Annotated in this window: 58 protein-coding genes and 1 pseudogene (1 of these 59 cut by a window edge); 27 read left to right on the top strand and 32 right to left on the bottom strand. The window is 63.4% G+C overall.

The annotated features are described in order from the left end of the window. Positions 1-192: pseudogene (locus tag ABI582_RS26845) on the top strand (serine/threonine protein phosphatase); the annotation flags it as partial. Between the two features lie 45 nt (positions 193-237). Here the strand turns inward: ABI582_RS26845 and ABI582_RS26850 are convergent. The 6 genes from ABI582_RS26850 to ABI582_RS26875 all read right to left on the bottom strand — a co-directional run bounded on the left by ABI582_RS26850 (position 238) and on the right by ABI582_RS26875 (position 6,588). After that, positions 238-2,628 (bottom strand): TonB-dependent siderophore receptor, encoded by a 2,391-nt coding sequence (locus tag ABI582_RS26850; RefSeq protein ID WP_442120780.1) that lies wholly within the window; start codon positions 2,626-2,628, stop codon positions 238-240. A gap of 200 nt (positions 2,629-2,828) precedes the next feature. Next, on the bottom strand, positions 2,829-3,809 hold the full coding sequence (locus tag ABI582_RS26855) for a FecR family protein (RefSeq protein ID WP_442120781.1): 981 nt from the start codon (positions 3,807-3,809) through the stop codon (positions 2,829-2,831). Continuing rightward, positions 3,806-4,381 (bottom strand): RNA polymerase sigma factor, encoded by a 576-nt coding sequence (locus tag ABI582_RS26860; RefSeq protein ID WP_442120782.1) that lies wholly within the window; start codon positions 4,379-4,381, stop codon positions 3,806-3,808. Before ABI582_RS26860 ends, ABI582_RS26855 begins: the two co-directional genes overlap by 4 nt. A gap of 4 nt (positions 4,382-4,385) precedes the next feature. Next, a complete protein-coding gene (locus ABI582_RS26865; RefSeq protein WP_442120783.1) occupies positions 4,386-4,712 on the bottom strand; it encodes a DUF3325 domain-containing protein in 327 nt (108 codons plus the stop codon). Then, complete coding sequence (locus ABI582_RS26870; RefSeq protein ID WP_442120784.1) at positions 4,712-6,286, bottom strand: PepSY-associated TM helix domain-containing protein; 1,575 nt, start codon at positions 6,284-6,286, stop codon at positions 4,712-4,714. The genes ABI582_RS26865 and ABI582_RS26870 overlap by 1 nt, the downstream gene beginning before the upstream one ends. Further along, the gene (locus ABI582_RS26875) at positions 6,283-6,588 is read right to left on the bottom strand and encodes a DUF3649 domain-containing protein (protein ID WP_442120785.1); all 306 of its coding nucleotides are present in this window, start codon (positions 6,586-6,588) and stop codon (positions 6,283-6,285) included. Before ABI582_RS26875 ends, ABI582_RS26870 begins: the two co-directional genes overlap by 4 nt. Positions 6,589-6,720: 132 nt before the next feature. Here ABI582_RS26875 and ABI582_RS26880 point away from each other — a divergent pair, with 132 nt between their 5' ends. The 5 genes from ABI582_RS26880 to ABI582_RS26900 all read left to right on the top strand — a co-directional run bounded on the left by ABI582_RS26880 (position 6,721) and on the right by ABI582_RS26900 (position 11,913). Further along, the gene (locus tag ABI582_RS26880) at positions 6,721-7,266 is read left to right on the top strand and encodes a sigma-70 family RNA polymerase sigma factor (RefSeq protein ID WP_442120786.1); all 546 of its coding nucleotides are present in this window, start codon (positions 6,721-6,723) and stop codon (positions 7,264-7,266) included. Further along, on the top strand, positions 7,263-8,180 hold the full coding sequence (locus tag ABI582_RS26885) for a FecR domain-containing protein (RefSeq protein WP_442120787.1): 918 nt from the start codon (positions 7,263-7,265) through the stop codon (positions 8,178-8,180). Before ABI582_RS26880 ends, ABI582_RS26885 begins: the two co-directional genes overlap by 4 nt. Before the next feature lie 367 nt (positions 8,181-8,547). After that, the gene (fecA, locus tag ABI582_RS26890) at positions 8,548-10,872 is read left to right on the top strand and encodes a TonB-dependent Fe(3+) dicitrate receptor FecA (protein WP_442120788.1); all 2,325 of its coding nucleotides are present in this window, start codon (positions 8,548-8,550) and stop codon (positions 10,870-10,872) included. Between the two features lie 281 nt (positions 10,873-11,153). Next, positions 11,154-11,501, top strand: coding sequence for an HPF/RaiA family ribosome-associated protein (locus ABI582_RS26895; RefSeq protein ID WP_019473941.1), 348 nt, complete (start codon positions 11,154-11,156; stop codon positions 11,499-11,501). A 121-nt stretch (positions 11,502-11,622) separates the two neighbouring features. Continuing rightward, the gene (locus ABI582_RS26900) at positions 11,623-11,913 is read left to right on the top strand and encodes a DUF3509 domain-containing protein (protein WP_019473940.1); all 291 of its coding nucleotides are present in this window, start codon (positions 11,623-11,625) and stop codon (positions 11,911-11,913) included. A gap of 3 nt (positions 11,914-11,916) precedes the next feature. Here the strand turns inward: ABI582_RS26900 and ABI582_RS26905 are convergent, their stop codons facing one another. Beyond that, positions 11,917-12,387 (bottom strand): phosphate-starvation-inducible protein PsiE, encoded by a 471-nt coding sequence (locus ABI582_RS26905; protein WP_019473939.1) that lies wholly within the window; start codon positions 12,385-12,387, stop codon positions 11,917-11,919. A gap of 298 nt (positions 12,388-12,685) precedes the next feature. Between ABI582_RS26905 and ABI582_RS26910 the strand changes: the two genes are divergently transcribed. Further along, positions 12,686-12,949 (top strand): YebG family protein, encoded by a 264-nt coding sequence (locus tag ABI582_RS26910; protein ID WP_442120789.1) that lies wholly within the window; start codon positions 12,686-12,688, stop codon positions 12,947-12,949. Between the two features lie 124 nt (positions 12,950-13,073). On the opposite strand, the gene ABI582_RS26915 is transcribed toward ABI582_RS26910, so the two are convergent. Continuing rightward, a complete protein-coding gene (locus ABI582_RS26915) occupies positions 13,074-14,093 on the bottom strand; it encodes a Leu/Phe/Val dehydrogenase (RefSeq protein ID WP_016497958.1) in 1,020 nt (339 codons plus the stop codon). A gap of 124 nt (positions 14,094-14,217) precedes the next feature. On the opposite strand from ABI582_RS26915, the gene ABI582_RS26920 reads away from it, so the two are divergent. Further along, positions 14,218-15,024: a SirB1 family protein gene (locus ABI582_RS26920; protein WP_442120790.1), complete on the top strand. Its 807-nt coding sequence runs from the start codon at positions 14,218-14,220 to the stop codon at positions 15,022-15,024. Here ABI582_RS26920 and maiA read toward each other — a convergent pair. From maiA to hmgA, 3 genes are read right to left on the bottom strand one after another with little or no spacing between them, the layout of a single operon-like run. Continuing rightward, complete coding sequence (gene maiA, locus ABI582_RS26925) at positions 15,018-15,650, bottom strand: maleylacetoacetate isomerase (protein WP_442120791.1); 633 nt, start codon at positions 15,648-15,650, stop codon at positions 15,018-15,020. The genes ABI582_RS26920 and maiA overlap by 7 nt on opposite strands. A gap of 12 nt (positions 15,651-15,662) precedes the next feature. Beyond that, a complete protein-coding gene (gene fahA, locus ABI582_RS26930; protein ID WP_442120792.1) occupies positions 15,663-16,955 on the bottom strand; it encodes a fumarylacetoacetase in 1,293 nt (430 codons plus the stop codon). Positions 16,956-16,958: 3 nt separating this feature from the next. After that, complete coding sequence (hmgA, locus tag ABI582_RS26935) at positions 16,959-18,260, bottom strand: homogentisate 1,2-dioxygenase (RefSeq protein WP_442120793.1); 1,302 nt, start codon at positions 18,258-18,260, stop codon at positions 16,959-16,961. A 174-nt stretch (positions 18,261-18,434) separates the two neighbouring features. Here hmgA and ABI582_RS26940 point away from each other — a divergent pair, with 174 nt between their 5' ends. Then, on the top strand, positions 18,435-19,217 hold the full coding sequence (locus tag ABI582_RS26940) for an IclR family transcriptional regulator (RefSeq protein ID WP_442120794.1): 783 nt from the start codon (positions 18,435-18,437) through the stop codon (positions 19,215-19,217). A gap of 385 nt (positions 19,218-19,602) precedes the next feature. Here the strand turns inward: ABI582_RS26940 and ABI582_RS26945 are convergent, their stop codons facing one another. The 4 genes from ABI582_RS26945 to ABI582_RS26960 form a co-directional block, all read right to left on the bottom strand. Beyond that, positions 19,603-20,514, bottom strand: a complete 912-nt coding sequence (locus ABI582_RS26945; protein ID WP_442120795.1) for an SDR family oxidoreductase — start codon at positions 20,512-20,514, stop codon at positions 19,603-19,605. A 114-nt stretch (positions 20,515-20,628) separates the two neighbouring features. Beyond that, positions 20,629-21,534, bottom strand: a complete 906-nt coding sequence (locus ABI582_RS26950; RefSeq protein ID WP_442120796.1) for an alpha/beta fold hydrolase — start codon at positions 21,532-21,534, stop codon at positions 20,629-20,631. Between the two features lie 176 nt (positions 21,535-21,710). Further along, entirely contained in the window at positions 21,711-22,397 is a 687-nt protein-coding gene (locus ABI582_RS26955) for an LrgB family protein (protein ID WP_016497950.1), read from the bottom strand. After that, complete coding sequence (locus ABI582_RS26960) at positions 22,387-22,773, bottom strand: CidA/LrgA family protein (RefSeq protein WP_442120797.1); 387 nt, start codon at positions 22,771-22,773, stop codon at positions 22,387-22,389. The genes ABI582_RS26955 and ABI582_RS26960 overlap by 11 nt, the downstream gene beginning before the upstream one ends. A 98-nt stretch (positions 22,774-22,871) precedes the next feature. Here ABI582_RS26960 and ABI582_RS26965 point away from each other — a divergent pair, with 98 nt between their 5' ends. Beyond that, positions 22,872-23,768, top strand: a complete 897-nt coding sequence (locus tag ABI582_RS26965; RefSeq protein ID WP_442120798.1) for a LysR family transcriptional regulator — start codon at positions 22,872-22,874, stop codon at positions 23,766-23,768. A 125-nt stretch (positions 23,769-23,893) separates the two neighbouring features. Here ABI582_RS26965 and ABI582_RS26970 read toward each other — a convergent pair whose 3' ends face one another. Continuing rightward, complete coding sequence (locus ABI582_RS26970) at positions 23,894-24,349, bottom strand: flavodoxin (RefSeq protein ID WP_442120799.1); 456 nt, start codon at positions 24,347-24,349, stop codon at positions 23,894-23,896. A gap of 116 nt (positions 24,350-24,465) precedes the next feature. Here ABI582_RS26970 and ABI582_RS26975 point away from each other — a divergent pair, with 116 nt between their 5' ends. After that, a complete protein-coding gene (locus tag ABI582_RS26975; protein WP_043197867.1) occupies positions 24,466-24,894 on the top strand; it encodes a PAS domain S-box protein in 429 nt (142 codons plus the stop codon). Positions 24,895-24,953: 59 nt separating this feature from the next. Then, the gene (locus tag ABI582_RS26980) at positions 24,954-25,571 is read left to right on the top strand and encodes a hypothetical protein (protein ID WP_442120800.1); all 618 of its coding nucleotides are present in this window, start codon (positions 24,954-24,956) and stop codon (positions 25,569-25,571) included. Here ABI582_RS26980 and ABI582_RS26985 read toward each other — a convergent pair. Further along, the gene (locus tag ABI582_RS26985; RefSeq protein ID WP_338745194.1) at positions 25,556-26,491 is read right to left on the bottom strand and encodes a MerR family transcriptional regulator; all 936 of its coding nucleotides are present in this window, start codon (positions 26,489-26,491) and stop codon (positions 25,556-25,558) included. The two genes, ABI582_RS26980 and ABI582_RS26985, sit on opposite strands and share 16 nt — an antisense overlap. Before the next feature lie 218 nt (positions 26,492-26,709). Between ABI582_RS26985 and ABI582_RS26990 the strand changes: the two genes are divergently transcribed. From ABI582_RS26990 to ABI582_RS27005, 4 genes are read left to right on the top strand one after another with little or no spacing between them, the layout of a single operon-like run. Further along, positions 26,710-27,270, top strand: a complete 561-nt coding sequence (locus ABI582_RS26990) for an antibiotic biosynthesis monooxygenase (protein WP_258653991.1) — start codon at positions 26,710-26,712, stop codon at positions 27,268-27,270. 33 nt (positions 27,271-27,303) lie between these two features. Further along, complete coding sequence (gene folM / locus ABI582_RS26995; protein WP_442120801.1) at positions 27,304-28,041, top strand: dihydromonapterin reductase; 738 nt, start codon at positions 27,304-27,306, stop codon at positions 28,039-28,041. Positions 28,042-28,050: 9 nt separating this feature from the next. Beyond that, on the top strand, positions 28,051-28,347 hold the full coding sequence (locus ABI582_RS27000) for a DUF1244 domain-containing protein (RefSeq protein ID WP_003260708.1): 297 nt from the start codon (positions 28,051-28,053) through the stop codon (positions 28,345-28,347). Beyond that, entirely contained in the window at positions 28,340-28,681 is a 342-nt protein-coding gene (locus ABI582_RS27005) for a HopJ type III effector protein (RefSeq protein ID WP_016497941.1), read from the top strand. Before ABI582_RS27000 ends, ABI582_RS27005 begins: the two co-directional genes overlap by 8 nt. Before the next feature lie 74 nt (positions 28,682-28,755). Here ABI582_RS27005 and ABI582_RS27010 read toward each other — a convergent pair whose 3' ends face one another. The 3 genes from ABI582_RS27010 to ABI582_RS27020 form a co-directional block, all read right to left on the bottom strand. Next, positions 28,756-29,658, bottom strand: a complete 903-nt coding sequence (locus ABI582_RS27010; protein ID WP_442120802.1) for an alpha/beta hydrolase family protein — start codon at positions 29,656-29,658, stop codon at positions 28,756-28,758. Positions 29,659-29,825: 167 nt separating this feature from the next. Beyond that, the gene (gene fabV, locus ABI582_RS27015) at positions 29,826-31,037 is read right to left on the bottom strand and encodes an enoyl-ACP reductase FabV (protein WP_338745200.1); all 1,212 of its coding nucleotides are present in this window, start codon (positions 31,035-31,037) and stop codon (positions 29,826-29,828) included. Positions 31,038-31,287: 250 nt separating this feature from the next. Further along, positions 31,288-32,142, bottom strand: coding sequence for a LysR family transcriptional regulator (locus tag ABI582_RS27020; protein ID WP_442120803.1), 855 nt, complete (start codon positions 32,140-32,142; stop codon positions 31,288-31,290). 135 nt (positions 32,143-32,277) lie between these two features. On the opposite strand from ABI582_RS27020, the gene ABI582_RS27025 reads away from it, so the two are divergent. Genes ABI582_RS27025 through ABI582_RS27040 form a run of 4 tightly spaced genes read left to right on the top strand, consistent with a single transcriptional unit; the run spans position 32,278 to position 36,412 of the window. Then, positions 32,278-33,318, top strand: a complete 1,041-nt coding sequence (locus ABI582_RS27025) for an agmatine deiminase family protein (protein ID WP_442120804.1) — start codon at positions 32,278-32,280, stop codon at positions 33,316-33,318. Continuing rightward, on the top strand, positions 33,315-34,211 hold the full coding sequence (gene aguB, locus ABI582_RS27030; RefSeq protein ID WP_442120805.1) for an N-carbamoylputrescine amidase: 897 nt from the start codon (positions 33,315-33,317) through the stop codon (positions 34,209-34,211). The genes ABI582_RS27025 and aguB overlap by 4 nt, the downstream gene beginning before the upstream one ends. A gap of 2 nt (positions 34,212-34,213) precedes the next feature. After that, on the top strand, positions 34,214-35,299 hold the full coding sequence (locus ABI582_RS27035; RefSeq protein ID WP_442120806.1) for an extracellular solute-binding protein: 1,086 nt from the start codon (positions 34,214-34,216) through the stop codon (positions 35,297-35,299). 3 nt (positions 35,300-35,302) lie between these two features. Then, positions 35,303-36,412 (top strand): agmatine deiminase family protein, encoded by a 1,110-nt coding sequence (locus ABI582_RS27040; protein WP_442120807.1) that lies wholly within the window; start codon positions 35,303-35,305, stop codon positions 36,410-36,412. A gap of 259 nt (positions 36,413-36,671) precedes the next feature. Here ABI582_RS27040 and ABI582_RS27045 read toward each other — a convergent pair whose 3' ends face one another. Then, positions 36,672-37,205, bottom strand: coding sequence for a cytochrome b/b6 domain-containing protein (locus tag ABI582_RS27045; RefSeq protein WP_338745206.1), 534 nt, complete (start codon positions 37,203-37,205; stop codon positions 36,672-36,674). Continuing rightward, the gene (locus tag ABI582_RS27050; protein ID WP_016489091.1) at positions 37,202-37,468 is read right to left on the bottom strand and encodes a PepSY domain-containing protein; all 267 of its coding nucleotides are present in this window, start codon (positions 37,466-37,468) and stop codon (positions 37,202-37,204) included. Before ABI582_RS27050 ends, ABI582_RS27045 begins: the two co-directional genes overlap by 4 nt. Before the next feature lie 174 nt (positions 37,469-37,642). Between ABI582_RS27050 and ABI582_RS27055 the strand changes: the two genes are divergently transcribed. Continuing rightward, positions 37,643-38,821 (top strand): acetyl-CoA C-acetyltransferase, encoded by a 1,179-nt coding sequence (locus ABI582_RS27055; protein ID WP_442120808.1) that lies wholly within the window; start codon positions 37,643-37,645, stop codon positions 38,819-38,821. Between the two features lie 178 nt (positions 38,822-38,999). On the opposite strand, the gene ABI582_RS27060 is transcribed toward ABI582_RS27055, so the two are convergent. Continuing rightward, a complete protein-coding gene (locus ABI582_RS27060) occupies positions 39,000-39,719 on the bottom strand; it encodes an SDR family oxidoreductase (RefSeq protein WP_442120809.1) in 720 nt (239 codons plus the stop codon). Positions 39,720-39,940: 221 nt separating this feature from the next. Beyond that, entirely contained in the window at positions 39,941-40,741 is an 801-nt protein-coding gene (locus tag ABI582_RS27065) for a 5-methyltetrahydropteroyltriglutamate--homocysteine methyltransferase (protein WP_442120810.1), read from the bottom strand. 208 nt (positions 40,742-40,949) lie between these two features. Between ABI582_RS27065 and ABI582_RS27070 the strand changes: the two genes are divergently transcribed. Then, positions 40,950-42,437 (top strand): methylenetetrahydrofolate reductase C-terminal domain-containing protein, encoded by a 1,488-nt coding sequence (locus tag ABI582_RS27070; protein WP_442120811.1) that lies wholly within the window; start codon positions 40,950-40,952, stop codon positions 42,435-42,437. On the opposite strand, the gene yjiA is transcribed toward ABI582_RS27070, so the two are convergent. From yjiA to ABI582_RS27085, 3 genes are all read right to left on the bottom strand, one after another. Beyond that, entirely contained in the window at positions 42,397-43,374 is a 978-nt protein-coding gene (gene yjiA / locus ABI582_RS27075; RefSeq protein ID WP_026034601.1) for a GTPase, read from the bottom strand. The two genes, ABI582_RS27070 and yjiA, sit on opposite strands and share 41 nt — an antisense overlap. 182 nt (positions 43,375-43,556) lie before the next feature. Next, a complete protein-coding gene (locus tag ABI582_RS27080) occupies positions 43,557-43,754 on the bottom strand; it encodes a YbdD/YjiX family protein (protein WP_003251633.1) in 198 nt (65 codons plus the stop codon). Between the two features lie 17 nt (positions 43,755-43,771). Beyond that, entirely contained in the window at positions 43,772-45,838 is a 2,067-nt protein-coding gene (locus ABI582_RS27085; RefSeq protein ID WP_258910864.1) for a carbon starvation CstA family protein, read from the bottom strand. A gap of 177 nt (positions 45,839-46,015) precedes the next feature. Between ABI582_RS27085 and ABI582_RS27090 the strand changes: the two genes are divergently transcribed. Continuing rightward, complete coding sequence (locus ABI582_RS27090) at positions 46,016-46,381, top strand: PilZ domain-containing protein (protein ID WP_338745211.1); 366 nt, start codon at positions 46,016-46,018, stop codon at positions 46,379-46,381. A 263-nt stretch (positions 46,382-46,644) separates the two neighbouring features. Further along, positions 46,645-48,162, top strand: coding sequence for a nucleobase:cation symporter-2 family protein (locus ABI582_RS27095; protein WP_019472670.1), 1,518 nt, complete (start codon positions 46,645-46,647; stop codon positions 48,160-48,162). A gap of 233 nt (positions 48,163-48,395) precedes the next feature. Here ABI582_RS27095 and radA read toward each other — a convergent pair whose 3' ends face one another. Then, the gene (gene radA, locus ABI582_RS27100; RefSeq protein ID WP_016497929.1) at positions 48,396-49,766 is read right to left on the bottom strand and encodes a DNA repair protein RadA; all 1,371 of its coding nucleotides are present in this window, start codon (positions 49,764-49,766) and stop codon (positions 48,396-48,398) included. A gap of 176 nt (positions 49,767-49,942) precedes the next feature. Here radA and mscL point away from each other — a divergent pair, with 176 nt between their 5' ends. Next, on the top strand, positions 49,943-50,362 hold the full coding sequence (gene mscL / locus ABI582_RS27105) for a large-conductance mechanosensitive channel protein MscL (protein WP_016497928.1): 420 nt from the start codon (positions 49,943-49,945) through the stop codon (positions 50,360-50,362). 118 nt (positions 50,363-50,480) lie between these two features. Here the strand turns inward: mscL and ABI582_RS27110 are convergent, their stop codons facing one another. Continuing rightward, entirely contained in the window at positions 50,481-51,257 is a 777-nt protein-coding gene (locus ABI582_RS27110) for a ferredoxin--NADP reductase (RefSeq protein WP_014592355.1), read from the bottom strand. Positions 51,258-51,469: 212 nt separating this feature from the next. Here ABI582_RS27110 and ABI582_RS27115 point away from each other — a divergent pair, with 212 nt between their 5' ends. Beyond that, positions 51,470-52,177: an autoinducer binding domain-containing protein gene (locus tag ABI582_RS27115; protein ID WP_442120812.1), complete on the top strand. Its 708-nt coding sequence runs from the start codon at positions 51,470-51,472 to the stop codon at positions 52,175-52,177. A gap of 95 nt (positions 52,178-52,272) precedes the next feature. Beyond that, a complete protein-coding gene (locus tag ABI582_RS27120; protein WP_442120813.1) occupies positions 52,273-53,397 on the top strand; it encodes a methyltransferase in 1,125 nt (374 codons plus the stop codon). Between the two features lie 114 nt (positions 53,398-53,511). On the opposite strand, the gene ABI582_RS27125 is transcribed toward ABI582_RS27120, so the two are convergent. The 3 genes in view from ABI582_RS27125 to ABI582_RS27135 are tightly spaced (at most 9 nt apart) and all read right to left on the bottom strand, a layout consistent with a single transcriptional unit that may run on beyond the window. After that, a complete protein-coding gene (locus ABI582_RS27125) occupies positions 53,512-53,667 on the bottom strand; it encodes a DUF2474 domain-containing protein (protein WP_016489104.1) in 156 nt (51 codons plus the stop codon). 9 nt (positions 53,668-53,676) lie between these two features. Continuing rightward, the gene (gene cydB, locus ABI582_RS27130; RefSeq protein ID WP_258654009.1) at positions 53,677-54,684 is read right to left on the bottom strand and encodes a cytochrome d ubiquinol oxidase subunit II; all 1,008 of its coding nucleotides are present in this window, start codon (positions 54,682-54,684) and stop codon (positions 53,677-53,679) included. A 3-nt stretch (positions 54,685-54,687) separates the two neighbouring features. Further along, a protein-coding gene (locus ABI582_RS27135) for a cytochrome ubiquinol oxidase subunit I (RefSeq protein WP_338745215.1) crosses the window boundary here: on the bottom strand, positions 54,688-54,967 show its end. The gene runs 1,157 nt beyond the window's last position; the window shows 280 of its 1,437 coding nt (coding positions 1,158-1,437); the start codon falls outside the window, past its right edge; the stop codon is at positions 54,688-54,690.

Raw genomic sequence — 54,967 nt, forward strand, 5'->3', positions numbered from 1 at the left:
CTTGTCGATCTGTGCGCCGAGCTGCCGTGCAAAGCTCAAGGCAGCGCCAACCTTTGTAGGAGCGGCCTTGTGTCGCGAAAGGGCGGCGCAGCAGCCCCGGCAATGTCTGCTGCGAAGCTGAAAAACCGGGGCCGCTTCGCGCCCCGTTCGCGGCACAAGGCCGCTCCTACAGGGATCATGGTTTCCTTGTAGGAGCGGCCTTGTGCCGCGAAAGGGCTGCAAAGCAGCCCCAAATACCTAGAATTCGAGGGTGCTGGACAGGCTCACCTGTCGCGCATCCCCAATCGCCACAAAGTACTGGTTCACCGCCGAGCTGTAGTAAACCTTGTCGAACAGGTTCTTTACGTTCAGCTGCAAACGCACATTGTGCTCATTAAGCTTGGTCTCGTAAGTGGCGAACGCATCGGCCACGGTGTACGACGGCAGGTCGAAGGTGTTGGTCGAATTGCCCGCCCGCTCACCCACGTAACGCGCGCCTGCACCTACACGCAGCTTGTCGCCACCGAACAGGCTGCCGAAGTCGTAAACAGCCGACAGCGAACCACTGTGTTTGGCAACGTTCTGCAAGCGGTTGCCCTCAAGGTCCGGGTCTTTTGTAACCTTGGCATCGGTATAGGCATAGCTGCCGATCAAGCTCCAGTGGTCGCTGAGCTGGCCGGTCAGATCAAGCTCCACACCTCTTGAATTGACCTCACCGGCAGTGCTGTAGACCGTCTCGCCAGTCCCGCTGTCGAAATTGGCAACCAGCACATTACGCTTGGTGATATCGAACAGCGCCAGCGTACCGGTCAGGCGACCGGGCATGTCCAGCTTGGCGCCCAACTCCCACGACTTGCCCTCCTCAGGTGCAACGGACGCGTCCAGCACCACACCGCCAGTCAGCGGCGCAATGCTGGAATTGGGCTTGAACGACTCGCTGTAACTGCCGTAGAACGACAGCTGTTCATCAACCTTGTAGACGATGCCGGCATGCGGCACCCAGGCCTGGCCGCTGTTGTCGGTATTGGCCGTGAACGGGCGGCCGCGGCCGGCGTACTGGTCGAACTGCTGGAAGCGTGCGCCGGCCACCAGGATCCAGTGGTCATCCAGGTGTAACGCGTCCTGCACGAACAGTGCATCGGTGCGCAGCTTGTCGGTCTGGTCGCTGTCGCTGGCACGCACCGTGCTGCCTTCCACTTCCTGGCCGTAGACCGGGTCCACATAGCTGAAAGTGGATTTGGCAGTCTGGCGAATCAGGTCGCCGCGATACACCTTGCGGTCTTCATGGTCGACGCCGAACAACAGGTCATTCTGCAGGCCGGCCAATTCCACATTACCGGCCAGGCTCAGGGTAGCGAACTGGTCACGGCTCATGGCGTTGTGGGTGCCGTCGATGCTGCGTATCAGCGTGCCTTTGGCTTCATTGACGCCGGTCACCCGTACCTGGCTTGCGTCGTAGGTCTCGCGGTTGAAGCTGTAGCCAAAGTGCAGCTTCCAGTCATCGGCCAGCTGATGGTCGACCTCCAGGCGATACAGGTCGGAGCGCCCTTCCATGTCGTTGAACGGCTCGTCCAGGCGGCGCGTGGCGGGGATGTTCAGCGGGTGGCCGTTGCTGCCGAACGCTGTGCCACGGTCGAAGGGGTAGAGAAACTCGCGGTGCTCGTAGGCCAGCACCACCTGGGTGTCTTCGCCCAGCCAGGCCAGCGACGGCGCCACCAGCGATTCGCGGTGCACGCCGTAATTACGCCAGTAGTCTTCGTCTTCATGGTCGACGATCAAGCGGTAGGCGAACTTGCTGTCGCCCAGCGCACCGGTACTGTCGAGCCCGCCGCCACTGCCATTCTTGCCGCTGCCGTAGGTCGAGCCGCGCACGGTCAGGGCGTTGTACTGCTGCAGTTGCGGCCGCTTGCTGACCACGTTGATCACCCCGCCCGGGTCCTGGATGCCGTACAGCAGCGAGGCCGGGCCCTTGAGCACTTCGACCCGCTCGGTGCTGGCGTTGAGGCTACGCCCCTGCACGATGGGCATGCCATCGCGCATGATCGAGCCGTCGCGGTTGTCGCCAAAGCCGCGCTTCATCACCGTGTCGGACGTGCCGCCAAAGTTGTTGCCCTGGGTAATGCCGCTGACGTTGGCCAGGGCATCGTCGAGGTTGCGCGGGGCCTGGTCGCGGATGACCTGGGCCGGTACCACGTTGATGGCCTGGGGGATGTCCTGGTTCGGGCCCTGCCCGCGCATGATCGAAGCGCTGGCCGGGGGCTGGTAGCTGTAGTCGTCCAGCTGCGAGATTACGTTGGTGGCCTGCAGGTTGAGGGCGCCTGAGGTGTCGGCGGGTTCGAGGGTCAGGGTGCGTGCGTCGACTCGCCGCCAAGCCAGCCCGGCGTTACCCAGCAGCTGTTGCAGCGCCTGCTCGGCGCTGAACCGGCCATTCAACGCCGGGGCCTGTACACCTGGCAGTTCGAGGGTGTAGACCACGCTCTGGCCGGTGGTGCGGCTGAAGGCGTTGAGGGCCTGGGCCAAGGGTTGGGCCGGCTGGGCGAAGGCATAGGCCTGCAACTGCTCGGCGGCACTTGCCAGAGGGGCGACAGCCAAGGCCGGCAGCGCAGCAAGGCCGAGCCAGAGAGGGACGCAACGCGGGGAGAACTTCATGGACGCTGACCTGTGAGAGGGTGACGGTTGCGAATGAATCGCACTTTCACTCATTACACGGATGCCACGTCCTGTTACCTCACCCGTTGATGAAATTATTTTTCCTGTGCCGGCCTCTTCGCAGCACAAGGCTGCTCCTACAGGTATTGCATGGCCCCTGTAGGAGCAGCCTTGTGCTGCGAAGAGGCCGGCACAGGCAGTTACCGAACCAGGGTCAAACGCCCCAGCACGGTCTGCCGCGAAAAACCCATCACCTTGCCCAGCGAATCCAGCGCCAGCAGCGGCTCGGCCACCGGGAAGCTGCCGCTGACCTTGCGCTGCCCCAGCTCGCCATCCAGCAACAGGATGCGCCCCGGGTAATAGCGCCCAAGGTCTTCGACCACCTGCGCCAGCGGCACCTGGTAATAGTTCAGCCACCCCTGGCGCCAGGCAAGGCGGTTTTCACTGTCCACCGCCAGGGTGTCGCCTACCCTGCCTGCGCTGTAGGCCACCTGCTGGTTGGCCGTCAGCTCACGCGCCAGAGTGCCTTGCGCAGGGCTCACGCCCACACGCCCGCTGCGCACCGTCACCTGGGCGCCGTCGCCTTGCTCACGCACCTCGAACTGGGTGCCGAGCACCCGCACTTCGCCACCGCCCGCTTCGACCAGGAACGGCTCGCCGGTATGCGTGACCTCGAAGAACGCTGCGCCATGCAGCAACCGCACACGGCGCTCTCCCTGGGCAAAATCGACCGCAATGGCGCTGCCGGCATCAAGCGTCACCTGCGACTGGTCGGCCAAAGTCACCTGGCGAATCTGCCCGGCACTGCTGTAGTCAGCCTGCAGGTCCTGCAACCAGTACCCCGGGTGCCAGCCCCCGGCAACGCCCACGGCCAGCACCAGGCAGGCCGCCATCGCCAGTGCTGCCACTTGCCGCCACGGGCCGCGGGTCGGCGGCTTGGCCATGGCATCGAGGTAGCGTTGCAGGGCATCCTGTTCTTCGTCCGCCAGGCGCGCCGCCGGGGCGGCGCTTTTCTGCCACAGCGCCTGGGCCTGTTGATAGGCGTCACGGTGCACGGGGTCGGCCAGCAACCAGCGCTTGAACGCAGCCCCTTCGGCTTGCGCGGGCTGCTCATTGATGCGGCTGAGCCATTGCAAGGCGGCCTGGGACTGCGCCTCAGTGATCGGGGGCAAACGGCTCATCGACGGGCACTCCCTGGCCGGCGTGGGGTGGACGCGGGCTCGGCAACACTCGCCTTGCACGCTTCAAGGGCGCGCATCATATGCTTTTCCACGGCGCTCTGGGACAGCTGCATGGCCTTGGCAATTTCGCCGTACTTGCAGCCGTGGATGCGGTTGAGCAGAAAGATCTGCCGGGTGCGCTCGGGCAAGGCGCGCAAGGCGGCTTCGATGCGTTGCAAATCGTGGTCGACCTCCAGCGCCTGCTCCGGCGCCTGAGCCGTGGCTGCTTCGTCCATGGGCAAAGCGGCTTCTGCCACGCGTTCGCGGCTGCCTTCACTGCGCAGGTGGTCGATGGCCAGGTTGCCGGCACAGCGCAACAGGTAGGTGTCCAGCGCCTCGACCTTGACCTCGGGGCGGCGCCAGAAGCGCAGGAACAGTTCCTGCACCAGGTCTGAAGCCGTGGCGCGGCAGCCAACGCGCCGGCTGACCAGCGCCTCCATGCGCGCCCGTTGGGCCAGGAACACCTGGACGAAACGTGCACGCCCGCCACTGCTGTCGGCGTCGGGCTGGCTGATATCCCCCTGCTCGCTCACCGGTTCACACGGCAAACAGGGCCAGCAACGGCCCCAGCACCACGCTGGCGGCGGCCAGGCCCAGCAGCAGGCGCGGTTGGTAGGGCAGGCCAAACACCCACACGGTTACCCCGGCCATCATCACGGCCGTCCACTCCACCAGGCCATGGGCCCAGCCACGCAGGTGCACGCTAAGCACCAGCGATAGCATCAGCATCAGCCAACCAGCGACACGCAACAGCCGCAACTGCCCGGGGCGCGGCTTGCGCCCAAGCAAATCGCTGAAGTGCTTTTCCATGGCCAGGCACAGGGCGACAAAACCTGCGAATGCAATCAGTGCGTTACCCAGCATCAGCTCACCTGCGCCGTTTCAGTGCCCGTGTTTTTTGCCGCGCGTGGTCGCTTGGCTACCGGTTTGGGGCTGCGCAACATCTTGCCGGCCAGCCAGGCCAGGAACAGGCCAGTACCCAGGGCCGTCAGGTCGAAGCCGGCCATGGCCCAGTCACCCGCCTGCAACGAATGGTTCAAACCCCGGTCGGTGCTCAAGCCATTGAGCAGCGGCAGCAGGGCAAAGGCCAGCGCCCCCAGCGCCAGTTGCTCGCCCCACGCACGGCGCCCGCTGCGCAGCACGGCATGCACCAGTGACAAGCCCCAGGCGATGAAGAAGGTATTGACCTCCCAGTCGGCGCGGCCCTCAATGCCCACCGGGATCAGGCGGTTGGCCCAGAAGAAGCCCGCCACCGCCAGCAGCAGGCCGCTCATGCTGGCGATATTGAGCACCTCGACCAGGCGCAACTCACCCGGCATGTGCGCGCTCTTGGCATGCTTGAGCTGGCGCTTGCCCAACCACATCACCAGCCCGGTGCCGATCACCGCAGTGCCGGCGACGCCAAAGAAGAAATACAGCCAGCGCAGCCAGGGCCCGGCGAAATTGCCCATGTGCAGCCCGGCAAAACTGAAGGCAGTCATCATCGCCCCGCTCTCTGGCTTGCCCTGGCTCAACAGCGCACCACTGGCGCCGTCGAACGTCCAGTTGGCACTGCGCCGATAAGCCACGTGGTCGGCAGCCGACTGAGTGAAGGTGACGCGGGCATTGCTGTCGCCCGGGTTCTGCACCTGGACGAAGCCGATACGCGCGCCCGGTTGCAGTTCCTGGACCTTGGCGTACAGGGTTGGCAGCGCAACCAGCGGCGTGGCCACCTGGGCCGCTTTGGGCGCATCGTCGCGGCCGAACAGGTCGTTGAAGTACTTGCCGGTGTCATTGCCATAGCTGGCCATGATGCCCGCCGGCATCACCATGTACATGAACAGCACCAGGCTGCTGTAACTGATCATCAGGTGGAAGGGCAGCACCAGCACGCCGATGGCGTTGTGCCCGTCCAGCCAGGAGCGCTGGCCCTTGCCGGGGCGGAAGGTGAAGAACTCCTTGAAGATCTTCTTGTGGGTGATGATGCCGGTAACCAGCCCCAACAGCATGATGAAGGCGCAGAACGTCGACAGCCAGCGGCCAAACGGGTACGGCATCTGCAGCTGGAAGTGGAAACGGTAGAAGAACTCGCCACCCCGGCTGTCGCGAGCTTCCACCGGCTGGCCGGTCTGCGTGTCGAGGGTTTTGTTGACGAAGCCACGCGGCCCGCCGTTGGGGTCGCGATAGCCCACGCTCAGGGCCGCCTCACGCTCGTTGGGCATGTCGATGAACCAGGAGGCGGAATGCCCGGCATTGTCCTGCAGGTATTGCTGGGCCTTGTCCAGGCTGAGGGCTGGGTCCAGCGCATGACTGCGCACCTCGGGCTGCGCCCAGTGGGTGATTTCATCCTTGAAGTACGACAGCGTGCCGGTGAGGAAGATGGCAAACAACAGCCAGCCAAAGATCAGGCCGGTCCAGGTGTGCAGCCAGGCCATCGCCTGACGGAAGCCTTCTTTCATGGGTTTTTCATCCAGTAGGCAACGCCGCTGATCATGCCCAGCAACAGGCTCGGCGCCAACACGCCCAGCCAGGCACGCCAGGCGCTGCGACAGGCGAAGCACCAGATGAATGCCAGCAGGTAGAAGACGAACGACAACAGCAGGCCGGTCAGCGTGGCATCGACCTTAGGCAGGGGCGCCACCAGGGCAATGCAGACGCTGGCCATGGACGCCAGCAGGTAGCCGCCCAACAGCGCGGCCAGGCTGCGTGAGGCAACGGCCAGCCGATAGCTGAGCGAGAGGCCGGCGGTTTTGCGCATCATGGCGAAGGTCCGGGCGTTTTTCGGGGCTGCAATAATAATGATTTCAATTCTCATAGGCAAAGAGTTAGCGATGTGTTGCCTGTCCTGCCCAGTCGCCGGTGGAGATTGCCGAGCATTCTGCCCTGCAATACAATGCGAACAATTCTTACTACCAGTTGCGCTGCACGGCGCCGGAGTATCACGGTGCACAGCGCGCTCACATCCACGGTCGAAGGCCTCTACCACGCTCATCACAACTGGCTCACTGGCTGGTTGCGCCGCCGCCTGGGCTGCCCGCAAAGTGCCGCCGACCTGGCCCAGGACACCTACCTGCGCCTGTTGCAGGCCCGCGAGACGCCACAGTTGGTCGAGCCGCGTGCGTTCCTTGCAACGGTAGCCAAGCGCGTGCTGTGCAACCACTTTCGCCGCCAGGAACTGGAGCGTGCCTACCTGCAAGCACTGGCGCAGGTGCCTGAAGAAGTAGCACCGTGCGAGGAGCAGAAGGCGATCATCCTGGAGACCCTGCTGGAGCTGGACCGCCTGCTGGACGGTTTGCCGTCACTGGTCAAACGCGCCTTCCTGCTGGCCCAGGTCGATGGCCTTGGCCAGGGTGAAATTGCGCGTGAACTGGGCATCTCGCTGGCCACGGTCAAGCGCTATCTGACCAAGGCGGCCATGCGCTGCTACTTCGCCCTGTGAAAGCCTCGTTTTCTCCACAAGTGGCGGAGCAAGCCGTGCACTGGTTGATCGAGTCCCAAGGCGATGATTTTGGCCAGGCGCAGCGGTTGGCGCTGGAACACTGGCTGCGGGCCGACCAAGAGCACCAGCGCGCCTGGGCCCATATCCAGCAGGTAAACCAGCGCCTGCATGGGGTGCCCTCGCCGGTGGTGCACGCGACATTGCAAGCCCCCCACTCGCCCGCCCGGCGGCGCGCGCTCAAGGCATTGCTGCTGGTGGGGGTGGCCAGTGCCACCGGCCTGGGACTGCAACAGCACAACCCGATGCCCGGCCTGATGGCCGACTACCGCAGCCCGGTGGGGCAGCGCCGGCGGATGGGCCTGGAAGATGGCAGCGTGCTGCAACTTAACACCCGCAGTGCCGCCGACGTGCGCTTCGACGGGCAACAGCGCCGGGTACAGCTGTTTGAAGGTGAACTGGCGCTGCAGGTGGCCAACGATGCCCGGCCTTTGCTTCTGAGGACCGGCGAAGGGGCGCTGCGCCTGCACAGCGGCCGCCTCAACGTGCGCCAGTTCGCTGGCTACAGCCTGGTGTCTGTATTCGAGGGTGTGGCCAGCGCTGCGGGGCAACCGTTACTGGCTGGGCAGCAGGCACGCTTTACGGGCGGCTGGCAGTTAGTCTCGGCGCTCGATCGCAATGTGGGCGCCTGGGTCGACGGCATGCTGGTGGCCTCGCAGATGCGCCTGGCGGATTTCCTGGCAGAGCTCGGGCGCTATCGCCACGGGCAACTGGGGTGCAGCGAACGGGTCGCCGACTTGCGCATTTCCGGGTCGTATCCGCTGGATGACAGTGAGCGCATCCTGCACATGCTGGAGGTAGCACTGCCGGTTCGGGTGCGGCGGTTCACACGGTACTGGGTGACGGTTACCGGGTGATCGCCTTGGTTTTTGTGGTGAGGCGTAAAACGAGCGCCGCCCGCGCGGCGCATCGCGAGCTGCGCTCGCTCCTACGTTTGTTTCGGGCCAATCATGCCGTGGGAATTGTGCGCGAACGCCCTGGTGCATGCCGCGATATCGCGTCGTTTCACCAAGGCGGTCGCGCGCTCCTGTCACAGGCGTGACTGGCCCGAAACAAACGTAGGAGCGAGCGCAGCTCGCGATGCGCCGCGCGGGCGGCGCTCGATCTCACAGGCGACAAAAATGCAATGGCGAAAACACCCGCAAAAAAAATCCAAATCAAGTGAGCCATTTTCCCAACCTCGCGTGACAGACATGGCAAACCCCCTCTTTCAGGACCCGACCCATGCCGTTGCGCCCCAGCCCCCTCCTCCACGCCCTGCTGCTCACCACCACGCTCGGCCTGGCCATGCCCGTCGCCCATGCCGAAACCCGCAGCTACCATATCGCCGCCGGCTCGCTTGAAGACGCTCTCAACCAGTTTGGCCGCGAAAGCGGTGCGTTGATTTCGTTCGGCTCGCAACTGACCCAGGGTATCAGCACCCAGGGGCTGGACGGCCAGTACGATGTGCGCCAGGGCCTCGACGCGCTGCTGCGCGGCAGCGGCCTGCAGGTGCGGCAGGAAACCGACAACGCCTTCAGCCTGCAGCCAATCGCCAGCCCCGCCGCCGGCGCCCCGCTCGAGCTCGGCGCGTCCACCGTTGTCGGCGACTGGCTGGCAGAAGCGCAGCAGGACAATGTGTTCGAGCACCCAGGCGCCCGCGACGTGATACGCCGTGAAGAGTTCGAGCGCAGCGGCGCTACCACCGCCCGCGAAGTGCTCAACCGCATCCCCGGGGTCAACGCCCCCGACAACAACGGAACCGGCAGCCACGACCTGGCGCTCAACTTCGGCATTCGCGGCCTCAACCCGCGCCTGGCATCGCGCTCGACCGTGCTGATGGATGGCATCCCGGTGCCGTTCGCCCCGTATGGCCAGCCGCAGCTGTCGCTGGCCCCGCTGAGCATGGGCAACATGGACGCCGTGGATGTGGTGCGTGGTGGCGGCGCAGTGCGCTACGGCCCGCAGAACGTCGGCGGCATCGTCAACTTCGTCACCCGGGCGATCCCCGAGCAGGCCACCTTCAAGGCCGCCATGCAAAACCAGATCAGCCCCTCCTCCAGCCACGACGGCTTCAAGAACAGCGCCAACCTGCTGGTCGGCGGCACCAATGCCAACGGCCTGGGCGGCGCCCTGCTGTATTCCGGCACCCGTGGTGGCGACTGGCGCGAACACAGCGACACGCAGATCGACGACCTGATCCTCAAGGGCAAGCTGCAGCTGGACGAAGCCAACAGCCTGCACGCCATGGCCCAGTACTACGAGGGCGAGGCCGACATGCCTGGCGGCCTGAGCACCGCCGATTTCGCTGCAGACCCGTACCAGTCCACGCGCCTGAAGGACAAGTTCTGGGGCCGCCGCACCCTGTTCAACTTCGGTTACGACTACAAGCAGGACGACCGCCAGTTCAGCGTCAACAGCTTCTTCACCAAGACCCTGCGCAGCGGCTACCTGGACCAGGGCAGCTTCGTTTCGCTGTCGCCCCGCGAGTACTGGGTGCGCGGTATCGAAACCCGCTTCTCGCAGGGCCTGGCGCTGGGCGATAGCTGGCACGAACTGGGCATTGGCTACCGCTACGTCAACGAAGCCGGCCACGAACTGCGCTTTCGCGAGCCGGTGAACGGCAACCTGCCGACCACTGCCAGCCGCAACGACCGCGACACCCGTGGCAGCACCGAAGCCCACGCCATCTACCTGGATGACCGCATCGACATCGGCCGCTGGACCATCACCCCGGGCGTGCGTTACGAGATGATCGACTCCGAGCAGAGCAACAAGCTCAACGGTCAGCGCTACCAGGGCAGCTACAACACCGCGCTGCCAGCGCTCAACGTGATGTACCACCTGACCGACAGCTGGAACCTGTACGCCAACACCGAAGGCTCGTTCGGCAGCGTGCAGTACAGCCAGATGCCCAACCGCGTCAGCAGCGGCGAGGTCAAACCGGAGAAGGCACGCACCTGGGAAGTCGGCACCCGCTACGACAACGGCGACCTGCAGGCCGAGATTGGCGCGTTCCTGATCAACTTCGACAACCAGTACGAAAGCAACCAGACCAACGACTCGGTAATCGCCCGCGGCGAAACCCGTCACCAGGGTATCGAAACCAGCGTCCGCTATGCACTGGACGGCCTGAGCCCGGCCCTGGCCGGCTTCGATGTGCACGCCAGCTATGCGTTCGTTGACGCCACCATCCGCGAGGACGGGCCGAACAAAGGTAACCAGGTACCGTTCTCGTCGCGGCACAAGGGCAACCTGGGCGTGGGCTACACCGATGGCCCTTGGCAGCTGAACCTGGACGGCAGCTTCCAGAGCAGCCAGTACGCCGACAACGCCAACACCGGCACCGAAAGCGCCGATGGCAGCACTGGGCGCATTCCGGGTTACATGCTGGTCAGCACCCGTGCCGGCTACGATTTTGGCCCGCAGCTATCGAACCTGAAAGTGGCGGTTGGGGTGAAGAACCTGTTCAACCGCGAGTACTACACGCGCTCCTACGATGACAACAACAAGGGCAAGTACGCGGGTGAGCCGCGAACGCTGTATGTGCAGACGTCAGTGGAGTTCTGACGGCCATGCAGCCCTGCCCTCTGTAGGAGCAGCCTTGCGCTGCGAAGAGGCCGGCACAGACAAAACATCTGTTGAAGGCATGCCGGCCCTTTCGCAGCACAAGGCTGCTCCTACAGAACCCCGCCAGGCATCGATGGATTTGCAACAAGAAATTTATTTTCAAAAAGGGCTTGAATTCGGTCCGCGGTTGCCTGACCTTAGAGTCAAGAGGCGCAGAAATTCCAAGGGTCTCAAGGGCCTAGGCGCGTCTCCATGCGAGCAAGCTGAATAAGGATTGAATCATGCAAATCCAGGTCAACAGCAGCAACCATTTCGAAAGCAACGCCCGTCTCGATCAGTGGGTCCGCAGTACCCTGCAGAGCTCTCTGGAACGTTACGAAGAAGACCTCACCCGCATCGAGGTTCACCTGCGCGACGAGAACGGCGCCAAGCCCGGACCGCATGACAAACGCTGCCAGATGGAGGCTCGCCCCAAAGGCCACCAACCGATTTCCGTGACCCACACTGCCACTTCGGTAGATCAGGCAGTCGACGGCGCCGCCACCAAGCTCAACCACGCGCTGGAACACTTCTACGGCAAGCTGCGCAGCAAGCGCGGCGCCCTGGAACTGAGCGATCCAGAAGCCTGATTGGCTTAGCAAAACGCCCGGCCTTGAGCCGGGCGTTTTCGTTTGTGCCGATCAATGGCGGTGAACCAACGTGCGAAGTTCTCGGTCAACTCCTGCACTCATTCACCGCAGAAGCAACACCATGAACAACCCATTCGAACGAATCAGTGCTGCATTCGCCCCCGAATACCGGGTCAACCTGAGCATCGCCAACCTCGACGGCAGCATCATGCTGACCCTCTCGGACGACGCCGGCGTGGTCGCCAAGCGCCTCATCACCCAGGCCCAGCGCAACGACCCGGTGCGCCTGCAACGGGTGATCGACAGCATCCGCCTGGGCCTTGCCATCGAACTCAGCCAGAACCCCATGCAGGTGCTGGCCGCGCTCACCCGTGACGCCCGTCACGAGCCGCGCCATTTCGTTGCCAACTGAGGGCTACTTGCCCTCCTCCACTTGCTTGCCGTTGGCATCCAGCACCTTGGTCGAGGGGTAGCGGTACGAGGCGTAGCGCACCACCAGGATCGAGAACGCCAGCAACAGGATGCCCCCGCACAGGTACAGCAGCCCTTCGTCCGGTGCCTTGTGGTGCGAGACATCGCCGATCAGCAGGCGGGTCAGCGCGGTGATGGCCACGTACAACAGGAAGCGGATCGGCATGTGGTTGGTCTTGAAGTAGATGCCGACCATCGCCCCCAGCTCCAGGTAGATGAACAGCAGCAGGATGTCATCGACGCTGATCCCGCCCTTGCCCAGCATTTCCAGGAACGTCGCCACCGCCGCGTAGGCGGTGATCGCGCCAATGCCGAACAACGCCAGGTAATGGAACGCCTCGACGCACAGGTTGCCCAGCGAGTCGGCCGAGCCGTGCAGGCCCTTGCGCAGTTTTTCTGCCCATTTGATGTTCACGATGTTCCATTCCCCGATACGACTTTAAGGATGATGCGTCACCCGTGTGACGCTTGTGCCATGCAGTTAAAGGGCCAGGCCCCTGTCTTGGAAGGCGACCGATTGCCGCAAGGCACTTTGGGCATCGCAAGTAGACAGGTCGCCTGGGCCGGCCCTTTCGCGGGTGAACCCGCTCCCACAGGTACTGCTTCCCTTGGCAACGCTACAATTTCTGCTTGCGAACCAACCAACATTGCCATTACTGTATATAGATACAGTAAGCCGCAACACAACCAGCAAAAAGGCATAGAGGTGATGAATGGCCGTCGAAGTGGTGTACCGCAGCAGCCGCGACCCGGAGCACTTGTTTATGGATAAGGCCGAAGCAGACCGTCACGACAAGATGCTCGAACTGGCCGAGCGCCTCGCTGAAGTGCTGCACAAAGCGGTGCCGTCGCTGACCGAGCAGCAGGTCGATGAAGCCGGTATCTACATGGCCAAGAACCGCGATGTGTTCGCCCGGGCGTTCAAGAGCCAGCCGGATGCGTTGGCCGAACTGCTGGAAGGTGGCGCAACCGAGTAACATCGGCGCCGCCTGCTTCGCGGGTAAACCCGCTCCCACAGGATCTTCGCTGCCTTCAAGATTAGCGCCGTACCTGTGGGAGCGGGTTCACCCGCGAAGAGGCCAGCAAAGCCAGTATCAACTTTCAGCCATACAGCAACCGCTCCGCCAGCATCTGCGCCACCCGCGCCGGCGAACGCTTTTCCGCCTGCGCATGGCCAAACACTTCGGTCAGCCGTGAAGGAATGCGCGCCAGGTGCGCGGTAATGGTGCCCAGGTCCTCGCCACGGTGGGTCAGCGCCACGTAGATAAGCCCACCGGCATTGATCACGTAGTCTGGCGCATACAGTATTCCGCGTGACTCCAACTGGTCTGCCACCTGCAAGGTAGTCAGCTGGTTGTTGGCCGCCCCCGCCACTGCCGCACAGCGCAGCTGCATCACGCTCTGACCGTTCAGCACCGGCCCCACGCCGCAGGGTGCGAAGATGTCGCAAGGGGTGCTGATCAACGCATCGTTGGTTACAGGTTTTGCATCGAACTGCTCCATCGCCAAGCGCACACGCCCTGGGTCCAGGTCGCTGACCAGCAGCTCCGCGCCCACCGCATGCAGTTGCTCGGCCAGCGCATAACCGACATTGCCCAGCCCCTGTACCGCTACTCGCAGGCCTCTGAGGTCATCGCTGCCCAGCCGGAACGAGGTGGTGGCGCGGATGCCGGCGAACACCCCCATCGCCGCATGTGGCGAGGGGTCACCGGAGGCCGTGGTGCTGGTCACATGGGGGGTACTCTGGGCGATGCAGTCCATGTCCAGGGTCGAGGTGCCGCTGTCCACGGCGATGATGAAGCGCCCATGCAAGGTATCGATGAAGCGGCCAAACGCCTCGAACAGCGCGGCGCGGTTCTCCACATGCGGGTTGCGCATGATCACCGCCTTGCCCCCACCCAGCGGCAAGCCCGCCAGCGCCGCCTTGTAGCTCATGCCTTGGGCCAGGCGAATGGCGTCGGTCATGGCGCTTTCGTCATCGGCGTAAGGCAGGTAGCGGCAACCGCCCATGGCTGGGCCCAGCTGTTCGCTGTGGATCGCCACAACCGCTTTCAGGCCCGTCGCCGGGTCGTTGAACAGGTGCAGTGACTGAGTACGGGTGCTTTGCATCAGTGCGAACATCGACAGGCTCCCCCACGAGGTGCTCCTTCCAGTATAGGCACGGCCCCGAAGCTGGCGTGGCTGCCGGACCACTGGACGAAACCGCCCGCCACAGCTAATACTCAAGCGTGTGTGGAGATCCCCCATGAAGCCACGTCAAGCCTGCCTGGCCTGCCTGGAACGCGAGCCTGTCGCCCTGCTGGAAGCCGCATTGTGGATGGCCGCCGAGCACGACCGCAGCGTCGAGCCCGCGGCCAGCCTTGCCATGCTGCATGACCTGCAGCGTGAGATCAGCGCCAACCTGCCGATGCTGCCGGTGTGCGAACTGGCCCAGCCGCTGCTGCGCCAACTCAACGCCCTGGGCTTTCAGCAGGATGAATACCACCCCCTGCGCCCACAGGCCGCGATGATGGACAAGGTGCTGCAACGCCGCCGTGGCCAACCGTTGACCCTGGCGATCCTTGCCCTGGAGCTGGCCCGGCGCCTGTCCATCCCGCTGGAGGGCGTGGGCTTCCCTGGCCATTTCCTGCTGCGGGTGCCGGGTGCCGACCACCTGCTCGACCCCTGTGGTGGCCGGCGCCTGTACCCCAATGATTGCCGTGAGCTGCTGGCGCGCCAGTTCGGCCCGCACGTTGCCCTGACGGCAGAGCACCTGCGCAGTGCCAGCCCGCTGCAGATGCTGCAACGCCTGTCCCGCAACCTGCGCCAATTGCACATCAGCAACGACAACCACCTGGCGGCCTTGATCGATGCCGAGCGGATCATGCAGCTGGGCCCGGTTCAAGTCAGCGACTACGTGACCCGCGCCTCGCTGTACCAGCACCTGGACTGCCCACAGGCCGAGCGCTTCGACCTGGAGCATGCGTTACTGCTCACGGAAGACCCGATCCAGCGCCTGAAGCTGTCCGAGCGGATCGGCAAGCTTCCGACGGCGAACCGTTCGCTTCACTGAGCCGGGCTGTCCGGCTGCTGGGCAGGGTGGGCCTTGGCGAATGCCGGGTGCCCGGCCGCCAGTGCGGCAACCCGAAGGATGCGCGGGTAGCTGTCGAGGTCGATGTTGAAGCGCTCGGCGGCATACAGCTGCGGGATCAGGTACACATCCGCCAGCCCCGGTTGGTCACCGAAACAAAAGCCCTCATCACCAATCAGTTGCTCCACCGCCGCCAACCCCTGGCTGATCCAGTGGCCGATCCACTGGTTGACCTGGCCTTCGTCCTGGCCGGCCTGGCGCAACCGGTTGAGCACGCTGACGTTGTGCAGCGGATGAATGTCGCAGCCGATGATTGCCGCCACGCCACGTACCTTGGCACGCGCTTCGGCAGTGGCCGGTAGCAGTGCAGGCTGTGGATAAACCTCTTCCAGGTACTCGATGATCGCTGGCGACTGCACCAGCAATTCCCCGCCGTCGGTGCGCAAGGCCGGCACGCGGCCCTGCGGGTTGATGGCGAGATAGTCCGCACCGCGCTGCTCGCCCTGTAGCAGGTTGACCGGCAGGGACTGGTAAGCCAGCCCCTTCAGTGCCAGGGCAATGCGCACCCGGTAGGACGAGGTGGAACGGTAATAGGTGTACAGCTCCATGCCCCTGCCTCCTCAGTTGGCCGCGATGACCGTGCCACGGCATTCGCCGAAGCCGATGCTGGCCACGCCATCACGCGTGCAACGGGCACGCAGGATGATCTCGTCGCCGTCTTCGAGGAACTTGCGCACCTCGCCGCTGGCCAGTTCAACCGGCAGCTTGCCGCCTTCGGTGATCTCCAGCAGGCTGCCATGCGAACCCGGCGTGGCGCCCGACAATGTGCCCGAACCGAACAGGTCGCCCGGCTGCAGTTGGCAACCGTTGACGCTGTGGTGCGCCACCAGCTGCGCCACGGTCCAGTACATGCTGCGGGTGTTGCTCAGGGTCAGGCGGTGCGGGGCAGCGCCCTGCTCGCGCATGCGCTCGGTCAGCAGCAGCACTTCGAGTTCGATATCGAATGCACCGGCGGCCTGGTCGCGTTTGTCCAGCAGGTACGACAGCGGCTGCGGGTCGCCTTCCGGGCGTGCCGGCTGGGCGCAGCGGAAGGGTTCCAGCGCTTCGGCAGTGACCACCCAGGGCGAGATCGTGGTAATGAAGCTTTTGGACAGGAACGGCCCCAATGGCTGGTATTCCCAAGCCTGGATATCACGCGCCGACCAGTCGTTGAGCAGGCACAGGCCGGCTACGTGCTCGGCAGCATCGCCAATCGGGATCGCCTGGCCCATGTCATTGCCCTGGCCAATCCAGATACCCAGTTCCAGTTCGTAGTCCAGGCGTGCGCAAGGGCCGAAGCTTGGCTCGGTGTGCCCGGCCGGCAAGGTCTGGCCCTTTGGCCGGCGCACATCGGTGCCGGACGGGCGGATGGTCGAGGCGCGGCCGTGATAACCGATCGGCACGTACTTGTAGTTGGGCAGCAGCGGGTTGTCGGGGCGGAACAGTTTGCCCACGTTTTTTGCGTGCTCGATGCCCACATAGAAGTCGGTGTAGTCACCGATCTGCGCAGGTACATGCAACTGGCAGGCACTGGCCGGGTACAGCGCGGCTTGCAGCGCCGCCTGGTGTTCGCTGTGTTCGCCAAGCAGCACCTGCAAGCGCTCGCGCAGGGCGACACGGGCGCTGCGGCCCAGCGCGAAGAATTCGTTCAGTGCACCACCGCGGGTGGCTTCGACGGCGGCCTTGGCGGCGCCGTCGAACAGGCCGGCGGCCAGCACCGCCTCCAGGTCAAGGATCGCGTCGCCGATGGCCACGCCACAGCGCCTGGCTTCACCCGGCCGGCTGAAGATACCCAATGGCAGATTCTGCAGCGGGAAGTCGCTGTGCCCGTTGGCGTGCTCGACCCAGCTACGGGCATTGGCAGTGTGGTTCATCGGTTATCTCCGGTTCGGGTTGAAGGTGCTCGGCAAGGTGGCCCAGCAACTATCGTAGTCGGCCTGCAATTGCGGGCATTCAAGGGCCTGCTGGCTCGGGCGCAGCACTTGGCTGGTTTCGAACATGAAGGCCATGGTGTTATCGATCTTGTGCGGCGCCAGGTCGGCGGCAATGGCTTTTTCGCAGGTTTCGGCGTCGGGGCCGTGGGCGCTCATCACCCCGTGCAGCGAGGCACCACCGGGCAGGAAGCCCTCGGCCTTGGCATCGTAGGCACCGCTGATCAAGCCCATGAACTCGTTCATGAGGTTGCGGTGGAACCATGGCGGACGGAAGGTGTTCTCGGCCACCATCCAGCGCGGCGGGAAGATCACGAAGTCCATGTTGGCCAGGCCATGCACGCTGGTCGGCGAAGTCAGCACGGTGAAGATCGACGGGTCCGGGTGGTCGAAGCTGACGGTACCGATGGTGTTGAAACGGCGCAGGTCGTATTTGTAGGGCACGTTGCTGCCGTGCCAGGCGACCACATCCAGCGGAGAGTGCTGCAGTTCGCAGGCCCAGTGCTCGCCGAGGAACTTCTGCACCAGTTGCACCGGCCCTTCGGCCTCTTCGTAGTGCGCCACCGGGGTGAGGAAGTCGCGCGGGTTGGCCAGGCCGTTGCTGCCAATCGGGCCCAGTTCCGGAATACGCAGCGGTGCACCGTGGTTTTCGGCGATGTAGCCACGGGCCTGGCCGTCGAGCAGTTCGACACGGAACTTCATGCCGCGCGGAATCACCGCGATTTCCAGGGGGCCGACTTCCATTACACCCAGTTCGGTGGCAATGCGCAGGCGGCCCTGTTCCGGCACCAGCAGCAGTTCACCGTCGGCGTTGAAGAACACCCGCTCCATGGAACGGTTGGCGCAGTAGATGTAGATGCTCACGCCAGCCGGTTTCTGCGCCGGGGCGTTGGCCACCATGGGCAGCCAGCCTGCGATGAAATCGGTGGGCTCGGCAGGTATCGGCTGGGGGCTCCAGCGCAGGCGGTTGGGGTTGATGGCCCCCAGCGGCGCAGTCAGCGGCTGGCGCGCCAGCCGCTCGAAACGCGGGTGCAATGCAGACGGGCGAATGCGATACAGCCAGGTACGGCGCAGCTCGCTGCGGGCCATGGTGAACGCCGTGCCCGAGAGCAATTCGGCGTACAGCCCATAAGGCGCCTTCTGCGGCGAGTTCTGCCCGACCGGCAAGGCCCCCGGCAGCGCTTCGCTGGCAAACTCGTTGCCGAAGCCGCTGAGGTAGTGAAGGTCGGGTGATGTGTCGCGAGTCATCGATGCCTCCGGGCTCTGACCGAGCCGTTGCTGGCAGCTGGCTGCTGGCCCGATGCGGGGTGACAGCGCGTCTGCATTGTTTTTATCGTAATCAGATTACGAATAACGTAATTTGCTACGGGCATGGCGTCAAGCTATAAAGGCGCGACTCGAAGAATCCGGAAGCAGATGTCCATGACCAAAGCCAGCTCCTCCGCCGACAACGGCAAGCAGAAAGTCCGCTCGGCGGAGGTTGGCACAGACATCCTCAAAGCCCTTGCCGAACTCTCCCCCTCCACCTCGCTGTCACGCCTGTCGGAACATGTGCAGATGCCGGCGAGCAAGGTGCACCGCTACCTGCAGGCGCTGATTGCCAGCGGCTTTGCCGAGCAGGATGCGGCCACCAACCATTACGGCCTGGGCCGTGAGGCACTGCGGGTGGGGCTGGCGGCGCTGGGCAGCATCGATGTGCTGAAGATTGCCGCACTGCCGCTGTCGCAGCTGCGCGACGAACTGAACGAGAGCTGCTTCATTGCGGTGTGGGGCAACCAGGGCGCAACCGTGGTCAGCATCGAACCGGCGGTGCGTGCAGTTACCGTGGTCACGCAGATGGGCTCGGTGCTGCCGCTGCTCACCTCGTCCACCGGCCTGGTGTTCGCCGCCTACCTGCCGGAGCGCGAGACCGTGGAGTTGCGTGACCGGGAACTGGCTGCCCTGCAGCAGAATGCCGACGATTACCAGGCGGTATTGGCGGGCATTCGCGAACGCGGCCTGCACCATGTGCACGGGCTGCTGATGCCGGGCGTGGATGCGCTTTCGGCGCCCGTGTTCAATGCCATGGGGCAGGTTGCGGCGGTTATGACCGTGGTCGGGCCGACGTCGATCTTCCATGCCGACGAACATGGCCCTGCGGCGCAACGGCTGCTGGCGGCTGCGCGGGAAACCAGCTGGCGCATGGGCTATTCGCCCTCTGCCTGAGGCCTGCGGCACTATTGCCCGATACGTAAAGGTGAATGTCATAAGCCGCTATTTTTCCTACGGGATCAAGCGCTTATTCTTAACTCACTGGCCGGCATGAAGGGCTCTCCCCCCGCTTTTCATGCCTGCGAGGTTCACCGACGTAGATTTTGAAGCTCCTTGATCTGACGTCTCGATTGGCCGCTGCGGCTTGCAGCGGCCTTTTTTTTGCCCTGAACAACATGCGCTCTCGACTGGCTGACGCGGTCCCTGTGGGAGCGGCCTTGTGTCGCGATCGGGCTGCAAAGCAGCCCCGGCAATTTATGCAGTGCGGCTGATATCTTGGGGCCGCTCTGCGGCCCAATCGCGACGCAAGGCCGCTCCCACAAAGTTCCCTGCAAGCTCTCTACAGCGGGTACTTCTGTAGGTTCGCCATCATCTGCTGCAGCGCCTGCAAACTGTCCTGCGGATGCACTGCCCCCTCAAAATCGCCGATCCGTGCCCAGTTCTCGGCCACCTGCTCCGGGGTAAAGCCTTCGCGCGGATCAAAGCCCACCCCCAGGCTGCGCTCCCAACGCACCCTGCCCACCCAGCCGCCGCCTACTTCGAACAGCTCACCCGTGCCCTGGCACTGGTCGCTGCCCAGGTACACCACCAGCGGGCTGACCAGTTCGGGCTTGAGCCGCTCGAATACCTGGGGCGGGATCAGCCCTTCGGTCATGCGGGTGCCGCCTGTTGGGGCGATGGCGTTGACCAATATGCCGTGCTTGCGCCCTTCGATCGCCAGGGTGCGGGTCAGGCCGTACAGGCCCAGTTTGGCCATGCCGTAGTTGGCCTGGCCGAAGTTGCCGTAGATGCCAGAGGTAGAAGCGGTGAAGATCACCCGCCCCCAGTTCTGCTCGCGCAGGTGTGGCCAGGCAGCCCTGGTGGTTTTGAAGGCCCCTTCGACATGCACCTGGTAAACCTGCTCCCAGTCGCTGTCGTCCATCTTGTGGAACGTCTTGTCACGCAGGATGCCTGCATTGTTCACCAGCACATCGACCCGGCCGAAACTGTCCAGCGCCTGTTCGACGATGCGTGCGCCCTGGCTGACCGAGTCGTGGTTGGCGATGGCGATGCCACCGGCGGCGCGGATCTGCTCCACCACACGATCGGCGGCCGACGCGCTGGCACCTTCACCGTGGGTAGAGCCGCCAAGGTCGTTGACCACGACCTTGGCGCCACGTGCGGCAAACAGCAACGCATGGGCGCGGCCCAGGCCACCGCCGGCTCCGGTGACAATCACCACGCGATCTTGCAGACGGACAGGCTCGCTCATGCTCATGGCTCCAGGCAGGTTCAGGTCAGCCGAGTGTCCGCCGCAAGCCAGCAGCGGACAATCAAGCTCACGCAGGCTGAATGCCTGGCAATAACGCAGGGCGATGAGGCCCGGTCAGGACCACGCCACTTTCTGCGGGTAGAAGCTCACAGGCTGTTCACGAAAGGCCAGGTAGTGACGCAGTACCTGCACGGGCGCTTCGGTGTGCGGGTAATGGCCGATGCCCTGTAACTGCACGGTATCCGGCTCCGGCACCAGTTGCCGGTAGCGCTCGAGCATGTGCGCGCCGGACAGCGGGTCGACCACGCCATTGATGAAACGCAGTGGCACGCCTTTGCGCTGCATCGCCCCGACCCAGCGTTCACGGTGCACGCTGCGCTCGGGCATGTAGCTCACCAGCTTGTGCAGGATGCGTGTGCCCCGGTTGGCGGCGATCAGGCTCCAGAAATCATCCAGGGCACTTTCGCTGGGGTGGGTGCAAGGGCCGTAGACCTGGGTCACGTTGCGCACCAGGTCGTCACGCCCGAACGAACGCCCGACCAGCCAGCCGAACCGGCTGAGCAGCAGCTTCTGGATCAGCAGCATGCGGCAGCTTTCGGGGAACAGCCCGCTGTTGAGGAACACGCAGCTGGCAATGTCGGCACGCTGTTCATGGTGGCGCGCCAGTAACTCCTGGGCGACGCTGCCGCCGTAGTCGTGAGCCAGCAGGTGCACTGGCTGGTCGACCTGCAGGTGGCCAAGCAAAGCCTGCTGCAAGTCCGCCTGCTCCATCAGGCTGTAGGCGTGATCGACCGGTTTGGCCGAATCGCCAAAGCCGAGCATGTCGCAAGCGATCACCCTGAAGCGTTGGCTTAAAGGCCCCCACAAATAGTGCCAATCCCAGCTGGCGGTGGGGAAACCGTGTAACAGAAGCAGGGGCTCTCCTTGCCCTGCGGTCCAGTAGCGGATGCTCTGGCCCCGGAAAGTGAAACTCTGTCCCCGGGTACGCCAGACGCACAATGGAATTTCGGCCATAGGCATCAGAACGGTCCCGGTGAAGTGGTGTTGGCGGAATAGGGCAAGGCTGCGGTCATTGCATGTCACCTCGGCACATACATGTGCTCTCTATGTCGAGGCAGAGTCTAGCCAGCAGCCCAAAGCCTGAAACTTGCGTTGCCAGCCAGCTTGATGACTGTGCGAGTCAGTGGCACGAACGGTCAGAGCAGCATGGCCAGCAGCGGTGCCGCGAACAGGTTCAACAGCCCGGTCAGGACCATGACCAGGCCGGCCACCGAGCCTTCCTCGCGGCCCACCTCCTGTGCCCGGCTGACCCCGGCACCATGCGCCCCGACGCCAAACAGCGCACCCCGTGCCAGCGGCGTGCGCAGGGGTAGCCAGCGCAGCAGCACGCCGCCGAACATGGCGCCGAGCACGCCGGTGAACATCACGAACACCGCCGTCAGCTCCGGCACGCCCCCCAGATCATGGGCCAAGGGCATGGCAAACGGCGTGGTGATCGAACGCGGCACCAGCGACAGGCTGGTTGCACTGTCCAGCGCCAGCAAGTGCGCAAGGCCCCAAGAGCTGGCGATCGAGGCACTGCTGCCAGCCACCATGCCCACCATCAAGGCCGGCCAATGGCGCGCCAGCATGGCCCGCTGCTGCCAGATCGGCACCGCGAAGGCCACGGTCACCGGGCCGAGCACGCTCATCAACCAGTGGGTGTTGCGAGCATACTCGGCATAGGCGGTATGCAGCGGCACCGCCACCGCCAGCAGCAACACGGGTACCAATATCAACGGCGACAGCAGGTAGCGCTTGCTGCGCCGGTACAGCCAGCGGCTGCCCAGGTAAGCCAGCAAGGTCAGGGCCAGCCAGAACAGCGGCATGGGTTCAAGGCTCATGGCGCACACTCCAGCGGCACACCAGCTCCACGGTCAAGGCAGTCACCACCATCACCATCAGCGTGCTCACGGCGATCACCAACAAGATGCGCCAGCCTTCTTCACGGATAAGCGAACCGTAGTCCAGCAGGCTCATCAGCGCCGGGATGAAAAACAGCAGCATCTCGGCCATCAGCCAGCCAGCGCCCAGTTGCAGCATGGCCGGTTTGAGCACACCCGAAGCGAACAGTATCAGCAACAGGGCCAAGCCCATCACGCCGCCAGGTATGGGCCAACCCAGCCAACTGGCAAGCTGGCCGCCGAGCAGGAACAAAGAACAAAGGATCGCCAGCTCGACAAGCAGGCGCAGGGCTTTTTTCAATAACGCGGGTTTCATGGTGCGGGTTCCTCGACAGGCCCTCATTTTAAGATTCGGCTGCCTAGGCCAGAAGCGAATTGTTAGACTGATGACCATTCCATAATGGAATTCAGAATATGGAATTCAAACAACTGCGCAGCTTTATCGAAGTGGTCCACCGCGGCGGTTTCACCCAGGCGGCGCACACCCTGCACATCAGCCAGTCGGCTGTGAGCAAGCAGGTGGCCCAGCTGGAGCAAGATGTGGGCCAGCCACTGCTGGAGCGCCAGGCCTCGCAACTGCACCTGACGGCTGCCGGGCGCATTGTGCTGGAGCGTGGCGAGGCCCTGCTGCGTCAGCGCCAGGCACTGCTCAACGAACTGGACGACCTCAGCCAGATGGAGCGTGGCGAACTGCGCCTGGGCTTACCAATGCTGGGCAGCGACGCCTTGTTCGCCGGTTTGTTCGCCGAATACCGGCGGCGCCACCCCAACATCGCGATTCAGTTGCTCGAAGGCGGCAGCCGTAGCGTCGAGCAGGCAGTCAGGAGTGGCGAACTGGAATTGGGAGGCAGCCTGACGCCCAGCGACGAAGCGTTCGACTACCAACCGTTTTGCAACGAACCGCTGGATGCCCTGCTGCCGGCTGGCCATGCCTTGGCGGGCCTGGACGGGGTGGACCTGGGGCAACTGGCCGATACGCCGTTCCTGCTGTATCAGCGCAGCTTCGTGCTCAATGACCGGCTGCTGAAGGCGTGCCAACAGCAAGGGTTTACCCCGAAGGAAGGCGGGCGCAGTGGCCAGGCGGATTTTTTGGCAGCGTTGGTGGCGGCAGGCCAGGGCGTGGTGTTGCTGCCCCGGGTGGTGGCAAAAGCGCTTGAGCGCCCCGGGGTGGTGCGTTTGCCGCTGCGTTCGCCGCAGGAGTTGCGTTGGGATATAGCGTTTATCTGGCGGCGCGGGGCGTACCTGTCACGGGCGGCGCAGGCGTGGTTGGCGTTGCTGCGCGAGTGGCCGGTGATTCACAAAAAAGAATGATTGCCTTGCGGGCCTCTTCGCGGGCTCGCCCGCTCCCACAGGTATAGCGCTGATCTCAACGGCAGTGCAAACCCTGTGGGAGCGGGCAAGCCCGCGAAAAGGCCGAGACAGACGCTGGTAATCCGTCAGGCTTTCAACGCTTGAAGCAGCTCCGCCAACCACGGTTCGGCATCGGCTTCCGGGGTCACGGTCTCGCTGGCATCCAGGCGCAGCATTGGCTGCACTTCGCGCACACCCAACTCGGCAAACAGCTCGCGCATTTGCTCGCCACCACCACAGTAGGTGTCACCGTAGCTGGCGTCGCCCAGCGCAATCACTGCACCCGGCAGGCCACGCCAGGCCGCAGGCAGGGTGTCACGAATGGTGCAGTACAACGGCATGAGGTTGTCCGGCAGCTCGCCCATGCCGGTGGTCGAGGTCACGGCCAGCAAGGCGTCTGGGGCAAAACCTTCAAGATCCTGCAGGGTGGCACGCGCCGCATGCCAGGCCTCCAGGCCTCCAGCCTTCAACAGCGATTCGGCATGACGGGCGACTTCTTCGGCGGTGCCATAGACCGATCCGGAAATAATGGCGACTTTCATCGGGTAGAGGATTCCGAAACTGAGTGAAAACGTAGGATACTAGCATCCAGCGCTGGCAAAAGGCCGCCTCTACCAAAGTCGCCGCCTTCAGCCTTTCTTTGCTCAATGGCCCAGACATGATCAACGCGCAATTGCTGCAATCGATGGTCGATGCGTCCAATGACGGGATCGTGGTTGCCGAACAGGAAGGCGACGACACCATCCTGATCTACGTGAACGCCGCCTTCGAACGCCTGACCGGCTACAGCCGCGACGAAATCCTCTACCAGGATTGCCGCTTCCTGCAGGCCGACGACCGTGATCAGCTTGGCCGTGCCCGCATCCGCAGGGCCTTGGCCGAAGGCCGCCCCTGTCGCGAAGTGCTGCGCAACTACCGCAAGGATGGCAGCGCATTCTGGAACGAACTTTCCATCACCCCGGTAAGGCTCGACGCTGAACAGCGGACCTATTTCATCGGTATTCAGAAGGACGTCAGCCGCCAGGTCGAACTTGAGCGGGAGCTTGCCGAACTGCGCGTTTGTCCGAAACCCGACGAACGCGCCTGAACCAAGTACGCCACGCACGGTCAATTCCGTTGAAGAAATCGCCACCACCGAGTTCGATCATGCAAGCAGACGCGCTCCTGACCCAGGACGAACTGGATTTCATCCAGAGCATGCAGCATTCGCCGCAGTTGAACCTGGCAGACTCCATGTCGAGCCTGCTGGTCAATGGCGACCGCCGCATCCAGAGCTTGCTGACCCGCCTGGTGGCAAACGAACAGGTGACTTTGCAGGCCCAGTTCAACAACCAGCAGATCAGCTTCCCGCTGCAGTTGGTGGAAGACGAGTTCCACGCGCTGCACCTGCAAGTGGGTTCACCCGAAATCTACGAAGACGGCCCCATGCTGCGCGCCTGGCGCCTGTCGATGGAAACGCCCAGCCCGCTGCTCGATAGCCACGATCAGCAAAGCGGCCTGTGGGTACGCGATATTTCGTTCAAAGGTGTACTGGTGGAGATCCGCGGCTTGCCAGCAGCGCCCACCCGTTTCGAATTGCACTTCGCCCCGGGCGATATCAGCCCGATCGAATTGCATGGTGTACTGGGCCGCCGCATCGGCCCGGATCTGGCGGCCTACGACCTGGGCCAGAGCCCGGCCGAAGAGATCGACCGCCTGCGCGACTATATCCTCCAGGCCCATCGCCGGGCGCACCCAGAACTGCACAATCAGGTATCGAGCTGACCGGCCAGAAACTGCCGCAAGCGCTGGCGCATTACACCGCCCTGCGCACCAAGGCACGCTACCAGGCTGCCTGCCAGGTGGTCCTGTGCCACTTCTGCAGCTTCGCCGGCCAGCAACAACGGGCATTCCAGCACCGCAGCCATGCGCACCAGTCGTCGGGTGAGTTCCGCCGTGGGTGGGTGGTGCGAAAACAGCACCAGAGCATCTGGTTTCAGGCGTTCGCAGACCAGCGCCAGCTCCTGCAGCGGCTGCCCGCTCGCCAAGGGCGTCACGCCAATATCGTCGCTGCCCAGGCTCAGGCCGGTCACCAGTAATTCCAGTTCGTGGCATTGCCCTGGCAACGCTGCCAGCAGCACTGTGCGACCACGCGGCACGTGGGCGAGCTGCAAACGGGCAAATACCCGGCCACGCAAGAACTGGTCGAGGAACAGCCACTCGCTGGCCTGCCCATAGCCGCCCTGCCCCGCCGCCAGGTCGTGCCAAACCGGCATGAACACCTCGGCGAACACCTGGTCCAGGGTGTTGGCAGCAAACACCTCGTCGAACAGCCGGTCCAGGCCGGCCATGTCAAACCGCTGCACGGCCTGACGCACCTGGTGCTGCCAGCGCAACCAGGCGTCCGTCGCCCCGCTGACCTGCACGGCAAGGGCATGACCGCGAGCGAGGATGCTGCCCACTTTGCTCACCGCCACACCGCGCTCAAGCCAGCCGAGGATACGGCGGATGTCATCGATGTCCGCTTGGGAATAAAGACGGTGGCCACTGTCGGTGCGGGTTGGCTGAATCAGCCCGTAGCGGCGCTCCCAAGCACGCAGGGTCACCGCGTTGACGCCCGTCAGTCGGGAAACTTCGCGGATCGGAAACAGCTCCTGCTGCTCAAGACCCACTTCGATCAGCGGATCACGTCCCTGTTCGTTCATCTGCACGGCGTACCCTGAGTGCGGAAGTTGAGCGCACATTCTACTACGCCGACACCGATCGCAGGGTGCAACCGTTTGCCGGCTGACATTTGCCGAAGATCACACATGCGCAATAATCCGCGCCCGATTCTTGCATGCGTACCTGTGTTGCCCACCACCCCGGGCCACGCAGCCAAAGGGGCAAGCTACCCGCCAGCCCCGTTGCCAGGAGATACACGATGTCTACCCCACCCGTCACCTTGATGGTGTCGCGCCGCGCCGCCCATGGCCGCTACCAGGACCTGCTGGCCTGGCTGCATGAAGGCGAGCAGCTGGCCACCGACTTCCCCGGCTACCTCGGTTCAGGCATCCTCGCCCCGCCCCGCGATGGCGACGAATTCCAGATCATCTTCCGCTTCAGCGACGAACCCACACTGCATGCCTGGGAGCATTCCGCCTCGCGCCGGGCTTGGCTGCAACGCGGCAACGGCCTGTTCGAACGCCCCAAAGAGGCGCGCGTCAGTGGCATTGACGACTGGTTTGGCACCAATACGGTGCAAAAACCACCGCGCTGGAAGCAGGCAGTGGCCATCTGGCTGGCGTTTTTCCCGGTGTCGCTGGCGTTCAACCTGCTGTTTGGCCACTGGCTGGCAACGCTGGACCTGCTGCCCCGGGTAATGCTCAGCACCCTGGCCCTGACGCCGGTGATGGTGTACCTGTTCATCCCTCTGTCCACCCGCCTGCTGGCCAGTTGGCTGCATGCCTCCCCGGCCACCGCTGGCGCCTTGCGCAGCCGCTGAGGCCAGGCCATACAACAGGGAAACAGTTCGGGTATGCTGGGCGGCAACCAAAGGACAGACAAGTTGACCGCCCCGAACATGAACAGCCCCATTCTCGTTACCGGAGCCAGCCAGCGCGTCGGGTTGGCCCTGGCCCTTGAACTGGCACAGGCCGGCCATACGGTGGTCAGTGCCAGCCGCAGCGTCCAGCCACACACGGCCCACCCGAACATCGTGCAGTTCCAGGCCGACCTGTGCCGGGCGGCCGACCGCCGGGCCCTGATCGATCACCTGCACAGCCATTACGACGGCCTGCGCGCCATCATCCACAACGCCTCGCTGTGGCTCGATGACGGTCTCGACAACCTCGAAACCATGTTCCGCCTGCACGTCGAAGCGCCCTACCACCTGAACCTGGCCCTGGGTGACTTGCTTGCCAAGGTGGAAAAGGCCGACATCATCCACATCTGCGACGAAACCTCTTCGCGCGGCAGCAAAAGCCACATTGGCTACGCCGCCACCAAGGCTGCGCTGCAGAACATGGTGCTGTCGTTCGCAGAAAAATATGCGCCCAAGGTGCATGTGAACGGTATCCTGCCCGGGCTGCTGATCCTCAAGGAAGGGGGCGACGAAGCCTACCGCCAGCAAACCCTGAAAAAGGCCCTGCTGGAGTTCGAACCCGGCGCCGGCCCGCTGATCGAGACAGTCAAATACCTGCTCGCCAGCCAGTACAGCACCGGCAGCCAAGTGGTCATCAACGGTGGCCGCCACTTGAAGAACCGCATGACCTGAGAGAAGCCCATGACCCCACAGCAACAGCTAGAACTCGAAGCCGCCGCGTTCCGGCGCCTGGTCGAACACCTGCAAAAGCGCACCGATGTACAGAACATCGACCTGATGAACCTGTCCGGTTTCTGCCGCAACTGCCTGTCCAAGTGGTACAAGGCCGCGGCTGACGAGCGCCAGCTCGACCTGAGCCTGGACGACGCCCGCGAAGCGGTGTACGGCATGCCCTACGCCGAGTGGAAAGCCCAATACCAGAAAGAAGCCAGCGCCGACCAACAAGCGGCGTTCGAAAAAGGAAAACCTCGTGACTGATCTGAACACCCTGCGCGCCAGCCTGGCCAGCGGCCAACATGTATTTGCCGATACCCTGGCGTTCATTGCCGACAACTACAGTTACCAGCCGCAGGCCTTCAACAACGGCGGCGTGGAGAATGCGGCCGGGCAGAACGAAGGGTCGTGCAAGACCTTGGGCCTGGCTTTGCTGGAAGGGCTGAGCGACCAGGAAGCGCTGCTGGCCTTTGGCGAGCACTACCGTGATGTGGTGGCCACGCCTGAGGGCAGCGACCATGGCAATATCCGTGCGCTGATCGAGCATGGTTTGGCCGGTGTGAAATTTGCCGGGCAGCCGCTGTCGCGCAAGGCTTGAGATAGCTGGGGCCGCTTTGCGGCCCTTGCGTCGCGAGAGGGCTGCAAAGCAGCCCCAAAATATCGAATCCATCCTCAATCCATGAGGGTGCCAGGCCCACCTTCTTCCAGCTCCCCCTGCATCAACCACTGCAAGGCCACCGGCCACAGGGTTTCGCGAAACCGGTCATGGAAAAACGCGAAATGGCCAATTTCCTCGACCGAGATATCCACAGGCGCGATGCGCAGGTGCCGGGCACCCTGTAGATAACTCAGCAACCGCTCGGTCGCCGCCACAGTGCCAAACGGGTCATCGGTCAAGCTGATGGCCAGCGTCGCTGCCTGGACGTGTGCAAACGGTACCCTCCCCAGTCGGCGCCCACTTGGCCGGTGCTCATAGCGTGGCGTACGGGTGGTCCAGTCATCCACCACCCCTGCCGGGGTGTCTTCCATCCAGCCCAGACGCTTGCCGGGGAAGTAGCCCAAAGCGCGGGTAAGCAAAGGCATCACCACATGCCATTTGCCGAACAGCCGCCAGCGTTGATCAGCCGCGTAATCGCGCCAGTAGGCAAACTGTGCGCCTACCATCACTACCCTGCGTATCTGGTCGGCCGACGGTGCCAGGCCGACTGCGCAACCGCCGAAGCTGTGCCCCACCACGTCTATTGGCTGGCCGGGGAAACGCTCCGCCGCATGCGCCAACATCGCTTCGAAATCCAGCCTGCCCCAGTCGCTCCACGATGCCTGGAAGCCACGCAACGAAGCCGGGCGGGATTCGCCGATGCCACGGTAGTCGTAGGTCAGCACATCGCAGCCCTGGGCAAACAGGTAGTCGGAAAAACGGGAGTAATAGCGGCAGCGTACCGAGGTGGCCGCGTTGATGATCACCAGCGGGCGCTGGGGGTCAGGCTGGGCGTGGCGCCAGATAAAGCCGCCGAGGCTGTAGCCGTCGGCAGTGGCCTGGCGAAAGGGGGTGGCGGGTTGGGTGAGGCTACTCATGGCGCATTCCCTGTTGTTGTGCGCCAAAACTAGCAAAGATTTTGTAGCCTGTACCGCCCTCTTCGCGGGTAAACCCGCTCCCACAGGTAGTATGCCAAGCTCGAAAGCGGTGCATTTCCTGTGGGAGCGGGTTTACCCGCGAATGGGCCAGTACAGGTTAAATACTCTTACAGTTCGATGCAGTCGAACTTCACATCGGTGGCCACGTCTTCGTCGTAGTTGACGTCAGCGCGCTCGAAGCCGAACAGGTTGAGGAACTGCTTCTTGTAACCGGCATAGTCGGTCAGGTCGAACAGGTTCTCGGTGGTGACCTGCGGCCACAGGGCCTTGCACTCGTTCTGCACGTCGTCGCGCAGTTCCCAGTCGTCCAGGCGCAGGCGGCCCTTCTCGTCGACTTCGGCCGGCGCACCATCGGCGCGATACAGGCGGTCGCGGTACATGCGGTCCAGTTGGTCCTGGGTGCCTTCGTGAACGCCTTTTTCTTCCATGATCTTGAAGACCATCGACAGGTACAGCGGCATTACCGGAATGGCCGAGCTGGCCTGGGTAACCACCGACTTCAGCACGGCTACGTTGGCGCCGCCTTTCACTTCGCTGGCCAGTTTCTTGTTCAGGCGCAGAGCAGTTTCGTCCAGGTCCTGCTTGGCCTGGCCCAGCGCACCGTGCCAGTAGATCGGCCAGGTGATGTCGCTGCCGATGTAGCTGAAGGCCACGGTGCGAGCGCCTTCGGCCAGTACGTTGGCGCCTGCCAGGGCGTCGATCCAAAGCTGCCAGTCCTGGCCGCCCATGACGGTGACGGTGTCGGCAATTTCCTGCTCGGTGGCCGGCTCGATGCTGGCCTCGATGATGGTGTCCTTGTTGGTGTCGATGGCGGTCGACTTGTAGGGCTGGCCGATCGGCTTCAGTGCCGAGCGGATGACTTCACCGGTCTGCGGCAGTTTGCGCACGGGCGAGGCCAGCGAGTAGATGACCAGGTCGACCTTGCCACCCATCTCGTTCTTGATCAGCTCGATGACCTTGGCACGGGCCTCGTCGGAGAAGGCGTCACCGTTGATCGACTTGCTGTACAGGCCCTCGGCCTTGGCAAACTTGTCGAAGGCAGCGGAGTTGTACCAGCCAGCAGTGCCGGCCTTGGTTTCGGTGCCTGGTTTTTCGAAGAACACGCCCAGGGTGTCGGCCTTGAAACCGAACGCTGCGGTGATACGCGCTGCCAGGCCGTAGCCACTGGAAGCACCGATGACCAGAACCTTCTTCGGGCCATCCTCGCGCACGCCCAGCTTGCGGGTGGCTTCGATCTGGTCACGGACGTTGAGCTCGCAGCCCTTCGGATGAGTCGTGGTGCAGATGAAACCGCGAACCTTAGGATGAATGATGGCCAATGTCTGTACCTCGTCAGGTTTATGCCGGGGAAGCGCCGCGTGGGGCGATTCCGATTGATCAGAGGGTGAGACTACCCCCGCAGGTTATCCGACACATATTACGGGGTGATCAAGGGGATGCAAAACCGGGGATAGCCTGTTCTGGCCTCTTCGCGGGCAAGCCCGCTCCCACAGGTACTGTGCAGCCCTCAAGATTTGCACAATCTCTGTGGGTGCGGGCTCGCCCGCGAAAGGGCCGGTGCAGGCTGCATCAATTGACCAGGAGAGCACCTTTCAACCATTCCAGAAACCGCTTGGCCAGCGGGTCATCCTGACTATCCCGATGCACCAGGCAAGCCCACGCCGGCCCCCGCACCCGCTGCGCCGACAACGCCTGCAGGTGCCCCTCCTCAATCGCCCGCCGCGCCAGCAACTGGCTGACCAGTGCCACCCCCAGCGCCTCGCTCGCCGCATCCAGCAACAGCCCGGGATCGGAAAAATTCAGCCCCTTGCCCTGCTGCCCGACATCTTCGCCACCTTCCAGCTGCCAATGGCTCCAGTCCATTTCCCGTTCGCCGTGCAAGGTCGTCCGCGCAGCCGAAGACGCCAGTGCAGGGTGGCAGGCCGGGTACAGCTGGTCCTGATGCAGCACGCTGAAGCTGCACTCGGCCTGGGCGCTGAGGTCATCGCGGATGGCCAGGTCGATGGTCTCGGTGGCCATGTCCGGCACCTCGAAGCTGGTGAACAGCCACAGGTCCACTTCGGGGCAACGCTGGTGAAAGTCGGCCAGCCGCGGCAACAGCCAGTGCCTGGCAAACGCCGGGGTGGTGTTGACCACCAGCTGGTTGGGCTTGCGGTACTGGTCAAGCCGGCGAATGCCCACGGCCAGGTGTTGCAACAGTGATTGGGTGGTGCTGAGCAGGTCATGCCCGGCGTCGGTCAGGCTCACGCTACGCCCGCTGCGGTGAAATAGCGGCTGCTCCAGGTAGGTTTCCAGGCTGCGAATCTGCTGGCTGATGGCCGACTGCGTCAGGTTCAGCGCCTCGGCTGCCTTGTGGAAACTCCCCAGCCGCGCCGCAGCCTCGAAGCCGCGCAAGGCATTCAGGGGTGGCCAGTGTTTAAGCATGATTGATAAGCCCTGCTGATCAGATGTGCGCTAAATCTATCGTTTGTCGCCGGCCAGGCCTAACCATAGCATGGACACCAACACCCGCGACGGCGGGCTTCGTTGATAAAAATCCTTAATAGATCGGAGTTCACTATGCACCTGTCCCTCGACAGCGGCTGGCGCATGCCCGCCGAATGGGCACGCCACGCGGCAACCTGGATGGTCTGGCCACACAATCAGGCCCTGTGGGAAAGCGGCTGGAACGTGCGCCTGGCCGATGTACAGCAGGACTACGCCCGGGTCGCAGCGGCCATCGCCCGTTTCGAGCCGGTGAAAATGGTCGTCGACCCGTCTGCCGTGGCCAGCGCCCGCGCGCTCTGCGGTGCCAACATCGAGCTGATCGAACTGGCAGTGGACGACAGCTGGTGCCGTGACAGCGGCCCGAGTTTCGTCTGCCACCCGCAGCATGGCCTGGCCGGCCTGAGCTGGCGCTTCAATGCCTGGGGCGACAAGTCGCAACACAGCCTGGACCGCAGCCTGGGTCGGCGCATCCTCGACCAGCTAGGCCTGGACGGTTTCAGCACCTCGCTGTGCAACGAAGGCGGTGCGATTCATGTCGATGGTGAAGGCACGCTGATCACCACCGAGTCGGTGCTGCTTAACCCCAACCGCAACCCTGGCGTGAGCAAGGCCGAGTTCGAAGCCTGCTTTGCCCGCCACCTGGGCATCCGCAAGACCATCTGGCTGCCGGGTGACCCGCAATACGTCACCGGCGACATGACCGACGGCCACGTCGACGGCGTGTGTGCCTTCGCCCGGCCAGGCGTACTGCTGGTCGACGCCACCCATGAGCAAGGCTCGGTGTACGCCGACGTGGTGCGGGAAAACCGCCGCGCCCTGGAACTGGCCACGGACGCCCAAGGCCGCCACTTCGAACTGCTGGACCTGTACGAGGCCACCGCCGCGGTCGACCATAACGCCAAGGTGTTCTGTGCGTCCTACACCAACTTCTACATCGCCAACGGCGCGATCATCATGCCGGCCTACGGTATCGCTGCCGACCAGGAGGCCGCTGCGCAACTGGCCCACGCCTTCCCGGGCCGGCAGATCGTGCCCGTGCGCATCGACCACATCGCCCACGGCGGTGGCGGCATTCACTGCATCACCCAGCAGCAGCCGGAGGTACAGCCATGAGCCTGCTCCGGGTTGCCACCACTCAGATGCCGTGCAGCTGGAACCTGCCCGACAACCTCGACCGCGCCGAACAGCTGGTGCGCCAGGCCGCTGCCAAAGGCGCCCAGGTAATCCTGCTGCAGGAGCTGTTCGCTACCCCGTACTTCTGCATCGAACAGGACCACCAGCACCAGGCCCTCGCCCAGCCCTACCCCGACAGCGCGATTTTGCAGCGCTTCGCTGCGCTGGCCGGCGAGCTGGGCGTGGTACTGCCGCTGAGCTGGTACGAGCGCGCCGGCAATGCCTTCTTCAACTCGCTGACCGTGGCCGATGCCGATGGCCGCCTGCTCGGGGTGTACCGCAAAACCCACATCCCCAACGCCATCGGCTACCAGGAGAAGGAGTATTTCAGCCCTGGCGACACCGGCTTCAAGGTCTGGGATACCACCTTTGGCCGCCTGGGCATCGGTATCTGCTGGGATCAGTGGTTCCCCGAAACCGCTCGCTGCCTGGCACTGATGGGCGCCGAAGTGCTGTTGTTCCCCACCGCCATCGGCTCCGAGCCCGGCTGCGCCGAACTGAACTCACGCGACCATTGGCAGGTGGCCATGCGCGGCCACGCCGCCGCCAATCTGTTGCCGGTGGTGGCGGCCAATCGCGTAGGCGATGAAGTCGCCGCCAGCGACGCTTCGTTGAGCATGCGCTTCTATGGTTCGTCGTTCATCTGCGATCACAAGGGCGCCATGCTCGCCGAGGCCGACCGCGACAACAGTGGCATCTGGCTGCACGAACTGGACCTGGCACGCATGCGCGATGACCGCCTGAGCTGGGGCATCTACCGCGACCGTCGCCCGGAAATGTACGCCCCACTGCTGACCCTGGACGGCAAGCATCCACATACCCTGAGGGCCTGAGCATGAAACACCACGTTCTAGCCGCATTGGCGCTGGCCATTTGCGCCAGCCAGGCCCAGGCCGAACAACCCGTTTTGCGCCTGTACAACTGGGCCGACTATTTTGCCGAAAACACCCTGAAGCAGTTCACGGCCGAAACCGGCATCCAGGTCATCTACGACGTCATGGACGGCAGTGAAGTACTCGAAGCCAAGCTGATGTCGGGGCGCAGTGGCTACGACCTGGTGTTCCCGGGTGACACCGTTGCCGAGCGGCTGATGCGCGCCGGCAGCCTGCAGCCACTGGACCATAGCCGCCTTGAGGCACTGGACGACATCGAGCCTGGCCTGCGCCAGTTGCATGCCCGGTACCCCAAGGCCAGCCAGGCGACCGTGCCCTACACCTGGGGCACCATCGGCCTGACGGTGAATGCCGACAAAGTCCGCCAGCGCATGCCCGATGCGCCGCTGGACAACCTCGACCTGCTGCTCAAGCCGGAGCTGGCCGCCAAGTTCGCCGACTGCGGTATCTCGGTCATCGACTCGCCCGACGAAGTGTTGGCGGTGGTCCTCAATTACCTGGGCCGCGAGCCACGCAGCGCCAAGCGTGAAGACCTGGCAGCCGCCAGCGAATTGCTCAAGGCCATACGTCCGTATGTGCGCAAGTTCCAGTCGCAGCCGGTGACCGAACTGGTCAACGAAAACCTGTGCGTGTCCCTGGGCTACAGCGGCGACGTGATCCAGGCCCAGCGCACGGCCGAGGCCGCAGGCAAGCACCTGGACTTCCAGTACCGCGTGCCCCGCCAAGGCACCACGGTGTGGATGGACACCATGGCCATCCCGGCCGATGCCAGGCACCCGGAATACGCCTATCGTTTCATCAACTTCGTCATGCGCCCGGCGAACATGGCTGCCATCAGCAACTTCACCGGTTACCCCACTGCCAGCGCCAAGGCGCGCCAGGCGGTGGACCCACGCATGCGCGACAACCCCGATATCTACCTCGACGAAGCAACCTATGCCCGACTGATACCGGGCCGCGATATTCCACAGGCTGACATGCGGGCACGCATGCGCGTGTGGACACGCTTCAAGACTGCACAGGACTGAGCCATGCCAAGCCGTAGAACCTTCCTGCAACTGTCACTGGCCGCCGGCCTCGGCGCCGGCCTTGGCTTGCCCCTGGGCCTGGCTCGCGCCGACGAGCCCGGGCGCTGGTTCATGCCTGACGAGGGCGAACCGCAGCAGCGCGCCTTCATCGCCTTCGGCGCCCAGGATGCCATCTGGGAAGACTTCACCGCCGATGTGCAAGCTGCCCTGGGCCGCATCGCCCAGGCCATCGCGCGTTATCAGCCGGTCACCGTGTTCTGCCGGGCAAGCGAACGCAAGCTGGCCGAGCAGCACTGCGCCAGCCCGCGCACAAGCTTTGTCGAGTGCGAACTGGACGACATCTGGATGCGCGACATAGGCGCCAACTTCGTCCTCGATGACGACGGCGCGCTGGGCGCGGTGGACTTCAACTTCAACGGTTGGGGCAACAAGCAGCGCCACCGCAACGATGCACAACTGGCCAAGCGGGTCGCCACCCTCGCCGGCGCCCGCTACCAGCGCAGCGAACTGGTAGGCGAAGGTGGCGCCATCGAAGTGGATGGCCATGGCACCGGCATCATGACCGAAAGCAGCTGGGTCAATGCCAACCGCAACAAGGGCTGGAGCAAGGCCGAGGTCGAGGCCGAGCTCAAGGAGCGCCTGGGGTTGAGCAAGGTAATCTGGCTGCCGGGCATCGCCGGTGAGGACATCACTGACGGGCATGTGGATTTCTATGCCCGCTTCGTGCGGCCGGGGGTGGTGATTGCCAACCTGGACAACGACCCGCAATCGTATGACCACGCCGTGACGCGCAAGCATCTTGAGATTCTCAAGCGCGCCACCGATGCAGAGGGCCGGACGTTGCAGATTCATGTCGTGGCACCGCCACAGTGCGGGCGGCGTAACAGGTTCAGCAAGGGCAATGAAGACTTTGCGGCGGGGTACATCAATTACTTCGTGATCAATGGCGCGATCATCGCGCCGCAGTTTGGTGATGCGCAGGCGGATGAAAAGGCTCGGGCGTTGCTGGCGGCGTTGTACCCGGGGCGGGACATCGTGCAGCTGGATATTGATGCCATTGCGGCCGGGGGTGGCGGGATTCACTGTGTGACCCATCAGTTCCCGGCTGTTTGAATGGCGTTGCCTGACCTGGCCTCTTCGCGGCTTGATTTCAAGGCAAACACAAGCCCTGTAGGAGCAGCCTTGTGCTGCGAAGAGGCCATTGACGCCGAAGATTATCTTTAGCCTTACCGGCCTCTTCGCAGCACAAGGCTGCTCCTACAAGGTGATGTGGCAGCCTGAATGATGCTGCCAGTCAGTTCCGCGCCGCTCTCAAGGGCCGTGCAATACCTGTGGGGCGGCTTTAGCCGCGAAGAGGCCGGCACAGTTAAATTCAATCCCGACGCCGGCGACGCCCGGTGATCATCGACAACGGCAGGTTCTCGCGCAGGCGCACACTCTCGTAGATGGCCGCCAGCACATGCACACACACCAACGCCAACACCGCATCGGCCAACCAGCTGTGCAGGTCGGTCGGCCAATCGGCGCCCCACAGCGCATCCACCTCCTGGGACGCCCACCCGGTCAAGCCCAAGCCAGCGATACCGGTCAGCATCAACAGCATCACCAGGGCGCCAATCGGCGAATGCCCCAGGCGGTGACAAGGCTCGCCGCGCAGCAGTGCACGCGCATGCCCTGCCAGGCGCGCCGGGGTTGGCCAGAAATCGGCCCAGCGCGCGCTGGGTGGCCCGACAAAGCCCCAGACCACGCGCACCACGACACAGGCCAGTGCGTAGTAACCCAGCCACTGATGCCAGTCGTCACCTTCTTCGTTGAAAAAATAGTCGGCGAAGAACACCCCGGCGATGGAGAGATGGCACAGCCGCAGGAGCGGGTCCCACAGCTGCACCGTGCCGTCACTGTTCAATCGTGGTACTCGGACTTGACCGCCTTGCCGCTCACCGGGTCATGGTAGATCTCGACCTTGCGGCCATCCTTGTCGAGACCATAGATCTCGTAGCAGTTGCCCTTGGTAACCTTGAACTTGTTGATCTTGTAACCCTGCTCCTTGAGCTGGGCCTGGAACTTTTCCTGGTCTTGCCAGGTGCTTTTGTCTGCGGTGGTGCATTGGGTGGCGGCGAATGCTGTGCTGCTGCCGATCAGTAGCATCAGGGCGATGAGGGTGCGCATGGATATGGGCTCCATTCAGTTGAGTGAAACAGCACGGAATTCAGCTTAGTTGGATAGAACGCCGAGCGCCCATTGATTTGTTTTTCACATCAATCCGAAAGAAAAACAAACTTAACAAATGAGCCAAAGCCACCGATGCTTGGGCATTACGCCCATCGCACGGAGAACAACAACATGAACGACGTGGTCATCGTCGCCGCTACCCGTACCGCCATCGGCAGCTTCCAGGGCGCCCTGGCCACGGTACCTGCGGTCGACCTCGGTGCCGCCGTGATCAAGCGCCTGCTGGAGCAGACCGGGCTGGACCCGGCGCAGGTCGACGAAGTGATCCTCGGCCAGGTACTCACCGCCGGCGCCGGGCAGAACCCGGCACGCCAGGCCGCGATCAAGGCCGGCTTGCCCTACAGCGTACCGGCGCTGACCCTGAACAAAGTCTGCGGCTCGGGCCTCAAGGCCTTGCACCTGGCCGCCCAGGCCATTCGTTGCGGTGATGCCGAAGTGGTGATTGCCGGTGGCCAGGAGAACATGAGCCTGGCCCCCTATGTGATGCCTTCGGCCCGCACTGGGCAGCGCATGGGCCATGGCCAACTGATCGACAGCATGATCACCGATGGCCTGTGGGATGCCTTCAACGACTATCACATGGGCATCACCGCCGAGAACCTTGTGGATGAGTACGGCCTCAGCCGTGAGCAGCAGGACGCCTTTGCCGCCGAATCGCAGCGCAAGGCCGTGGCGGCCATCGAGGCCGGGCGCTTCGTTGATGAAATCACCCCGATCGTGCTGCCACAGAAAAAGGGTGAGCCCAAAGTGTTCGCCCAGGACGAACAGCCACGCCCGGACACCACCGCTGACTCCCTGGCCAAACTGCGCCCTGCCTTCAAGAAGGACGGCAGCGTTACCGCTGGCAACGCCTCCAGCCTGAATGACGGCGCCGCCGCTGTGCTGCTGATGAGTGCCGCCAAGGCCAAAGCCCTGGGCTTGCCAGTGCTGGCGAAGATCGCCGCCTATGCCAGTGCCGGGGTAGACCCGGCAATCATGGGTATCGGCCCGGTTTCAGCGACTCAGCGTTGCCTGGACAAGGCCGGTTGGCAACTGGCCGAACTGGACCTGATCGAAGCCAACGAAGCCTTTGCCGCACAGGCGCTGGCGGTGGGCAAGGTGCTGGAATGGGATGCTGCGCGGGTCAACGTGAATGGCGGGGCGATTGCTCTGGGCCACCCGATTGGGGCTTCCGGGTGCCGGGTACTGGTGACCTTGCTGCACGAGATGATCAAGCGGGACGCCAAAAAAGGCCTGGCTACCTTGTGCATCGGGGGTGGGCAAGGCGTGGCGCTGGCGATCGAGCGCTGATCAGCAGGCCCGGCCTATTCGCGGGTAAACCCGCTCCCACAGGGACCGCACAAGTTTCAAGGTTTATGCTGTACCTGTGGGGCCAGGGACCACATGAATTTTCAAGGCTTGCACTGTACCTGTGGGAGCGGGTTCACCCGCGAATAGGCCGGGCCCGCTTACACAACAATCTCAGGCTTCAGAACCGCTCATCAGCAATAGCCGGCAAGGTCAGCTCCCGAACATAACTGGCCGCCGAAAGCTCCAGTAGTGTACGCACCATCAGCACCACATCGTGCAGCGGTATCAGCCCACCCTCCCCACGCGTCGCAGCCTCGGCCACCGGCACGTCCAGGCTGTCTTCGGTATTCAGGTACCCCAGGTTCAGGCAAGTCACACCAAGGCCCTGCTCCCGATAGCCTTCGCGCAACGCTTCGGCAATGCCGCGCAGGGCGAATTTCGAGGCAGCGAAGGTCACTTCCGGGCGACCACTCTGGGGCAGGCCCGAGGTTGAACCGGTGAGAATGATCCGTGGTTTTTCGCTTTTGAGCAGCAGCGGCAGCAGGCGCTTGATCAGCAGGATGGTCGCAGTGATGTTGCAGTCGACCATGCGCTGCAGCTGCGCATCATGGTCATCAAGGAAGCTGTAGTGGGCCTCGAAGGCTTCGGCCTCCCACAGGCCGAGGTTATAGATCAGCGTATCCACACCACCCTCGGCCAGGGCCCGGAAAATTGTCTCTACGGCGGTGGACGGCTCGCCGAGGTCGGCTTCGATCCACAGGGCCTGGACATCCTTGCCCACGTCCACTGCCGCTGGCTGGGTGCGCGACACCCCAATCAACGTATCGCCCGGTTTGCCCAGCCCTTGCATGAGCGCCATGCCCAGGCCCTTGCTGGCGCCGACTACCAGAACTCGCATCGCATCACTCCCTGTCGATTTGAACCAGAGTCGGCATTCTAGGGAGTTTTGCAGTGCCTGTGCCGGCCTCTTCGCGGGTGAACCCGCTCCCACAGGGGCCGCATTTGTTTCAAGGTTTGCACTGTACCTGTGGGAGCCAGAGACCGCAGGAATTTCAAAGCTTGCACGGTACCTGTGGGAGCGGGTTCACCCGCGAAGAGGCCGGCACAGGCTGCCGATAATCAAGCCGCAGCCCGGTTCTGTTCCAGCGCAGCAGCCAGCACCGCCACTTCCTGGCACTTCTGCACGGCCACTTCCACCGGGCTGCGCGTCAACGAGCAGGATGGCGCCAGCCACAGCCGCTCTCCCAGGCGCTCATGGGCATCGTGCAGCAGGTCCAGGGTCTCGCCCAGATTGCAAGGCGCGGCGTTGTCGCCGTCGACCAGGCCCAGTGACAGCACTTTGTAGGCCGGCAGCCGGTCGAGAATGGTCACGTACTGGTCGGGTGCCTGAACCAGGTCGATGTGCAGGCCATCGACCGGCAGGTTCGCGGCCAGGCCGAGGTTGCCGCCAAGGCCACCCGAGTAGGTGGCAATCAGCTTCTTCAATGGCGCGCGCTGAAGGATGTTATAGACGCACTCGAAAGCGTTTTTCCAGTCCTGTGGAAGGTCTTCGGCGAGAATCGGCTCATCGATCTGCACCCACTCGACACCCAGGGCAGCAAGGCGGTTGAGATGCTGGTCATACAGCGGCAGCAGGCCGTCGAGGAGCTCCAGCTTGTCGACGTCGCCGTTGGTTTCGCCCTGCCACAGGTAGGTTAACGGGCCGATCACCACTGGCTTGACCGCATGGCCCAAGGCCGTGGCTTGCGCCACTTCGTCGAAGAGCTGCGCCCAGCTAAGGTCGAACGGTTGGTCAAACCAGGCAAAGTCGCCCACTGGCAGCAGTTCGATGCCGGCCTCTCTCTGCACCTGCCAGTGGCGGGCACGCAGCTCGCTGTCGTGGTCGATGCGTGGAAAGCCCAGGTTGTGTGCCAGTGCCATGTCTTGTCCCTTCAGCCTGCATAAATGAATGAGGCGATTGTCCGGTTGAGACCGGTTTGAGACAAACTCATTAAATTTGAGATGAACCCAAGATTTTTTCATGATCATGATGATGTCTCATTCAGAGCACCGCCCTGCGCATCCGGACATGACCCCACCCGCCTTCTGCCTCACAATGCCACCCTGACCACACCAGGTGCCCGGCCACATGAGCCTGCTGAAAACCGCGCTGCGCGAACAGAACTTCGTCTGCGTCATGGAGTTCGTCCCCAAGCCTTCTGCAGAACGCTTCGCCGCCATGCAAGCGATCATGGCCCGCGCGCACCTGTGCGGCTGGCCGATGACCGTGGCCATCGGCGATCGTGTCGGCAGCCCGCTGGACATGTCGCCGCTGGACGCCCTCGCCTCGTTCAGCAACCCGGTGCCTGCCCTGCCGCATTTTTCCGGCAAGGACCGCGAGCGTCACCACCTGCTCGGCCAACTGCAGCGCATGGACGCCGCGGGCCTCGACCAGCTGTTGCTGCTGACCGGCGACCGCCTGCCCGGCCATGAGCCCGGCCAGCGCCCGGTGCGCTACCTGGAATCGGTCGCTGCCCTGCAGATCGCCCGCCAGGCTTGCCCGCACTGGCTGCTGGGCGCTGCACTGAACCCGTTCAAATACTGTGAGGACGAAGGCGGCGCGCAGTATTTCAAGGCGGAGAAAAAACTGGCAGCAGGCGCCGACTTCCTCACCCTGCAACTGGGTTTCGATGCCGCCAAGCATCAGGAAGCCATGCACTGGATGCGTCGCCAGACCACGCCCAAGCCGATGCTGGCCTGCCTGATGAGCCTCACCCACGGGCGGGCGGCAATGCTCGAGCACGTAGCCGGCGTCACTGTCACCCCGTCAATGCGTGACATGCTCGAAGCGGAGACTGCGCAGTCCAAGGCCTTTGCCCAGGCACGCAGCGTCGACCGCCTGGCGTTGCAGATAATTGGCGTGAAGCTGATGGGCTACGCCGGTGTGCACCTGTCAGGGGTTCACGAACTCAAACAGCTGCTGGCCCTGGAAGCCCGTATCGAGCACTGGCAAACCCAGGTCCACACGCTGGAGCAGTGGGCGCCCGCCTGGCAGGCCAGTTGGCAGATGCCCGGCCTGCCGGCCGTGATCTTCCACCCCCCACAAGCGGCCTGGCGCCAGGGCGAGTCGCGGGTCGATGCCTCGTTCAAAGAGAAAGCGCGCTATCACCTGATGCACGGCATGCATTCACTGCTGTTCAGCCGCCGCAACGGCCTGAGCAAGGCATTTGGCTGGGCGGTACGCCGGCCGCTGTGGGCTACGCACCTTGGCGCACAAGTGCTGCACAAGGTGGAACGTGCGGTGAAACGGCCGCTGGTGGGTTGCGATACCTGCGGCCGCTGCCGCCTGGAAGATACCCTGTACGTCTGCCCGGAAACCTGCCCCAAAGGCCTGGCCAATGGCCCCTGCGGCGGTACCGCGCTGAACCGCTGCGAGTTCGGCGACCGCGAGTGCATCCACAGCGTCAAATACCGCACGGCAAAGGCAGTGCGGCAAACGGCGGTGCTGACCGAACGCCTGATCCCGTGCATCGAGGTGCAAACCCGCCACCGCAGCTCATGGCCGCAGTGGTTCCAGGCCGCAACGCCGCGCCGGCTCAGCCCGCAGCCAGCGCCTCGAAGCCAGCCCGAATCGTAGCCTCGGGCAGGTCATCGGCGATGAACACCATTACGCTCTCGCGGGCTTCACCCTCGGCCCATTCTGCGTCCCAGTCGAAACCGTAAAGCTTGAGCACGCCCTGAAACACCAGCTTGCGGTCCTCACCGGCAATGTTCAGCACGCCCTTGTAGCGCAGCAGCTGTTTGCCGTGGGTTTCCAGCAGCTCGTTCATGAAGCCGCTGAGGCGGTCGATGTCCAGCGCGGTTTCCGTGCGCAGCACCATGGTGGAGATACGGTCGGGGGTGGCGGGCTTGAGCACCGGGCGAAGCATCGGTTTCAGGTTCGCGCCCAGGTCGGGGTTGAGGTTGAAACCACGCACATCCAGTAGCTCCGCCAGGTCGATACGGCCGTGCTCGACCACACGGATTGCAGCCCGGCCATTGATGCGCTCCAGGCGCTCGCGCAGGGCCTGCACCGCAGCCGGCTCGACCAGGTCGGTCTTGCTCAGCAGCAGGCGATCGGCAAAGCCGACCTGGGCCTGGGCGATGGTCTGGGTCAGGTGTAGTTCGGCATGAACAGCATCGACCAGGGTGATGATGCCGTCGAGGATGTAGCGCTCACGCAGTTCCTCGTCGATGAAAAAGGTTTGCGCCACCGGCGCCGGGTCGGCCAGGCCGGTGCATTCGATGACCAGGCGCTCGAAGGCGATCTCGCCTGCGTCCAGGCGTTCGAGCAGCAGGTACAAGGCGCGGGTGAGGTCACCATGGATGCTGCAGCACACGCAGCCATTGGCCAGGGTCATCACCTGCACCGGCTCGTCGCCCAGCAACTGGCTGTCGATGCCGGCCTCGCTGAATTCGTTTTCGATCACGGCAATTTTCAGGCCGTGCTCGGCCTTGAGCATGTGCTTGAGCAAGGTGGTCTTGCCAGCGCCGAGGAAGCCTGTGAGTACGGTTACGGGAATAGGCGTCTGCACGCAGAAATGCTCCTGTGCAGTGAATTTCGGAAGGCGTGCCGCGATCCCTGTAGGAGCGGCCTTGTGTCGCGATGGGCCGCAAAGCGGCCCCGGCAATATCTGCTGCGAAGCTGAAAACCTGGGGCCGCTTTGCGGCCCATCGCGACACAAGGCCGCTCCTACAGGACCGCGCTAGCCTGGACTTAGCAGCACTTGGGCCCGGACTTGCCGCCGTAACGGGCTTCCTGGCGTTCGCGGAAGAACGCCTCGTAGCTCATCACCGGCTTGTCCGGATGCGTCTTCTGCATGTGTTCGACATAGTTGTCGTAGTCGGGCATGCCGACCATCAGGCGGGCTGCCTGCCCCAGGTATTTCCCCAGTCGACCCAAGTCGTTGAACATGATTGCAGTCCTCTCGATTACGCGTCAGGCAGGGCCTGGAACGGGGTTTCCTTGTCGCTGCGCTCCTTGCGGCCCCAGGCGCCGTAGCCGACCTTGAGGGCGAAGAACAGGATGCTGAAAACCACCAGCAGGAACAGAATCGTCAGGCCCGCGTTGGTGTAGGCGTTGAAGATAACGTGCTGCATCTGCCCGATGTCCTTGGCCGGGGCCAGTACCTGGCCGGCGTCCAGCGCAGTGCTGTATTTCTTGGCCAGGGCCAGGAAGCCAACGGCCGGGTTCGGGTCGAACAGCTTGATCAGGCCTGCAGCAGTGGTGCAGATCAGCAGCCACACGGCCGGCACGAGGGTGACCCAGATGTAGCGTTGACGCTTCATCTTGATCAGCACCACAGTACCGAGCATCAAGGCGATACCGGCCAGCATCTGGTTGGAGATGCCAAACAGCGGCCACAGGGTGTTGATGCCACCTAGCGGGTCGATCACGCCCTGGTACAGCAGATAACCCCACATTGCCACGCAGCCAGCGGTGGCGAGCAGGTTGGCACCCCACGATTCGGTGCGTTTGAGTGCCGGCACGAAGCTGCCCAGCAGGTCCTGCAGCATGAAGCGCCCGGCACGGGTACCGGCGTCCACCGCAGTGAGGATGAACAGCGCCTCGAACAGGATCGCGAAGTGGTACCAGAAGGCCATGGTGTTTTCACCCGGCAACACCTGATGCAGGATCTGCGCGATACCGACTGCCAGGGTTGGCGCACCGCCGGCACGGGCCAGGATGGTGTGCTCGCCAATGTCACGGGCGACGGCTTCAAGCTGCTCGGGGGTAATCAGGAAGCCCCAGCTGCTGACCGTCTGCGCCACCGACGCAACGTCTGCACCCACCACGGCGGCCGGGCTGTTCATGGCGAAGTACACGCCCGGCTCGATCACCGAAGCAGCGACCATGGCCATGATGGCAACGAACGACTCCATCAGCATGCCGCCGTAGCCGATGTAGCGGGCGTTGGTTTCGTTGTCCAGCAGCTTGGGCGTGGTCCCCGAAGAGATCAGCGCATGGAAGCCGGACACCGCACCACAGGCAATGGTGATGAACAGGAACGGGAACAGGGTGCCCTTCCACACCGGGCCTGTGCCGTCGGTGAACTGGGTCAGCGCCGGCATTTTCAGCTCGGGCGCGATGATCAGGATACCGATGGCCAGGCCAACGATGGTGCCGATCTTGAGGAAGGTCGACAGGTAGTCACGCGGTGCCAGCACCAGCCACACCGGCAGCACCGCGGCGACGAAGCCGTAGCCCACCAGCATCCAGGTAATCTGCACGCCGGTGAAGGTGAACGCCGGGCCCCAGACCGGGTCCGCAGCGATCACGCCGCCCAGCCAGATCGAGGCCAGCAGCAATACCACGCCCACAATCGAAATCTCGCCAATGCGGCCCGGGCGGATGTAGCGCATGTAGATGCCCATGAACATCGCGATCGGGATGGTCGCCATGACCGTGAACATGCCCCACGGGCTCTCGGCCAGGGCCTTGACCACGATCAGCGCCAGCACCGCAAGGATGATGATCATGATCAGGAAGCAGCCGAACAGGGCAATGGTGCCCGGAATGCGGCCCATCTCCTCGCGCACCATGTCGCCGAGCGAACGGCCGTTGCGGCGGGTGGACATGAACAGGACCATGAAGTCCTGCACCGCACCGGCCAGCACCACGCCGGCGATCAGCCACAGCGTGCCGGGCAGGTAGCCCATTTGCGCGGCGAGCACCGGGCCGACCAAGGGGCCTGCGCCGGCGATGGCAGCGAAGTGGTGACCGAAGAGGATGTGTTTGTTGGTCGGGACGTAGTCCAGGCCGTCGTTGTTGAGCACCGCCGGGGTAGCGCGGCGCGGGTCCAGTTGCATCACCTTGGTGGCGATGAACAGGCTGTAGTAACGGTAGGCAACCAGGTAGATGGCCACCGCCGCGACCACGATCCACAAGGCGTTGATTGCCTCACCGCGACGCAGGGCGACCACACCCAGCGCGCAGGCCCCTATGACTGCCAGCGCCAGCCACGGAATGTGGCGTAGCAGGCTATTATTGTTGTTCATGGTTAGCTTCCAGCTGGTGGATTGGAAAGACCGCCCACCGAGTCTAGGGCGAGTCAAGGCGCATTGCCACACTTGCTTTGGTCTAGAGCCTCTGCGGCCAGATTGCGGTACCTGATGCACATACCCTTCTAACTATAGTCAGGATGTCACTTTAGGACCTACCCGAGGATCCACGCCATGAGCGATCACGACGAACGCCGCCGTTTCCAGCGTATCCAGTTCGACGCCCCGACCCGGCTGTGCCAGGGCGAACGTTGCTGGGAGGTGAAACTGCTCGACCTGTCTCTCAAAGGCCTGCTGGTCGAACGCCCTAAACCCTGGGATCCCGACCTGAGCCAGGATTTCGAAGCCTACATCCTGCTCAACGACGAAGTGACCGAGGTGCAGATGCAGGTCGAACTGCGCCACGAAGAACCGGACCGGCTGGGCTTCGTCTGCCTATACATCGACATCGATTCCATGAGCCATTTGCACCGTCTTGTGGAATTGAACGTGGCCGACAGCACCGAAATGATGCGTGAGCTGCGTGAACTGATCGAATAATGGAATCTCTTAGCTAGCTAATGGCCTCCCCACGTTGTGTTTCCTGTCTACCCAGACAGCTTTAAGCCTGGGTAGCACCACTTTGTACACACCCCTCTAATACAGCTTTTTCCGAGTTGGTACGCCTTCTGCATTGGGTTTTCGCACATCCGGCGACCGCACCTGTGCGCGCTCCGATCAAAATATTGTATACAATTCTTGTGGTAATCATTTGCCGGAACTGTCTACAGTAGCGACACAAAAATAAACAGAGAGCCTGCTCCATGACTACGTCCCCTAGCACGTCTCCCGCCAAGCGGCCCGAGGATGAAAACCTCGGCCTTGGTGCCAACCTGGCCTACGGTCTGCAGCATGTGTTGACCATGTACGGAGGGATCGTTGCGGTACCCCTGATCCTGGGGCAGGCCGCAGGCCTCAACGGCGCCGAAATCGGCATGTTGATTGCTGCCTCGCTGTTTGCCGGTGGCCTGGCCACCCTGCTGCAAACCCTCGGCCTGCCGTTCTTCGGCTGCCAGTTGCCGCTGGTGCAGGGCGTGTCGTTCGCCGGTGTGGCGACCATGGGGGCGATCCTGAGCAGCGAGGGCGGCGGTGGCCTGCCAGGCGTGCTCGGCGCGGTCATGGCAGCATCGCTGATCGGCTTTCTGATTACCCCGGTGTTCTCGCGCATCACCAAGTTCTTCCCACCGCTGGTGACCGGTATCGTCATCACCACCATCGGCCTGACCCTGATGCCGGTGGCTGCACGCTGGGTGATGGGTGGCAACAGCGCCTCGCCGGAATTCGGCAGCGTGGCCAACATCGGCCTGGCGGGGCTGACCTTCGCCATCGTGCTGCTGCTGAGCAAGCTGGGCAGCGCGACCATCTCGCGCCTGTCGATCCTGCTGGCCATGGTGCTCGGCACGCTGATTGCCTGGGCGCTGGGGATGACCGACTTCAGCAAGGTCACCGAAGGCCCGATGTTCGCCTTCCCCACGCCGTTCCACTTCGGCATGCCGGAATTCCACATCGCCGCGATCCTGTCGATGTGCATCGTGATCATGGTCACCCTGGTGGAAACCTCGGCCGACATCCTCGCCGTGGGTGAGATCATCGATACCAAGGTCGATTCCAAGCGCCTGGGCAACGGCCTGCGCGCCGACATGGCATCGAGCATCCTGGCGCCGATCTTCGGCTCGTTCACCCAGAGCGCGTTCGCCCAGAACGTCGGCCTGGTGGCCGTGACCGGGGTCAAGAGCCGTTACGTGGTGGCCACGGGCGGTGTGATCCTGGTGGTGCTCGGCCTGCTGCCGGTGATGGGCCGGGTAATTGCCGCAGTACCAACCCCGGTACTGGGCGGCGCGGGCATCGTGTTGTTCGGCACGGTGGCGGCCAGTGGTATCCGCACCCTGTCCAAGGTCAGCTACAAGAACAACGTCAACCTGATCATCGTCGCGGCTTCGCTGGGCTTCGGCATGATCCCGATCGCCGCGCCAAACTTCTACCACCACTTCCCCAACTGGTTCGAGACCATCTTCCACTCGGGCATCAGTTCGGCGGCGATCATGGCCATCCTGCTGAACCTGATCTTCAACCACTTCACCACCGGCAACTCGGAAAACCAGTCCGTGTTCGCCGCAGCTTACGAACGCACCATCCAGTACTCCGACATTTCCGCACTGCGTGATGGCGACTACTTCAAGGATGGCAAGCTGTTCGATGCCGAAGGGAACGAAGTGCCATTGCTGGAACTGGACGAGCATGGCAACCAGACGGTCAGGCGTGCGGCGGTTGCCGAGCATTGATCGCTGACTGAGCGGTGAGAGGGGGGCCGACGCGCATCGTCGGCCCCTTTTTCGTTTACCTGTACTGGCCCTTTCGCGGGCTTGCCCGCTCCTTGTAGGAGCAGCCTTGTGCTGCGAAGAGGCCATTGCTGCCCATACAAATCTGCTGGCCATATCGGCCTCTTCGCAGCACAAGGCTGCTCCTACAGGTACCGCGCCATCCTGAGGCGGCGAGTCCCCTGACAGGTCATGAATTACTCGAACAATGCATCCAGGGCCTGTTCCAGGCGGGTGACGGCAATTACCTGCAGCCCCGCCGGCGACTCTTTGGGCGCATTGCCCTTGGGCACGATGGCGCGCTTGAAGCCATGCTTGGCCGCTTCCTTCAGCCGCTCCTGGCCACTGGGCACCGGCCGCACCTCGCCCGACAGTCCGATCTCGCCAAACACCAGCAGCCCATGGGCCAGTGGCCGGTTACGCAAGCTGGACATCACCGCCGCCAGCAACGCCAGGTCCGAAGCCGTCTCCAGCACCTTCACACCGCCCACCACGTTGAGGAACACGTCCTGGTCATGGGTGGGAATACCGCCGTGGCGGTGCAACACCGCCAGCAACATGGCCAGGCGATTCTGGTCCAGGCCCAGGGTTACCCGGCGCGGGTTGGCCAAGTGGCTGTCGTCGACCAGTGCCTGTACCTCGACCAGCATTGGCCGGGTGCCCTCCCAGGTCGCCATCACCACGCTGCCCGGCACTTCTTCCTGGGTGCGGTTAAGGAAGATCGCCGAAGGGTTGGACACCTCTTTAAGGCCCCGGTCGGTCATGCCGAACACGCCCAGTTCGTTGACCGCGCCAAAGCGGTTTTTCACCGCTCGCAACAGGCGCAGGCGGCCATCGGACTCACCTTCGAAATACAGCACGGTATCGACCATGTGCTCCAGCACCCGCGGGCCGGCCAGCGAACCTTCCTTGGTCACGTGGCCGACCAGGAAGATCGCCGTGCCGCTCTGCTTGGCGTAACGCACCAGCAGCGCCGTGCTCTCACGCACCTGGGCCACGCCGCCGGGTGCCGACTGCAACTGCTCGGTGAAGATGGTCTGGATCGAGTCGATCACCATCACCCGTGGTTTCTCCACGCGTGCCGTGGCAATGATGGTTTCGATGCAGGTTTCGGTCATCACCTTGAGCTTGTCCTGGGGCAAGCCCAGGCGCCGCGACCGCATGGCCACTTGCTGCTGCGACTCTTCACCCGTGACATACAGCGCCGGCATGCCCACGGCGATATTGCACAAGGTCTGCAGCAGGATGGTCGACTTGCCGATGCCTGGGTCACCACCAATCAGCACCACCGAGCCATCCACCAGGCCGCCGCCCAACACGCGGTCCAGTTCGGTGCTGCTGGTGGTAAAGCGCGGGATTTCCTCGACGCTGACTTCGGCCAGGGTCTTGATCTGCGCTTGCTGCCCGGTCCAACCGGCGCGGCCAGTACTGGGCGCCGCGGCACCGCCGCTCTCGATCATGGTTTCGACCAAGGTGTTCCAGGCCCCGCATTCGCCGCACTGGCCGGCCCATTTGGGGAAGGTCGCGCCGCACTCGGTGCAGCCATACAAGCGCTTGGCCTTGGCCATGGGTGGGGTCTCCTGGAAAAAACCGCCATGATAGCCGAGCCGGACGTGTCTCGAACGCTTCGGGATGCGACAAAACTATTCGTTCTAACCGCAGTCACTACCCCTGAAGACAGCGCATGAAGCGTTTTAGTGGCTTACACTGCGTTAACCTTACCTTTTGTTACAAGGAACCAAAGATGGGCATGATCAGTGAGTTCAAGGCCTTCGCGGTCAAAGGCAATGTCGTCGACATGGCGGTCGGTATCATCATCGGCGCGGCCTTCGGCAAGATCGTCTCGTCCTTCGTCGGAGACGTGGTCATGCCGCCACTGGGTCTGTTGATCGGCGGGGTGGACTTCAGCGACCTGGCAATTACCCTGAAGGCTGCCGAAGGTGACATTCCGGCAGTGGTGCTGGCCTATGGCAAGTTCATCCAGACCGTGATCGACTTCCTGATCGTCGCCTTTGCCATCTTCATGGGTGTGAAGGCAATCAACAGGCTCAAGCGCGAAGAAGCCGTGGCACCGACTGTACCGCCAGTGCCTTCGGCTGAAGAAACCCTGTTGACCGAGATTCGCGATCTGCTCAAGACGCAGAACCAGAATCGGCTGCCTTGAGGTTGCTGGGGGCGCTGTGCGCCCCTTTCGCGACGCAAGGCCGCTCCTACAGGGGAATCGCGTTCTCTTGTAGGAGCGGCCTTGTGTCGCGATGGGCCGCAAAGCGGCCCCAATAGCATTACCAGTAGTTTTCCACGGCCACCTGCCCCGGCCGCTTGCTCAGGCTCAGTTGCAGGTCACGCGCCTTCAGCACCTTGCGCGTCTCGTCGATCATCTCCGGGTTACCGCACAGCATCACCCGCGAATGTTCCGGCGACAGCTCCAGCCCTGCTGCCTTCTCCAACTCGCCATTCTCGATCAGCGTGGTAATGCGCTGATTCAGTGCCCCCGGGTGCTGCTCACGGGTCACCACCGGAATGAACTGCAACTTGCCGGCGTACTCAGCCAGGTAATCGCGCTGCTCCAGCCCGGCGATTTCATCCACGTAGGCCAGCTCTTTCGCTTCGCGCACCGAATACACCAGCTTGATGCTGTCAAAACGCTCCCAGGCCTCGAAGTCCTGCAGGATCGACATGAATGGCGCAATTCCGGTGCCGGTCGCCAGCAGCCACAGGTCGCGGCCACCGACGAAGCGGTCAAGGGTAAGGAAGCCAAAAGCCTGGCGGTCGATCAGCAAGGTATCACCCGCCCCCAGGCGGCTCAGCTCACTGGTGAACTCCCCGCCTGGCACCACGATGGAGAAGAAGTCGAGGTGCTCGTCATGGGGTGCGCTGACCATGGAATAGGCGCGCCACACCACGCTGCCATCGGCCTTGGTCACGCCAAGGCGAGCGAACTGCCCGGAACGGAAGCGAAACCCCGCATCGCGCGTAACCCGCAGGCTGAAGAGGTTCGGCGTGAGCGGCTGAACATCGAGCAGGGTCTGGCGGGTGAACTTTTCGGCGCTAGCGGTCATATCGGGCTCCAGGTTTGACGTGCGCACAGTGTCGCGCAAAGTGGCCCGGATAAAAACCACTGCTTTGTAGGGCCTCATCAAGGGTAATCGTGCCGAAGTTGCAGAAAAACCTGATCGCTATAACAAAAAAATCCCAACGCCATGGTAGGTCTTTTCCTACAATGACCCCGGTACCCAAACGGATTGGATCCGACACCCCCGAGGAGTTTCAGATGCTTCACTGGAATCCCGAACTTCTTCATGCGTTCGTCAACGAACGCAGCCCACGGAAGCTGTTCGACATCGCGGTACATCTGGCACAAGACCTGGGCATGGAATACCTCGGGCTGAACATGCGCATCCAGATCGCCACGCAGACACCCAGGGTGTACCTCTACAGCAACTACCCGGCTGAGTGGATCGAGCGTTACCAGCGCGATGAGTTCTACAAGCAGGACCCGGCCGCCAACGTCAGCCATAGCTCGACCATGCCGGTGCTGTGGACCGACGAACTGTATCGTGAAGCCCCGCAGTTTCGCGAAGCAGCCTGCCTGCACGGCCTGCGCCATGGCTGGACGCAATCACTGCACGACCTGCAGCACAACGAGAGCCAGATCAGCGTGGCCAGGCCAGCCGAAAAGATCGACATCGTCGAGCTTTATGACAAGGCCGGCAGCGTGCAGTGGCTGTGCCATACCCTGCATGCGGTACTCGGCGAACACCACCTGAATGCACTGTGCCCACCGCAACCGAAAATGAGCGAGCGTGAACTGGAAGTGCTGAAATGGTCGGCCGCCGGCAAGACCGCAGCCGACGTGGCCTGCATCCTCTCACTGTCGCAGAGCACGGTGAACTTCCACATTCGCAGCGTGATCACCAAGACCAACGCCGCCAACAAGGCAGGCGCCATCGCCATCGCCGCCATGCGTGGCTGGATCTGACCTTCAAACCTGCGACCTTGGGCAAAGCCCTGTAGAATTGCCCGGCAAAGCCCGGGGCGAACCGCATCGGGCAGTTTATACCCGAGCCAGACGCCATGCCCCTGTTGACCACCCCCTACGCCGAACTCGACCTGATCCGCCAGCCGGAACAGGCCAACGACCCGTTGCAGGCTTTCGATGCCGCCGACGAGTACCTGCTTGCGCAGTTGCACGAACAGGCACCCGACGCCAACTGCCGGGTGCTGGTGCTCAATGACAGCTTCGGTGCCTTGGCGGCCAGCCTGGCAGGCCGGCTGCAGGTGGTCAGCAGCGGCGATTCGCACCTGGCGCACCTGGCCCTGGAAAAGAACCTGGCGCGCAACGGCTTGCCGTTCGACAGCGTGCCCTTCGTACCGGCCAGCGAACACTGGCAAGGCCTGTTCGACCGGGTGCTGGTGCGCGTGCCCAAGACCCTTGCCCTGCTTGAAGAACAGCTGATACGCCTGCAGGGCCACCTGGCGCCTGGCGCGCAAGTGATTGCCGGGGCGATGATCAAGCACTTGCCACACGCAGCCGGCGACCTGATGGAAAAGTACATCGGCCCGGTGCAGGCCTCGCTGGCTCAGAAAAAGGCCCGCCTGCTGACGGCAACGCTGGGCGAACGGCCGGCCGCAAGCTCGCCCTACCCTAGCCGCTACCGCCTAGACGCGCCGGCGCTGGAACTGGTCAACCACGCCAACGTGTTCTGCCGTGAAGGCCTGGATATCGGCACCCGGGCGTTCCTGCCGCATTTGCCACGCGACCTGGGCAACGCACGGGTAGCGGACCTGGGCTGCGGCAATGGCGTGCTGGCAATTGCCAGTGCCCTGGCCAACCCGGATGCCCAGTACACGCTGGTCGACGAATCGTACATGGCGGTGCAATCGGCGCAGGAAAACTGGCAAGCCGCGCTGGGCGAACGCCCGGCGACCTTCATCGCGGCCGATGGGTTGGCCGGGGTCGAGAAGCAGTCGCTCGATGTGGTGCTGTGCAACCCGCCGTTCCACCAGCAACAGGTGGTGGGTGATTTCCTTGCCTGGCGCATGTTCCAGCAGGCGCGTGAGGCGCTGGTGGTAGGCGGGGCGTTGTATATCGTGGGTAACCGCCACCTGGGCTATCACAGCAAGCTGGCGCGGTTGTTCCGGGGCGTGGAGCAGGTGGCGGCGACGCCCAAGTTCGTCATCCTGAAAGCCCGCAAGTAAGCCTGTACCGGCCCTATCGCCGGCAAGCCAGCTCCCACAGGTGCATCGTTGCCCAAGGGCAGTAGCTAACCTGTGGGAGCTGGCTTGCCGGCGATAGGGCCAGAGCAGGCTTACTCAATGGGTGGTAAGGCCCGCAGCCCCCATGAACAGCCGCATCACCCATGCTGCCACCCCCAGGGCCGCAACGCTCATTGCCCAGATCAGCACCAGCCAACCCAGTCGCTGCCACAGCGGTTTCTTCTCTTCCAGGCCATGTTTGCCGGTCATCATGCGGCCCTCCTAGTGATAGCCGTCTTCATGGGTCACCTTGCCGCGGAACACGTAGTAGCTCCAGAAGGTGTACATGAGGATGAACGGCAGGATGAACAGTGTGCCCACCAGCATGAAGCCCTGGCTTTGCGGTGGCGCTGCGGCATCCCAGATCGAAATCGACGGCGGGATGATGTTCGGCCACAGGCTGATGCCCAGGCCGCTGTAGCCGAGGAAGATCAGCACCAGGGTGAGCAGGAACGGGGTGTAGTGCGCATGGCGCGCCACCGCCTTGAGCAGCCCGTAGAACGTCACCAGTACCAGCAACGGCACCGGCATGAACCAGATCAGGTTAGGCATGCTGAACCAGCGGTCGGCGATCTGTGGATAAGCGATGGGCGTCCACAGGCTGACGATACCAATCACCACCAGCAGTACCAGCGCCAGCGGCCGGGCAATGTGGTGCATCTTCAGTTGCAGCGGCCCTTCGGTCTTCATGATCAGCCAGGTGCAGCCCAACAGGGTGTAGGCAACGATCAACCCCACACCACAGAACAGGCTGAACGGGGTGAGCCAGTCGAGGGTGCCACCGGCAAAATGACGGTCGACCACTTTGAAGCCTTCGAGGAAGGCACCCAGGGCTACGCCCTGGAAGAAGGTGGCGACCAGTGAGCCGCCGATGAACGCCTTGTCCCAGATATGCCGCTTGTCGGCCGTGGCCTTGAAGCGGAACTCGAAGGCCACGCCGCGGAAGATCAAGCCCATCAGCATCAGGATCAGTGGCAGGTACAGGGCTTCAAGCACCACGGCATAGGCCATCGGGAACGCCCCGAACAACCCGGCACCGCCCAGGATCAGCCAGGTTTCGTTGCCGTCCCACACCGGGGCGACGGTGTTCATCATCACATCACGGTCCTGCTCGCCCTTGACGAAGGGGAACAGCATGCCGATACCCAGGTCGAACCCGTCCATCACCACGTACATCATGACGCCGAAGATGATGATCACGGCCCAGATCAGCGGAAGGTCGATACCCATGGCTCAGTCCTCCTTGCTCAGGCTGGCAGTTTTGGCCTCATGGCCATCATCGGCGGCAGACAACGGCCGCGCCGGCGTGCGTTTCTGGCCAGGGCCGCCCGGTGTGTGCTCGTCGCCTTCGCCGGTCTGCGGCCCTTTGCGCACCAGGCGCATCATGTAGCCAAGGCCGGTGCCGAACAGGGCGAAGTACACCACCACGAAGGCCACCAAGGTGAAACCAAGCTGGGCGTAGCTGTGGTTGGACACACCGTCCGCCGTGCGCATCAGGCCATACACCACCCAG

The organism is Pseudomonas sp. SAS7 (genome assembly GCF_052112345.1).
In the GTDB taxonomy this organism is placed as follows: domain Bacteria; phylum Pseudomonadota; class Gammaproteobacteria; order Pseudomonadales; family Pseudomonadaceae; genus Aquipseudomonas; species Aquipseudomonas putida_Q.

Coding starts and splice junctions, on each gene's coding strand:
- ABI582_RS27055 (WP_442120808.1), top strand. CDS start 37,643: ATGAACGACGTGGTCATCGTCGCCGCTACCCGTACCGCCATCGGCAGC.
- ABI582_RS26965 (WP_442120798.1), top strand. CDS start 22,872: ATGGAATTCAAACAACTGCGCAGCTTTATCGAAGTGGTCCACCGCGGC.
- ABI582_RS27070 (WP_442120811.1), top strand. CDS start 40,950: ATGAGCCTGCTGAAAACCGCGCTGCGCGAACAGAACTTCGTCTGCGTC.
- ABI582_RS26915 (WP_016497958.1), bottom strand. CDS start 14,093: ATGTTCGCACTGATGCAAAGCACCCGTACTCAGTCACTGCACCTGTTC.
- cydB (WP_258654009.1), bottom strand. CDS start 54,684: ATGGGTATCGACCTTCCGCTGATCTGGGCCGTGATCATCATCTTCGGC.
- ABI582_RS26850 (WP_442120780.1), bottom strand. CDS start 2,628: ATGAAGTTCTCCCCGCGTTGCGTCCCTCTCTGGCTCGGCCTTGCTGCG.
- radA (WP_016497929.1), bottom strand. CDS start 49,766: ATGGCCAAGGCCAAGCGCTTGTATGGCTGCACCGAGTGCGGCGCGACC.
- ABI582_RS27090 (WP_338745211.1), top strand. CDS start 46,016: ATGAGCGATCACGACGAACGCCGCCGTTTCCAGCGTATCCAGTTCGAC.
- ABI582_RS27060 (WP_442120809.1), bottom strand. CDS start 39,719: ATGCGAGTTCTGGTAGTCGGCGCCAGCAAGGGCCTGGGCATGGCGCTC.
- fahA (WP_442120792.1), bottom strand. CDS start 16,955: ATGAACCACACTGCCAATGCCCGTAGCTGGGTCGAGCACGCCAACGGG.
- ABI582_RS26990 (WP_258653991.1), top strand. CDS start 26,710: ATGTCTACCCCACCCGTCACCTTGATGGTGTCGCGCCGCGCCGCCCAT.
- ABI582_RS26960 (WP_442120797.1), bottom strand. CDS start 22,773: ATGAAACCCGCGTTATTGAAAAAAGCCCTGCGCCTGCTTGTCGAGCTG.
- ABI582_RS26870 (WP_442120784.1), bottom strand. CDS start 6,286: ATGAAAGAAGGCTTCCGTCAGGCGATGGCCTGGCTGCACACCTGGACC.
- ABI582_RS27080 (WP_003251633.1), bottom strand. CDS start 43,754: ATGTTCAACGACTTGGGTCGACTGGGGAAATACCTGGGGCAGGCAGCC.
- hmgA (WP_442120793.1), bottom strand. CDS start 18,260: ATGACTCGCGACACATCACCCGACCTTCACTACCTCAGCGGCTTCGGC.
- ABI582_RS26970 (WP_442120799.1), bottom strand. CDS start 24,349: ATGAAAGTCGCCATTATTTCCGGATCGGTCTATGGCACCGCCGAAGAA.
- ABI582_RS27125 (WP_016489104.1), bottom strand. CDS start 53,667: ATGATGACCGGCAAACATGGCCTGGAAGAGAAGAAACCGCTGTGGCAG.
- ABI582_RS26855 (WP_442120781.1), bottom strand. CDS start 3,809: ATGAGCCGTTTGCCCCCGATCACTGAGGCGCAGTCCCAGGCCGCCTTG.
- ABI582_RS26955 (WP_016497950.1), bottom strand. CDS start 22,397: ATGAGCCTTGAACCCATGCCGCTGTTCTGGCTGGCCCTGACCTTGCTG.
- ABI582_RS27020 (WP_442120803.1), bottom strand. CDS start 32,142: ATGCTTAAACACTGGCCACCCCTGAATGCCTTGCGCGGCTTCGAGGCT.
- ABI582_RS26880 (WP_442120786.1), top strand. CDS start 6,721: ATGCGAACAATTCTTACTACCAGTTGCGCTGCACGGCGCCGGAGTATC.
- folM (WP_442120801.1), top strand. CDS start 27,304: ATGCTGGGCGGCAACCAAAGGACAGACAAGTTGACCGCCCCGAACATG.
- ABI582_RS26985 (WP_338745194.1), bottom strand. CDS start 26,491: ATGAACGAACAGGGACGTGATCCGCTGATCGAAGTGGGTCTTGAGCAG.
- mscL (WP_016497928.1), top strand. CDS start 49,943: ATGGGCATGATCAGTGAGTTCAAGGCCTTCGCGGTCAAAGGCAATGTC.
- ABI582_RS27050 (WP_016489091.1), bottom strand. CDS start 37,468: ATGCGCACCCTCATCGCCCTGATGCTACTGATCGGCAGCAGCACAGCA.
- ABI582_RS27085 (WP_258910864.1), bottom strand. CDS start 45,838: ATGAACAACAATAATAGCCTGCTACGCCACATTCCGTGGCTGGCGCTG.
- ABI582_RS26945 (WP_442120795.1), bottom strand. CDS start 20,514: ATGAGCGAGCCTGTCCGTCTGCAAGATCGCGTGGTGATTGTCACCGGA.
- ABI582_RS27025 (WP_442120804.1), top strand. CDS start 32,278: ATGCACCTGTCCCTCGACAGCGGCTGGCGCATGCCCGCCGAATGGGCA.
- ABI582_RS27065 (WP_442120810.1), bottom strand. CDS start 40,741: ATGGCACTGGCACACAACCTGGGCTTTCCACGCATCGACCACGACAGC.
- ABI582_RS26975 (WP_043197867.1), top strand. CDS start 24,466: ATGATCAACGCGCAATTGCTGCAATCGATGGTCGATGCGTCCAATGAC.
- ABI582_RS27120 (WP_442120813.1), top strand. CDS start 52,273: ATGCCCCTGTTGACCACCCCCTACGCCGAACTCGACCTGATCCGCCAG.
- ABI582_RS27035 (WP_442120806.1), top strand. CDS start 34,214: ATGAAACACCACGTTCTAGCCGCATTGGCGCTGGCCATTTGCGCCAGC.
- ABI582_RS26980 (WP_442120800.1), top strand. CDS start 24,954: ATGCAAGCAGACGCGCTCCTGACCCAGGACGAACTGGATTTCATCCAG.
- ABI582_RS26920 (WP_442120790.1), top strand. CDS start 14,218: ATGAAGCCACGTCAAGCCTGCCTGGCCTGCCTGGAACGCGAGCCTGTC.
- aguB (WP_442120805.1), top strand. CDS start 33,315: ATGAGCCTGCTCCGGGTTGCCACCACTCAGATGCCGTGCAGCTGGAAC.
- ABI582_RS27095 (WP_019472670.1), top strand. CDS start 46,645: ATGACTACGTCCCCTAGCACGTCTCCCGCCAAGCGGCCCGAGGATGAA.
- maiA (WP_442120791.1), bottom strand. CDS start 15,650: ATGGAGCTGTACACCTATTACCGTTCCACCTCGTCCTACCGGGTGCGC.
- ABI582_RS26910 (WP_442120789.1), top strand. CDS start 12,686: ATGGCCGTCGAAGTGGTGTACCGCAGCAGCCGCGACCCGGAGCACTTG.
- fecA (WP_442120788.1), top strand. CDS start 8,548: ATGCCGTTGCGCCCCAGCCCCCTCCTCCACGCCCTGCTGCTCACCACC.
- ABI582_RS27000 (WP_003260708.1), top strand. CDS start 28,051: ATGACCCCACAGCAACAGCTAGAACTCGAAGCCGCCGCGTTCCGGCGC.
- ABI582_RS26895 (WP_019473941.1), top strand. CDS start 11,154: ATGCAAATCCAGGTCAACAGCAGCAACCATTTCGAAAGCAACGCCCGT.
- ABI582_RS27110 (WP_014592355.1), bottom strand. CDS start 51,257: ATGACCGCTAGCGCCGAAAAGTTCACCCGCCAGACCCTGCTCGATGTT.
- ABI582_RS26900 (WP_019473940.1), top strand. CDS start 11,623: ATGAACAACCCATTCGAACGAATCAGTGCTGCATTCGCCCCCGAATAC.
- ABI582_RS26950 (WP_442120796.1), bottom strand. CDS start 21,534: ATGCCTATGGCCGAAATTCCATTGTGCGTCTGGCGTACCCGGGGACAG.
- ABI582_RS27040 (WP_442120807.1), top strand. CDS start 35,303: ATGCCAAGCCGTAGAACCTTCCTGCAACTGTCACTGGCCGCCGGCCTC.
- ABI582_RS27010 (WP_442120802.1), bottom strand. CDS start 29,658: ATGAGTAGCCTCACCCAACCCGCCACCCCCTTTCGCCAGGCCACTGCC.
- ABI582_RS26940 (WP_442120794.1), top strand. CDS start 18,435: ATGACCAAAGCCAGCTCCTCCGCCGACAACGGCAAGCAGAAAGTCCGC.
- ABI582_RS26865 (WP_442120783.1), bottom strand. CDS start 4,712: ATGCTGGGTAACGCACTGATTGCATTCGCAGGTTTTGTCGCCCTGTGC.
- ABI582_RS27115 (WP_442120812.1), top strand. CDS start 51,470: ATGCTTCACTGGAATCCCGAACTTCTTCATGCGTTCGTCAACGAACGC.
- ABI582_RS26875 (WP_442120785.1), bottom strand. CDS start 6,588: ATGATGCGCAAAACCGCCGGCCTCTCGCTCAGCTATCGGCTGGCCGTT.